45 protein-coding genes and 1 pseudogene are annotated in these 56183 nt (G+C 35.3%); 22 read left to right on the top strand and 24 right to left on the bottom strand.

The window, feature by feature from the left end; genetic code table 11:
• Positions 1–262: 262 nt before the first annotated feature.
• A complete protein-coding gene (locus H6F32_RS14130) occupies positions 263–2284 on the bottom strand; it encodes a GspE/PulE family protein (RefSeq protein ID WP_190369963.1) in 2022 nt (673 codons plus the stop codon).
• Positions 2285–2761: 477 nt separating this feature from the next.
• Here H6F32_RS14130 and H6F32_RS14125 point away from each other — a divergent pair, with 477 nt between their 5' ends.
• The 3 genes from H6F32_RS14125 (at position 2762) to H6F32_RS14115 (ending at position 8271) form a co-directional block, all read left to right on the top strand.
• A complete protein-coding gene (locus H6F32_RS14125; RefSeq protein ID WP_190369962.1) occupies positions 2762–4105 on the top strand; it encodes a 16S rRNA (cytosine(967)-C(5))-methyltransferase in 1344 nt (447 codons plus the stop codon).
• 148 nt (positions 4106–4253) lie between these two features.
• Complete coding sequence (locus H6F32_RS14120) at positions 4254–5810, top strand: NAD(P)H-quinone oxidoreductase subunit N (RefSeq protein ID WP_190369968.1); 1557 nt, start codon at positions 4254–4256, stop codon at positions 5808–5810.
• A gap of 511 nt (positions 5811–6321) precedes the next feature.
• Positions 6322–8271, top strand: a complete 1950-nt coding sequence (locus tag H6F32_RS14115) for a bifunctional serine/threonine-protein kinase/formylglycine-generating enzyme family protein (protein ID WP_190369961.1) — start codon at positions 6322–6324, stop codon at positions 8269–8271.
• A 101-nt stretch (positions 8272–8372) separates the two neighbouring features.
• Here H6F32_RS14115 and H6F32_RS14110 read toward each other — a convergent pair whose 3' ends face one another.
• The 3 genes from H6F32_RS14110 to H6F32_RS14100 form a co-directional block, all read right to left on the bottom strand.
• Complete coding sequence (locus tag H6F32_RS14110) at positions 8373–8960, bottom strand: hypothetical protein (protein WP_190369960.1); 588 nt, start codon at positions 8958–8960, stop codon at positions 8373–8375.
• A 208-nt stretch (positions 8961–9168) separates the two neighbouring features.
• Positions 9169–9507 (bottom strand): hypothetical protein, encoded by a 339-nt coding sequence (locus H6F32_RS14105; RefSeq protein ID WP_190369959.1) that lies wholly within the window; start codon positions 9505–9507, stop codon positions 9169–9171.
• 87 nt (positions 9508–9594) lie between these two features.
• Positions 9595–9966 (bottom strand): Lin0512 family protein, encoded by a 372-nt coding sequence (locus H6F32_RS14100; protein WP_190369958.1) that lies wholly within the window; start codon positions 9964–9966, stop codon positions 9595–9597.
• Between the two features lie 903 nt (positions 9967–10869).
• Here H6F32_RS14100 and H6F32_RS14095 point away from each other — a divergent pair.
• Together H6F32_RS14095 and glgP are read left to right on the top strand one after the other, a co-directional pair.
• Positions 10870–11139 (top strand): hypothetical protein, encoded by a 270-nt coding sequence (locus tag H6F32_RS14095; protein WP_190369957.1) that lies wholly within the window; start codon positions 10870–10872, stop codon positions 11137–11139.
• 179 nt (positions 11140–11318) lie between these two features.
• The gene (gene glgP / locus H6F32_RS14090) at positions 11319–13883 is read left to right on the top strand and encodes an alpha-glucan family phosphorylase (protein WP_190369956.1); all 2565 of its coding nucleotides are present in this window, start codon (positions 11319–11321) and stop codon (positions 13881–13883) included.
• A 371-nt stretch (positions 13884–14254) separates the two neighbouring features.
• On the opposite strand, the gene H6F32_RS14085 is transcribed toward glgP, so the two are convergent.
• Positions 14255–15832 (bottom strand): B12-binding domain-containing radical SAM protein, encoded by a 1578-nt coding sequence (locus tag H6F32_RS14085; RefSeq protein WP_190369955.1) that lies wholly within the window; start codon positions 15830–15832, stop codon positions 14255–14257.
• A gap of 492 nt (positions 15833–16324) precedes the next feature.
• Between H6F32_RS14085 and trpS the strand changes: the two genes are divergently transcribed.
• From trpS to H6F32_RS14070, 3 genes are all read left to right on the top strand, one after another.
• Positions 16325–17332, top strand: a complete 1008-nt coding sequence (gene trpS, locus H6F32_RS14080; protein ID WP_190369954.1) for a tryptophan--tRNA ligase — start codon at positions 16325–16327, stop codon at positions 17330–17332.
• 95 nt (positions 17333–17427) lie between these two features.
• Positions 17428–18336, top strand: a complete 909-nt coding sequence (locus H6F32_RS14075) for a methylenetetrahydrofolate reductase (RefSeq protein WP_190369953.1) — start codon at positions 17428–17430, stop codon at positions 18334–18336.
• Positions 18337–18367: 31 nt separating this feature from the next.
• Positions 18368–18523: a hypothetical protein gene (locus tag H6F32_RS14070; protein WP_190369952.1), complete on the top strand. Its 156-nt coding sequence runs from the start codon at positions 18368–18370 to the stop codon at positions 18521–18523.
• 145 nt (positions 18524–18668) lie between these two features.
• Here the strand turns inward: H6F32_RS14070 and H6F32_RS14065 are convergent, their stop codons facing one another.
• A complete protein-coding gene (locus tag H6F32_RS14065) occupies positions 18669–19814 on the bottom strand; it encodes a CO2 hydration protein (protein WP_395939616.1) in 1146 nt (381 codons plus the stop codon).
• 848 nt (positions 19815–20662) lie between these two features.
• Between H6F32_RS14065 and H6F32_RS14060 the strand changes: the two genes are divergently transcribed.
• The gene (locus H6F32_RS14060) at positions 20663–21886 is read left to right on the top strand and encodes a glycosyltransferase family 4 protein (RefSeq protein WP_190369951.1); all 1224 of its coding nucleotides are present in this window, start codon (positions 20663–20665) and stop codon (positions 21884–21886) included.
• A gap of 193 nt (positions 21887–22079) precedes the next feature.
• On the opposite strand, the gene thiS is transcribed toward H6F32_RS14060, so the two are convergent.
• From thiS to H6F32_RS14040, 4 genes are all read right to left on the bottom strand, one after another.
• The gene (gene thiS / locus H6F32_RS14055; protein WP_190369966.1) at positions 22080–22292 is read right to left on the bottom strand and encodes a sulfur carrier protein ThiS; all 213 of its coding nucleotides are present in this window, start codon (positions 22290–22292) and stop codon (positions 22080–22082) included.
• A gap of 35 nt (positions 22293–22327) precedes the next feature.
• Positions 22328–23368, bottom strand: coding sequence for a thiamine phosphate synthase (locus H6F32_RS14050; protein WP_190369950.1), 1041 nt, complete (start codon positions 23366–23368; stop codon positions 22328–22330).
• A 282-nt stretch (positions 23369–23650) separates the two neighbouring features.
• Entirely contained in the window at positions 23651–24154 is a 504-nt protein-coding gene (locus H6F32_RS14045; protein ID WP_190369949.1) for a pentapeptide repeat-containing protein, read from the bottom strand.
• 192 nt (positions 24155–24346) lie between these two features.
• Positions 24347–25705, bottom strand: coding sequence for an NAD(P)/FAD-dependent oxidoreductase (locus H6F32_RS14040; protein WP_190369948.1), 1359 nt, complete (start codon positions 25703–25705; stop codon positions 24347–24349).
• 284 nt (positions 25706–25989) lie between these two features.
• On the opposite strand from H6F32_RS14040, the gene ilvC reads away from it, so the two are divergent.
• From ilvC to H6F32_RS14015, 5 genes are all read left to right on the top strand, one after another.
• Positions 25990–26985 (top strand): ketol-acid reductoisomerase, encoded by a 996-nt coding sequence (gene ilvC, locus H6F32_RS14035; RefSeq protein WP_190369947.1) that lies wholly within the window; start codon positions 25990–25992, stop codon positions 26983–26985.
• 147 nt (positions 26986–27132) lie between these two features.
• Complete coding sequence (locus H6F32_RS14030) at positions 27133–28140, top strand: sodium-dependent bicarbonate transport family permease (RefSeq protein WP_190369946.1); 1008 nt, start codon at positions 27133–27135, stop codon at positions 28138–28140.
• A gap of 4 nt (positions 28141–28144) precedes the next feature.
• Positions 28145–28438, top strand: a complete 294-nt coding sequence (locus H6F32_RS14025; protein WP_190369945.1) for a P-II family nitrogen regulator — start codon at positions 28145–28147, stop codon at positions 28436–28438.
• A gap of 444 nt (positions 28439–28882) precedes the next feature.
• Positions 28883–29158, top strand: a complete 276-nt coding sequence (locus tag H6F32_RS14020; protein WP_190369944.1) for a ribbon-helix-helix domain-containing protein — start codon at positions 28883–28885, stop codon at positions 29156–29158.
• Positions 29155–29499 (top strand): type II toxin-antitoxin system PemK/MazF family toxin, encoded by a 345-nt coding sequence (locus tag H6F32_RS14015; RefSeq protein ID WP_190369943.1) that lies wholly within the window; start codon positions 29155–29157, stop codon positions 29497–29499. Before H6F32_RS14020 ends, H6F32_RS14015 begins: the two co-directional genes overlap by 4 nt.
• Before the next feature lie 168 nt (positions 29500–29667).
• On the opposite strand, the gene H6F32_RS14010 is transcribed toward H6F32_RS14015, so the two are convergent.
• The 4 genes from H6F32_RS14010 to H6F32_RS13995 form a co-directional block, all read right to left on the bottom strand.
• On the bottom strand, positions 29668–31416 hold the full coding sequence (locus H6F32_RS14010) for an ABC transporter ATP-binding protein (protein ID WP_190369942.1): 1749 nt from the start codon (positions 31414–31416) through the stop codon (positions 29668–29670).
• Between the two features lie 247 nt (positions 31417–31663).
• Positions 31664–32302: a hypothetical protein gene (locus tag H6F32_RS14005; RefSeq protein ID WP_190369941.1), complete on the bottom strand. Its 639-nt coding sequence runs from the start codon at positions 32300–32302 to the stop codon at positions 31664–31666.
• Between the two features lie 848 nt (positions 32303–33150).
• A complete protein-coding gene (gene menH, locus H6F32_RS14000) occupies positions 33151–33984 on the bottom strand; it encodes a 2-succinyl-6-hydroxy-2,4-cyclohexadiene-1-carboxylate synthase (protein ID WP_190369965.1) in 834 nt (277 codons plus the stop codon).
• A 64-nt stretch (positions 33985–34048) separates the two neighbouring features.
• Positions 34049–34438: a metal-sensitive transcriptional regulator gene (locus tag H6F32_RS13995; RefSeq protein WP_190369964.1), complete on the bottom strand. Its 390-nt coding sequence runs from the start codon at positions 34436–34438 to the stop codon at positions 34049–34051.
• Between the two features lie 231 nt (positions 34439–34669).
• On the opposite strand from H6F32_RS13995, the gene H6F32_RS13990 reads away from it, so the two are divergent.
• Positions 34670–35143 carry an SRPBCC family protein gene (locus tag H6F32_RS13990; protein WP_190369940.1) on the top strand — a complete coding sequence of 158 codons (474 nt, stop codon included), beginning with the start codon at positions 34670–34672 and terminating at the stop codon, positions 35141–35143.
• 542 nt (positions 35144–35685) lie between these two features.
• Here the strand turns inward: H6F32_RS13990 and H6F32_RS13985 are convergent.
• The gene (locus H6F32_RS13985; RefSeq protein WP_190369939.1) at positions 35686–37323 is read right to left on the bottom strand and encodes a cyclic peptide export ABC transporter; all 1638 of its coding nucleotides are present in this window, start codon (positions 37321–37323) and stop codon (positions 35686–35688) included.
• A 40-nt stretch (positions 37324–37363) separates the two neighbouring features.
• Here H6F32_RS13985 and hpnI point away from each other — a divergent pair, with 40 nt between their 5' ends.
• Positions 37364–38503: a bacteriohopanetetrol glucosamine biosynthesis glycosyltransferase HpnI gene (gene hpnI / locus H6F32_RS13980; protein ID WP_242031138.1), complete on the top strand. Its 1140-nt coding sequence runs from the start codon at positions 37364–37366 to the stop codon at positions 38501–38503.
• Positions 38504–38721: 218 nt separating this feature from the next.
• Positions 38722–39243, top strand: coding sequence for a single-stranded DNA-binding protein (locus H6F32_RS13975; protein WP_190369937.1), 522 nt, complete (start codon positions 38722–38724; stop codon positions 39241–39243).
• Positions 39244–39666: 423 nt separating this feature from the next.
• On the opposite strand, the gene H6F32_RS13970 is transcribed toward H6F32_RS13975, so the two are convergent.
• Positions 39667–40545, bottom strand: coding sequence for an NAD(P)-dependent oxidoreductase (locus H6F32_RS13970; protein ID WP_190369936.1), 879 nt, complete (start codon positions 40543–40545; stop codon positions 39667–39669).
• A 253-nt stretch (positions 40546–40798) separates the two neighbouring features.
• Positions 40799–42046 (bottom strand): class I SAM-dependent methyltransferase, encoded by a 1248-nt coding sequence (locus tag H6F32_RS13965; RefSeq protein WP_190369935.1) that lies wholly within the window; start codon positions 42044–42046, stop codon positions 40799–40801.
• 344 nt (positions 42047–42390) lie between these two features.
• On the opposite strand from H6F32_RS13965, the gene H6F32_RS13960 reads away from it, so the two are divergent.
• Both H6F32_RS13960 and H6F32_RS13955 read left to right on the top strand, forming a co-directional pair.
• Positions 42391–42528: a hypothetical protein gene (locus H6F32_RS13960; protein WP_190369934.1), complete on the top strand. Its 138-nt coding sequence runs from the start codon at positions 42391–42393 to the stop codon at positions 42526–42528.
• Positions 42529–42887: 359 nt separating this feature from the next.
• Positions 42888–43499, top strand: a complete 612-nt coding sequence (locus H6F32_RS13955) for a peptidoglycan-binding protein (protein ID WP_190369933.1) — start codon at positions 42888–42890, stop codon at positions 43497–43499.
• A 49-nt stretch (positions 43500–43548) separates the two neighbouring features.
• Here the strand turns inward: H6F32_RS13955 and H6F32_RS13950 are convergent, their stop codons facing one another.
• From H6F32_RS13950 to H6F32_RS13940, 3 genes are all read right to left on the bottom strand, one after another.
• On the bottom strand, positions 43549–44235 hold the full coding sequence (locus H6F32_RS13950) for a PHP domain-containing protein (RefSeq protein WP_190369932.1): 687 nt from the start codon (positions 44233–44235) through the stop codon (positions 43549–43551).
• Between the two features lie 795 nt (positions 44236–45030).
• Positions 45031–46056 carry a phosphoribosylformylglycinamidine cyclo-ligase gene (gene purM / locus H6F32_RS13945; protein ID WP_190369931.1) on the bottom strand — a complete coding sequence of 342 codons (1026 nt, stop codon included), beginning with the start codon at positions 46054–46056 and terminating at the stop codon, positions 45031–45033.
• 250 nt (positions 46057–46306) lie between these two features.
• Positions 46307–46930: a Rid family detoxifying hydrolase gene (locus H6F32_RS13940; RefSeq protein WP_190369930.1), complete on the bottom strand. Its 624-nt coding sequence runs from the start codon at positions 46928–46930 to the stop codon at positions 46307–46309.
• Positions 46931–46980: 50 nt separating this feature from the next.
• Between H6F32_RS13940 and H6F32_RS13935 the strand changes: the two genes are divergently transcribed.
• The 3 genes and pseudogenes from H6F32_RS13935 to H6F32_RS13925 all read left to right on the top strand — a co-directional run bounded on the left by H6F32_RS13935 (position 46981) and on the right by H6F32_RS13925 (position 50298).
• Entirely contained in the window at positions 46981–48561 is a 1581-nt protein-coding gene (locus H6F32_RS13935; RefSeq protein ID WP_190369929.1) for an NCS2 family permease, read from the top strand.
• 379 nt (positions 48562–48940) lie between these two features.
• A pseudogene (gene tnpA / locus H6F32_RS13930) lies at positions 48941–49222 on the top strand (IS200/IS605 family transposase); the annotation flags it as partial.
• A gap of 278 nt (positions 49223–49500) precedes the next feature.
• On the top strand, positions 49501–50298 hold the full coding sequence (locus H6F32_RS13925; protein WP_190369928.1) for a DUF2993 domain-containing protein: 798 nt from the start codon (positions 49501–49503) through the stop codon (positions 50296–50298).
• A gap of 89 nt (positions 50299–50387) precedes the next feature.
• Here H6F32_RS13925 and H6F32_RS13920 read toward each other — a convergent pair whose 3' ends face one another.
• The 4 genes from H6F32_RS13920 to H6F32_RS13905 form a co-directional block, all read right to left on the bottom strand.
• Entirely contained in the window at positions 50388–51755 is a 1368-nt protein-coding gene (locus H6F32_RS13920; protein ID WP_190369927.1) for a UDP-glucose/GDP-mannose dehydrogenase family protein, read from the bottom strand.
• Positions 51756–51906: 151 nt separating this feature from the next.
• The gene (locus H6F32_RS13915) at positions 51907–52836 is read right to left on the bottom strand and encodes a UDP-glucuronic acid decarboxylase family protein (RefSeq protein ID WP_190369926.1); all 930 of its coding nucleotides are present in this window, start codon (positions 52834–52836) and stop codon (positions 51907–51909) included.
• A 203-nt stretch (positions 52837–53039) separates the two neighbouring features.
• A complete protein-coding gene (locus H6F32_RS13910) occupies positions 53040–55241 on the bottom strand; it encodes a cation:proton antiporter (protein WP_190369925.1) in 2202 nt (733 codons plus the stop codon).
• Positions 55242–55306: 65 nt separating this feature from the next.
• The gene (locus H6F32_RS13905; protein WP_190369924.1) at positions 55307–55972 is read right to left on the bottom strand and encodes an HAS-barrel domain-containing protein; all 666 of its coding nucleotides are present in this window, start codon (positions 55970–55972) and stop codon (positions 55307–55309) included.
• Positions 55973–56183: the final 211 nt, after the last annotated feature.

The following is a 56183-nucleotide window of genomic DNA, read 5'->3' as shown; positions in this document are numbered from 1 at the left end:
CTGAGTCTTTCCATTGCTAGTCTTAGCTTGTATCTAAGTCGTTTGAATTTGTGTCCAATACTTAGATCATGTTTTGATTTAAGTTTATCAAGATGTGAGCAAAGTTTGGCTATTTTGCTGAAATCTCCTGAGTTATGAGGTACAGAATTAACAGGCAGGATGCCTGTTCCACAGGGGTTTTATGATTTCAGTTTTTACCTCATTGATATGAAATATGCTGTATTAACTACTCACCAATCACCAATCACCAATTACCAATCACCTAGTCTGTAAACCTGGGTGTGAGACAATAGGGACAGTCTAGCCATTCTGGTTGTAGTTCAGCACTACAGGTATTACAGGTCAGACTACTTTTGCGTTTAGCTTTTAATTCGGCTTCTAAACCTGTATCTGTATATACTACCCTTTCTACTTCTTCTAGTGTAGTTACTCCTTGTCTTACTAAGTTTAAACTATAAGCTAGTAGGGTTTTCATGCCTTCTTGGATCGCTACCTCTTTGATCCTTTCTGTAGGTGCTGCTTGGTTAATTAGGGCTTGTAGCTTTTCCGTAATCCGCATTACTTCATATACACCACACCGTCCTTGATACCCTATACCTTTACAAGCTGGACAAACTTTCATACTAGGATTTGCAGCTAATACTTTTGGTTCTATGGTATTGGCTTTATAGAATTTTACCGCACCTTCTTGGGACGCTGATAAACCATAACGTGCTAGTTCTTTTGGTGTGGGTGTGTAGGGAATTTTACATTCTCCACAAACACGACGTATCAACCGTTGTGCTAGTACCCCAATTAGGGAACTGGAAATCATGAAGGCTTCAATATCCATTTCTACTAAACGGGCGATCGCTCCTGGTGCATCATTGGTATGTAAGGTGGTTAATACTAAGTGTCCTGTTAACGCTGCTTCAATAGCTGTTTTCGCTGTCTCTTTATCCCTTGTTTCCCCCACTAGTAACACATCGGGATCTTGTCGCAAAAATGCCCTTAAAGCTGTGGAAAAGTCTAATCCCTTCTCTCTAATTACCTGTACCTGGGTAATCCCTGGTAAACTGTATTCTACTGGGTCTTCTACCGTACTAATATTAATCCCTGGATCGTTCTTTTCTGCTAGTGCAGAATACAATGAGGTGGTTTTTCCTGAACCAGTAGGTCCTGTTACCAAAATCAATCCAAAAGGCTTACTCACCATATCTTTGACCATATTCAAGGTTTCTGGATCGGTGATTAATTTATCTAACCCTAGCTGGGTAGAGGAGTTATCTAAAATCCGCAAACAGATTTTTTCACCGTAGCGACTCGGTAGAGTATTCACCCGAAAGTCTACTTTTCTACCTTCAAAAATGCGGCGAATTCTTCCATCCTGCGGTAATCTTCTTTCCGATATATCTAAGTTAGAAATAATTTTAAATCGCGCTGTCACAGATGGTATAATATGTTTGGGCATGATCGGCACGGCTGGTGATTCCCGTAATATTCCATCTTTGCGGTAGCGTACCCGTAGGTGTTCTTCTTGGGGTTCTACATGAATATCTGAGGCTTTATCTTTTAAGGCTACTAACAGAATTTTATTCACAAGATTGATAATTGGTGCACCTTCGGCCCCACTTTTGGCCTCTGATAAATCCACTTTATCATCTTCTGGTGCTACATCCTTCAAATGTTCACTTAAATTTATGATATCTGAACTGATATCAGTCATTTTATCTTGTTCTTTCTGTTTAGCTTTGGCTACTTTAACATCTAAGTATTGGTTAATAATTGCTTGATAATCTTCTTTAGTGATTACCTGTCTTTGCAAAGCTAAAGGAGGATTTTGCGAATTAAGCAGATGGTTTAGTTCGTCTAATGCTTCCAGATGATCTGGATCTTGCATAGCTACTAAAACGTAGGGAGGATTTTGATCTTCGTGTTTAGACAATGGTACTAAACTACGACGACGACATAAATCTTCGGGAATCAGAGTATCAATTAAACTTCCTATATTACTGGCATTAATGCTGTGAATTTCGGGATCTACAAATTCAACTCCGTATAAAATCTTTAATTCAAATAAATTTTGCCTTTTGTATTCTCTGGCAAGTTCTGGTGTTAATGTTTTCCCAGTAATTGATTCTAATACTTCTGTAAGCGGTCTGTTATTTTTACGACTTTCAATGAGAGCTCGTCTCATATCGTCGCTACTAACATAGCCTAATTGTACTAGTTTGTTGCTGAAAGGTGAAAGCTCACTTCTAGTGGTTAACGCAGTGCTGTGTTTGGGTAATGATGAATATGTCATAGATTGGGCTATATGAATTTAAATTAAAGAAATTTGTTGAAGTAGGGCTTGCCTAATCAACCTTAACCCGTTTATTAATCAGGGTTTGGATGACTTTTAGTGCAATTGGAAAGTACAAGGTTTTGGCTGATTGTGTCTGAAAAGCCTGGCATTTTTGGTTGTTGTATCTGAAAAATTGAGGATATCAAAATAGCTAAAACTGTTCCCTACCCTTACAGATAAATAAATTTTTCACCAAACCCTGAGTATTCCCAGATTTATGATAAATATTGCTTGTAATGGGTTATGAGATTTTAAATGACTTGAGACAGGTCTATGTATTCAATTTATCGTAAATCATTATTTTAGCTTCTTTATATAGTAGTTTATATTTTTAATAATCTGACCAACGCTAGATCGTAATAAAACTTATTAACTAACTGTTACTATTAGTATAGTATACACAAATCTATATTATTATAGGTTATAGGTAAAAAAATGATTAATTCTCGGCAATTAGCTTTTATTTCTCTTAAGGATATTCATAAAGGTGCTTATGTTGATATTGCTTTAGATCGTATTTTCAAAAAACATCAGTTACCTGATCACGATCGCCGATTAATTACGGAATTAGTATATGGTAGTGTCAGAAGACAACGCACTTTAGACAGTATTATTGATCAAGTAGCTACTAAAAAATCCGCTCAACAACCATCGGACTTAAGAACTATTTTACATTTGGGTTTATATCAAATCCGCTATCAAGAAAAAATTCCGGTTTCTGCTGCTGTTAATACTACAGTAGAACTGGCCAAGAAAAATGGTTTTTCTGGTTTAACTGGTTTTGTTAATGGTTTATTACGTCAATATTTACGGTTAGCAGAAAAAAAACCAGAACCTTTGATATTACCGGAAAATCCTGTAACTAAATTGGGGATTTTACACAGTTTTCCTGATTGGATCATTGAAGTTTGGGTATCACAATTAGGTTTTGATAAAACGGAAAAATTATGTTTGTGGATGAATCAAACTCCCACTATTGATTTAAGAGTGAATATTTTGAAAAGTTCTCTTGAAGAAGTAGAATCTGCTTTAAATTCAGCTAATATTTTAGTTAGGAGAATTAATCATTTACCCCAAGGATTAAGATTAATTAGTAGTGCTGGTCAAATTCAAAATTTACCCGGTTTTCATCAGGGTTGGTGGACTGTTCAAGATAGTAGTGCTCAGTTAGTGGCACATTTACTTAATCCTCTATCTGGTAGTGTAGTTATAGATACTTGTGCTGCACCAGGAGGAAAAACTACCCACATTGCCGAATTAATGGGAGATCAAGGTACAATTTTGGCTCTAGATAAAACCGCTTCTCGACTGCGTAGGTTACAGGAAAATGCCCAACGGTTACATTTACACTCTATCAAGATTTATACCGGAGATAGTCGAGAATTTCCTCAGTTTCATCATCGGGGTGATTATGTATTATTAGATGCTCCCTGTTCTGGTTTAGGAACTATGCACCGCCATGCGGACGCTAGATGGCGACAAACTCCTGCATCTGTACAAGAGTTAGCTAAGTTACAACAGGAATTATTAGTAAATACGGCAAAATTTGTTAAACCTGGTGGTGTGTTAGTTTATGCTACTTGTACGCTACATCCTGCGGAAAATGAAGAGGTAATTACCCAATTTTTAGCAGAAAATAGGCAATGGCGTGTAGAAAAGCCTTCATCTGATATTTTCCAGGTTTTAGATGTAAATAGCAAGGGATGGTTAAAAGTTTGGCCGCATTCCCAGGATATGGATGGCTTTTTTATGGTGCGTTTAAGAAATACTGCTAGTTAGGAGTCAGGAGACTGGTTGATCTCCTACCTCCACGGCAAGACTTTTTCACTCAACCCTAATTATAGAATCAATGCAATTTTAGGCAAGAACTAGGGATAAAATGAACTTAGTTAGCCTTAATCTCACATCACCAAAACCTATACATATCATGGATTTTGCTAATTTTACAGCCCAGTTGAATGCTGGCACGATTTTACCAGAGGGAATTGTCATTTTTACCCTTGTGGCGGTTTTGATTGTAGATTTGATTTTGGGGCGTACATCTTCTCGCTGGATCGGTTATTTAGCGATCGCTGGTCTTCTAGCTGCGACTGTCGCCCTGGGTTTTCAATGGGATTCCACTAATCCTATCTCCTTTAGCGGTGAGTTTAATAGTGATGATCTCAGTATTGTTTTTCGCGGCATAATTGCCCTTTCTTCAGTAGTAACTATCCTAATGTCCATTCGTTATGTGGAACAAAGTGGTACTGCTTTAGCTGAGTTTATCGCTATTTTATTAACTGCTACTTTGGGCGGAATGTTTGTTTCTGGTGCTAGTGAATTAGTAATGATTTTCATTGCCCTGGAAACTTTAAGTATTTCCTCCTATCTACTGACAGGATACACAAAACGCGATCCTCGTTCCAATGAAGCGGCATTAAAATACTTGTTGATTGGTGCTTCTAGTACGGCAGTATTTTTGTATGGTGTTTCTCTACTATACGGTTTATCCGGTGGACAAACTGAGTTAGGAGCGATCGCTAAAGGTATTTCTGCTGCTAATGTAGGACAATCTCTCGGTTTAGTCATTGCCCTAGTATTCAGTATTGCCGGTGTGGGTTTCAAAATTTCTGCTGCACCTTTCCATCAATGGACACCTGACGTATACGAAGGCGCACCTACACCCGTTATCGCATTCTTATCCGTCGGTTCTAAGGCCGCAGGTTTTGCCCTTGCTATTCGCTTATTAACCACTGTCTTCCCCGTCGTTGCTGATGAGTGGAGATTCGTATTCACTGCTTTAGCAATTCTCAGTATGATTTTGGGTAACGTAGTTGCCCTTGCCCAAACTAGCATGAAGCGGATGTTAGCTTATTCATCTATTGCCCAAGCTGGCTTTGTGATGATTGGCTTAATCGCTGGCACAGATGCGGGATATTCTAGTATGATTTTCTATCTACTAGTTTATCTATTTATGAACCTATGCGGTTTTACCTGCGTTGTCTTATTTTCACTACGCACAGGTACAGACCAAATTGCTGAATATTCCGGTTTATACCAAAAAGATCCCCTATTAACCCTTGGTTTGAGTCTATCACTCTTATCTTTAGGTGGTATTCCTCCCCTAGCAGGATTTTTTGGGAAAATTTATCTGTTTTGGGCAGGTTGGCAAGCAGGTCTTTATGGTTTAGTATTACTAGGCTTAATTACCAGCGTCGTTTCTATCTATTACTACATTCGTGTAGTTAAAATGATGGTAGTTAAAGAACCCCAAGAAATGTCCGATGTAGTCAAAAATTATCCTGTTGTCCGTTGGGACTTACCTGGATTTAGACCTTTACAAGTGGGCTTAGTTGTAACTTTGATTGCTACATCTATCGCTGGTATTTTATCCAATCCATTGTTTACCTTGGCGAATAATTCAGTTACCAATACTGCGATTTTACAAGCTACTAAAGTTGCTAACACTCCTGTAGTTGTGGTTACTACTAAACAAGGTGAATAATTTTAGCTGTATTAGCTGATATTATTTCAGGACTTATACAACCGACACATCAGTAAGGTGCGTCAGATATGAGTAATCTACTTATTTACTAGATTTATGCAATCTGACGCACCATACAAAAGATGTTTGCTGATGCAGATCCCCGACTTATCTAAGAAGTTGAGGATCTTTTTGTTATTAGCAACAGAAAACACAAATTTACCTGTAAATAGATGTTATTTTCTAAGATCAAAGGAATCTCAGAACTTATAGAAAAAAGATCAGTAAATATTTAGCCATTACCTAATGGTAAGTATTTAATTATAACATAATTCAACAATAAAAATGTTGAAAGTGTTGAAATTTCATCAATATAGTAAATCCAAAAATCTAAAAATTAACATAGATGACTTAACTTGTCATCTTGTAGATATTGTATATCAATTATTAATTGATACAAGAAATTGACAATCCTATAGTAACATTTAGCAACACCAGAAAAGTCTGTAATTAAGGCTTTTTACTTTTGATCATGCAAATTTGTCAAAATCCGAATTGTTCAAATCCCTTCAACCCAGATATTAATAAATCTTGTCTTAGTTGTGGACAAAATGACTTTGGAACAGTCCTGAGAAATCGTTACCACGTATTAAGATTATTAGGTGAAGGTGGATTTAGCAGAACCTACGCTGCTGAAGATATAGATAGATTAAATGCACCTTGTGTCATTAAACAATTTTTCCCCCAATTTCAGGGAACAACACAATTAAAAAAAGCAGCCGAATTTTTTAAGGAAGAGGCTTTAAGGTTATATGAATTAGGAGAAAATCATCCACAAATTCCTCGACTTCTGGCATATTTTGAACAAGGTTCTTGTTTATATTTAGTCCAGGAATTTATTATTGGTAAAACTCTATTAGAAGAAGTCCAAAACCGCGCTTATGATGAAAAAGAAGTGCGGCAACTTTTAGCAGACTTATTACCTGTTTTGGAATTTATTCACCAAAAAAATATTATTCATCGGGATATTAAACCAGAAAATATTATTCGTCGTGATAGTGATAAAAAACCAGTATTAATTGATTTTGGAGGTGCGAAACAAGTCACACAAACTAGTTTAGCTAGACAAGCAACGGCAATTTATACCCTTGGTTATGCACCTACAGAACAAATGGCTGGTTATGCTTGTCATGCTAGTGATCTATATTCTTTAGGAGTAACTTGTGTGCGGTTATTAACCCAAGATTTACCCCTACAAGATCACTATGGCCAATATAATGATCTCCTCTATGATCCCATGAATGCTAAATGGTTATGGAAGGAAAGATTGGCAAAAAAAGGAGTAATTGTTAGTCATCAATTACAGGCTATTTTAGATAAATTACTGCAACATTTTGTTAAAGAAAGATATCAATCAGCCCAGGAAGTTTTACAAGATTTAGAGTCTATTAACTCCCCTGTAAGTTTAAAATTTCCTTCGTTACCACAACCAAAATCAATGACAGATTTACCTCCAGAATTTGAAGAAATTTTGCAGAAAAATATAGAACATCAATTACAAACTAAACTAGGAAAAATCAGTCAAATAGGAAATGATGATCCAGAAAATCAACTAGAAAATCAATTAGAAACCAACACTAATTTACCTCCATTATATACCTTTGATTTTTATGTTGTGACTGTAGATACTAGAGGAAGAGAAATTTACCGCGATCGCTATAGTAGCAAATATTTTGAAGAAGAATTAAGCCGTAACATTATCTTAGAAATGATCTCCATTCCCGGAGGTACTTTTATGATGGGTTCACCAAACTTAGAAGGAGAACCAGACGAACATCCACAACATTCTGTAAAAATTGCACCATTTTTTATGAGTAAATATCCCATTACTCAAGCACAATGGCGCACCGTTGCTAATTTTCCCAAAATAGAAGAAAACATGAATCCTTATCCCTCAAAATTTAAAGGAGGAAATTTACCCATAGAAAATGTTTCCTGGTATGAAGCAGTAGAATTTTGTTTAAGGCTATCCAGAAAAACCGGGAGAAAATATCGTTTACCCAGTGAAGCAGAATGGGAATATGCTTGTCGCGCAGGTACTACCACATCTTTTCATTTTGGAGAAAGTATTAATTCTGATTTAATTAATTGCAGTGGTAGTGATACCTATACAACAGAACCAAAAAGTTATTTTCGTAGAGAAATTACAAATGTGGGTTATTTTGATGTAGCTAATGCTTTTGGTTTGTATGATATGCACGGTTTAGTGTGGGAATGGTGTGCTGATCCTTGGCATAATAATTATGATCATGCACCTACAGATGGTAGCGTGTGGGAAGATGGAGGAGATAAATATCGTCGGGTTTTAAGAGGAGGTGCTTGGAATTTTAGTGCTGAACTTTGTCGTAGTGCTAGTCGTAGTTGGAATGAAGCAGAAGGTGGTTTAAGAGTTTGTGGTTTGCGAGTGGTTTGTTCATGGTAAATTCTATCACTTTAGTTTAGGACTTACGCAAGTGTCACACCATTTACCAGATCCCCGACTTCTTAAAGAAGTCGGGGATCTTGTTTTTAACATTTAAACATTTAAAAAGGTACTACTTCAAACCTAAAAACTTCCACTAATTCATCATTAAGATAAACCTCTATTTGATATTTTCCCAAAGGATCTCCAGGAGTAATAGTCCAAAAATTTTGCATCATTCCATTAACAGGTACTTCACTTTTTATAGAAGTAGCTACTTTGCCATCTTTTGATATATAGAATTTATCACTATTTTCTGTTTTCCACATTTCTGGATGACTGGGTAAACGCAATACTTCTCGTAATTTAATCTTGCCACTTTTACGTTGATAGTTATTAATTTTCATGCGCCAACCATAGGCATCTCCAGGTTTTAATGGTACTGTATTTGTAGGAAAGAAATTAACTCTTCCCTGAGAGTCAATAATTCTTACGCCAAATTGCTTGCTATTAATTATCAGGTTATTTTTATTAGCTATAAAACTTTGCGGATAATTTTGTGCTAAATTTTGTGCTAAATTTTGTGCTAATAGTTTTTGAGGATAACATAAACCAAATAACCCAAAAAGAAAAATTACTAAAAATTTGGTATTGAATTTGGTATTGAATTTGGTATTTTTGATATTAATGATATTAAATATCTTGATCATAGGTATTTGTACAAATCATTATTGATGATCATAGATCCCCAAATTATTAAATAAATCGGGGATCTGTATGTATTATATTTATAGTCATAAAATATACATATTTAGTAACCGTGAAACAGGCATTTTGCCTGTTCATAGTGTACCTCATGTAGATGGAATGTGCTGTAAGTAAATGGATTGTTGATATTTGACGCACCTTAATAATATATCAATCTTCATCTAGTGCGGGAAAAATTTCCTCAAACTGCCATAATTTCTCTTTATTTTCCATAAACCAAATTCTTGTTTCTGGAGTTAATTTACTCCAGACTATATCTATAGGAATATGAGGAGAAGTATATTGAAATTCTTGGCCAATAATGCTTAAATTATCTGCTACATTGTCAGGAATACCAAATTCTTTCCAGTCAATTTTTAGGTTTCTTCCTGCTACTCCTGCGGTGGGATCAAATATTAACTGTGCAGTTCTAATTAAGTCTGCAAAATATTGTGGTTTCAGTCCCATAATTTCCTGAATTTCTAGGGACTTTTTAGGTTCTTGAGACATTTTTACTCTTAGGAATAAATATATTTGGTAAGCTATCAGCTATTAGTAATCAGTTTTGAGTATTCAGAATAATTACCAATTATTATATTAAACCCTGTCAGTATCTATAAAAACTGTAACTGCTGCTACTGCTATCAACATCTCATCATTTTTATCCTTTAGTGAAGCAATAGCTAAACCATCAATCTTCATCCCCCCATTTTCTAAAATGAGGGTTTTTTTCCCAAAAGGAAGTACATCTAATACTTCTTTTTCTCTGACTTGTTCTGGATAGGGTACGGCTACTTTTACCTCCACAATCATATCATTAGGATCTGTTAATCCTACTATTTCCATGATACCAATTAAAGCATTATTAGCGATCGCATTTCTTACCGCCCTCGCTGCTGCTATCGTTGGTTCTTGTCCATGCTGATCTACACCCATACCCATTTCTATAATAAATCTTTTCAATGCCATAAGTCAAGTCTCCTAATATGTTAAGCAATTTTTACACAACAAACACCTTACACTATAACTTTATTAACATAAAAATACGCTTATTTTGGTAAATAACTATTTCCTAAACCACTATCTAACGTAAGTTGCCAGTTAGATGAAGTAGGGTGCGTCAGAATCTTAAAATTGGTAGTTGTAACCTAAATTATTCTGTCTGACGCACCCTACAGAGTTATTTTGGTTAATAAGTGTTTCCTAAACTACTATCTAGGAAGAATGGTTTTTACTAGTGTCAGTTAAAAAAGTGTCACTCTCTCAAGTCACTATGGAGTAATCAAGGAGATATTCTAAGTAAATGCAAGGAGTGATACCAGTTTACAGTGTTTTTGCCACAACTTACTTTAGACTAATGATATTGAATTTCATCATCATGTCTAGTTTAAATTGTGTCTAGCTGGTAGTTGGTATAAAGTTATACGGGGATCGCTTGAGTCTGTCAACACTCAAGCGTTTTTCATGTCTACAAAAGAAATACAGCTATGATGTAGTTAATTGTATCCTTGGACTAACTTTGGCAAATAAAAATATTTGATTTATGAACAGATACTAGGGTGCGTCAGATATCATATTTCACCCACTCTACCAGCGATCGCCCTAAATTTTTGGCCTTTTTAATGGATATAGGTACTTGACTTATCCATTTGATATTCAATATTACAGCAGTTTCCGTTATTATGAGGTACAGATGTTAATGATAAAACCCTTGTAACACTGGCATACTTCGACAAGCTCAGTACAAGTCTTGCTGTGTTCATAGTGTACCTCATCTGGTGTGTTATGCTATCTAACGCACTCTATTAATTTGGTGCGTTACGAAGACAGCTAACGCACCCTACAAGCTATGAAACTCTTAATTTATCGCCAGTGGAAACTATTTTAATTGAACATATATCTCAGTATATTCTCAATACTACTTTTGTCTTTTTTTACAAAACTTTATCAAAAACTCCCATATATCGTCAGTTTATGCCAAGAAAACCACCTACATCATTAGTAAGCGGTTTTCCACAGTTTATAATATTTAATTGTAAAATAGTTCTTCCTCATCGAGTTTATTATAGCAAATTTAAAATCAATTGTCAAGACCCTAATCCCAATTTGCGGCGGAAAAATCAAAAAAATTACAATTCTTAATCAAGTCATCAAACCATGATAAAAGAGTTGGCAACATTGGGTAAAAACAGTCAACAATAACTTCATTGACAGTTACCGGGTAGCAGAATCTAATGTGAATAAATTATCATTTATCAAAATTCAATCAAGATTCTCTGCTATTACTAAACTGAAAGTTTTAATCAATAATTTGGTATATTATGCAGCCAATTCGCACTTTTAACGTTTCTCCATCCCTACCATCGCGGTTAGAACCTTTAAGAAAACTAGCCTATAACCTCCATTTTGACTGGAATGTGGAGAGTAAAGACCTTTTTCGTCGTTTAGACCCCGATTTGTGGGAATCTAGTCATCATAACCCAGTGTTAATGCTGGGAACTATCAGCCAAAAACGGTTGTTAGAGGTTGTGGAAGATGAGGGCTTTTTAGCGCAAGCAGATAGAGCAGCGCGTCAATTAGAAGATTATTTGCAAGACCGCACTTGGTATAAAAAACATAGACAAAATCAATCTCAGGAGTGTTACGCTTATTTTTCTGCTGAATTTGGTTTAGTTGATTGTTTACCTGTATATTCTGGTGGTTTAGGTGTATTAGCAGGTGATCATTTAAAGTCTGCCAGTGATTTAGGTTTACCTTTAGTGGGTGTGGGTTTATTGTATCAACAGGGATATTTTGCCCAATATCTCAATGCGGATGGTTGGCAACAAGAGCGCTATCCTATCAATGATTTCTACAATATGCCCTTGCATTTAGAACGTAATCCTGATGGTTCTGAATTGCGAATTGCGGTAGACTATCCTGGACGCAAGGTATATGCACGGGTATGGCGTGTACAAGTGGGAACTGTTCCTTTGTATATGCTAGACACTAATATTGAACCTAACAAAGCTTATGACCACGATATCACCGATCAGTTATATGGTGGTGATATTGATATGCGTATCCACCAGGAAATAATGCTGGGTATTGGTGGTGTGCAGATGTTAAAGGCTTTAGGCTATGAAGTGACAGCTTACCACATGAATGAAGGTCACGCGGCTTTTTCTGCTTTAGAACGTATTCGTACATTAATTCAAGAAAAAGGACTTGATTACCGACAAGCTAGACAAGTGGTAATGTCTAGTAATATCTTTACGACACATACTCCTGTACCTGCGGGTATTGATTTGTTTCCACCGGATAAGATTTTGTATTATCTGGGTTATTATGCAGATATCTTTGGTTTGCCAAAGGAACAGTTTTTGGGTTTGGGTAGAGAAAATACTGGTGATTTATCTGCTCCTTTTAGTATGGCTGTGTTAGCTTTGAAGATGGCGACATTTTCCAATGGTGTGGCACAATTACATGGTGTGGTTTCACGGCAAATGTTCCAAGGTTTATGGCAAAAAGTACCTGTGGAAGAAGTGCCAATTGCTGCTATTACTAATGGTGTTCATGCTCGTAGTTGTGTGGCAAAATCTACTCAAGAGTTATACGATCGCTATCTTGGTCCTAATTGGTCTTCTGCACAACCGGATAACCAGTTATGGGAACGCATGGATGCAATTCCTGATGAGGAGTTATGGCGTAATCATGAACGTTGTCGTTTAGATATGGTATTATTTGTGCGGGAGCATTTAGTTAAACATTTACGGGATAGAGGTGCTTCTATTTCGGAAGTTGCTCAAGCGCAGGAGGTTCTTGATCCGAATGTATTAACTATTGGTTTTGCTCGTCGTTTTGCGACCTATAAACGTGCTACTTTATGGATGCGAGATTTAGAAAGAATTAAAAAGATTTTACTGGGTAATAAAAATCGTAAAGTACAGTTTGTGATTGCTGGTAAAGCACATCCGAAAGATATTCCTGGTAAAGAGTTAATACGTGACATTAATCATTTTATCCGCGAACATCATTTAGAGAAGCAAGTTGTGTTTGTGCCTAATTATGATATTCATATTTCTCGCTTAATGGTGGCTGGTTGTGATATTTGGTTAAATACACCTCGTCGTCCTCGTGAAGCATCTGGTACAAGCGGTATGAAGGCGGCAATGAATGGTTTACCTAATTTAAGTGTACTTGATGGTTGGTGGGATGAAGCGGATTATGTACGTACTGGTTGGGCAATAGGACATGGTGAAAACTATGAAGATCCTAACTATCAGGATGAAATAGAAGCTAATGCTTTGTATGAGTTATTAGAGAAAGAGGTTGTACCTTTATTCTATGATCATCGTGATGCAGATGGCTTACCTCGTCAATGGGTAGCGAAAATGAAAGATGCCATTCGGTTGAATTGTCCATTTTTCAATACGGCGCGAATGGTTAGAGAATATGCACAAAGAGCTTATTTTCCTGCAAGCGATCGCTATCACACTTTAGTTGTGGATAATTATGCCCCAGCTAAGGAATTAGCAGCATGGAAAGCTAAGTTAACAAGTCACTGGTTTAACATTAAAGTCAAAGATGTAGATGTATCTGCACCATCAGATATTGAAGTGAATCAAAATGTAGCAGTCAAAGCTAAGTTAGATTTGGCAACTTTGACAAATAATGATGTACAGGTAGAACTTTATCAAGGTTCTATAGATGCTAATGGTGATATTGTCAATGCTGTAACTGTCACCATGGATTATCAAGGTCAGGATGAAGCTAATTTAAGTGTATATACTGCCAATATTGTCTACACCACATCTGGTTTACAGGGTGTTTCATTGCGGGTATTACCAAAACATCCTTATTTAGCGACATCCTACGAACCGAGATTAATCGCTTGGGCTGAATAAAGCTATACTTAATAAGTATCAGCATTTAGTCCACGCTATACAATTCAACATTGCAGTAGTTAGTTAAAAGTAGAACAGGCATTTTGCCTGTTCAATTTAAAATCAAGTAATATCAAAGAAAATGACAGAAATTACTGCCAATTATGATGAAACATGGAAAGAAGCCATAGGAGAATATTTTGAGCCATTTCTGGACTTCTTTTACCCTGAACTTCATCAATAAATAGACTGGAGGTAAAACAAACTCCCAGACAAGATATTATCAAAATTCTGCAAAAACAGTTTGGTAATAAGCTGTTGTGCTTTTAAGTTGAATAATTAATACAAGCAAGATGCTTGTGCTACTGTAACTGCACTACTATGTTTATAAATTAACTCACAGCTTCTAATTGCAAATCTATAGTTTTATTTTGCTGTTCTTGTTGTTGTAATTCTGCCAATTCTATTTCTAATTGTACCTTGACTTCATGACGAAATTTGAAAAAATGTTCACCTGCACCTAACGCAATTAAATAATCATATAATAAATCATATTTACGCCATGCCATGACTATTAATTGCCACCAAAAAACAAATCTTGTGGAACGTAAAACTCCTTGTCGCCAAAAAATAGCCATTAAAAAATTCCACTCTGCTTTTGTTAAATTGCGTTGATATTTTGCCTGCCAACCTTCCATCATCATAAAATGTCGAAAAGTTCGTTTAAGATATGGTAGAGGTTCATATAAATTCCAAAAAGCATCAATAAATTCTCTAACAATTTCTGTGGTAGGACGGGTAGGAACAAAATTCATTAATGATTTTTGAGAGGTAAAATATTTACCTACACTATCCATTAAACGTCCTTCCTTTTGCAAACGAGTCCACATTGTTGTATTGGGTAATGCCTGTAATAAACTAAGATGTGCTTGGGGAATATTAGTTTCTTCAATAAATTCTTGAATGCGTTTACCTGCCCCTGGTTTTTCATGATCAAAACCTAAGATAAAACCAGACATAATTTGTAGACCAGCTTTAGTAATTTTGTGGCAAGATGCTACTAAAGAACTGCGAGTGTTTTGTTCTTTATTAATGCCTACTAAACTTTGTACATCAGGGGTTTCAATACCCATAAATACTTGCACAAAACCCGCTTTTACCATTAATTCTATTAATTCATCATCTTCGGCTAAATTTAAAGACGCTTCTGTTAATAAACGAAAAGGATAATTACGTTTTTCCATCCAGGGAATTAATTCTTTTAAAAATATTTTGGCATTACGTTTATTGCCAATGAAATTATCATCAACTATGAACACATAACGCCACCAACCCATTTGATACAATACTTCCAATTCTGCCAGAATTTGTGCTGGTGTTTTGGTGCGAGGTTTGCGTCCAAAAAGGTTAATAATATCGCAAAATTCACATTGAAATGGACAACCTCGTGAAAATTGTATTGTCATTGCTATATAAGCATCTAACTCTAATAAATCAAATCTGGGTAAGGGAGTTTGGGTAATGTCTGGTTTTTCTGTAGCGCGAAAAATACCTTTTTCTTCACCTTTTTCTATAGCTTCTAAAAACATGGGAATGGTACATTCCCCTTCATCTAGTATTAAATAATCTGCTCCCAACTCTAAAGCAAATTCTGGTACGGATGTGGCAAACGGTCCACCCACTGCAACTTTTTTACCTAATTTTTTACCCTTTTGAATTAAGTCGCTAAAATCTTGTTTTTGGATAATCATGGCAGATATAATTATTATATCACACCATTGCCAATCTGCATCGGTTTCTAGGCGGACATTGCGATCGCTTAACCTGATTTCCCAATTGGATGGTAACATAGCTGCAACAGTAATTAAACCCAAGGGAGGATTTGTAGCACGTAACCCAGCCAAATCAATTGTTTCCTGATAAGACCAGAAGGAATTAGGCATTATTGGCCAAATTAATAAGGCTTTCATCAAGCATATCCCCCGGTTTCTTTGAGTTTTAAAAACTATTTAGCTTTCAACTATAAAAGTTAAGTAAATTGGTTTTTATCTATCTTGAGTTATAAATTTTTAATCAGTAAAATGGAAAATAATCCTTACTTTTTATGCAGATTTCTATGATGTTGCTATTTATAATAATTGTACCGTATTTACTTAGTTATACTGAGTCACTTCCCTATTTAAGTATAATTTAATTCTTGAATGATGACTATCAACATTATAGATAATGAAATAAAGGCGTTGCTGAACTCAGGTATGAAATTGAGAAATTCAAAATTTGAAACTTTGCGACTAACGCAAGTACTTCGCTTCGCTGATGCGCGAAATAAATATCATACCCCAATTCAAGCCCCATGAGAGGATTTTGGCAATTTGTATGTAACCCATGGTTAATGGGGATTAAAATGGGTTTTGTAACCGTCCCATTAACAAAGCGGTAAGAGGAGATAACTAGTTATAATTATGGGTAAACAGCGCGTTTTGTCGGGAGTTCAACCAACTGGTAACTTACACTTGGGTAACTACTTAGGTGCTATTCGTAACTGGGTAGAAATTCAGGATCAGTATGAAAATTTCTTTTGTGTGGTAGATTTACACGCTATTACTGTACCACATAATCCTGCCACTTTAGCGGCTGATACCTATACCATCGCTGCTTTGTATTTAGCTTGCGGTATTGATTTACAACACTCTCATATCTTTGTCCAATCTCACGTTTCTGCCCATAGTGAGCTTTGTTGGTTATTAAACTGCATTACTCCTTTAAATTGGCTACAGGATATGATTCAATTTAAAGAAAAAGCACTTAAACAAGGTGAAAATGTAGGAGCAGGTTTATTAACCTATCCTGTACTAATGGCTGCGGATATTTTATTATATCAAGCAGATAAAGTTCCTGTAGGTGAAGATCAAAAGCAACATTTAGAATTAGCGCGAGATATTGTCAACAGGTTTAACCATCAGTTTGCGAAGAAGAAACCCATTTTAAAGTTACCTGATCCTCTAATTAGAAAAGAAGGTGCAAGGGTAATGAGTTTAACCGATGGAACTCGGAAAATGTCTAAGTCTGATCCTTCTGAGTTAAGTAGAATCAATGTTTTAGATTCACCTGATCAAATTGCTAATAAGATTAAACGTTGTAAAACTGATCCAATTAAAGGTTTAACGTTTGATGATTTAGATCGTCCTGAATGCAATAATTTATTAACCTTGTATATGTTGTTATCTGGACAGACTAAAGAAGCGGTAGCTGCTGAATGTGCGGATATGGGTTGGGGAAAATTTAAACCTTTGTTGACAGAAACTACAATTAATGCTTTAAAGCCAATTCAACAGAAATATCAAGAAGTAATGGCGGAAAAAGGTTATTTAGAGTCTGTGTTGAAAGATGGTAGGGAAAAAGCAGAGATGATAGCTAACCAAACTTTAGCAGATGTAAAAGCAGCATTAGGTTATACAGCGCGATTGTGAGGAAACAGATCCCGGACTTCTTAAGATCCCGGACTTCTTCAAGAAGTCCGGGATCTTAAGGCTAAAATTAACTTAAGTTAAATATAAATTGAACTATGCAGGATATCCATAGCAGCAATGCTTTAAACAATTTTAGAAAAGCAGTACAAGCAGGAGATTTTCTCATAACTGCTGAAGTAGCACCTCCCAAGGGTGCAAATATCAAGCATACCATAGAAATGGCGGCGACTCTTAAGGGGAGGGTTCATGCTGTCAATATTACTGATGGTAGTCGCGCCGTGTTAGGAATGTCTTCTTTAGCAGTGTCAGTAATTTTACTGCAAAATGGGATTGAACCGATTTGTCAGGTTACGTGCCGCGATCGCAATAGAATAGGAATACAAGCAGACTTAATGGGTGCTTATGCTTTAGGTATTCGCAATATTTTAGCGTTAACTGGTGATCCTGTAAAAGCAGGAGATCATCCCGATGCAAAAGCGGTTTTTGATTTAGAATCTGTGCGATTATTGCAGTTAATTAATAAGATGAATCATGGGATTGATTTTAACAATAAAATCTTAGAAGATGGGAGATTAGATTTATTTCCTGGGGCAGCAGTTGATCCGCAATGTAAAAGTTGGTCAGGTTTACAAAGTCGTTTTGAGAAGAAAATAGAAGCAGGGGCGCAATTTTTTCAAAGTCAATTAATCACTGATTTTGAAATATTAGAAAAGTTCATGGATAAGATCGCATCTAGTTATAATAAACCAATTTTGGCAGGAATTTTTCTGTTGAAGTCGGCGAAAAATGCCAGATTTATCAATAAGGTAGTTCCAGGGGTGAATATTCCTGAACACATCATTGATAGATTGGAAAAATCTAAATATCCGTTACAAGAGGGCATGAAAATTGCGGCTGAACAGATAAAAATTGCCAGAGAATTATGTCAAGGAGTGCATATTATGGCAGTGAAAAAAGAAGAAGCGATCGCTGCTATTTTAGATTTAGCGGGGGTGGGCAAGTGAGTTAATTGATTTGAAAACCCTGGCTTATTGAATGAGTCAGGGATATCATTATAATAAACTAGGAGTAAATAACATGATAGATGAAAATAATAATGAAATTTTAGATTTAGATGATACCGAAAATGAAGAATATGAAAAAGTTACTTTTGAATATGATCCTGATAAAATTAATATTGCTACAAAATAACCAACAATTCAACAACTAGTAAGAAGAATTGGGCGGTAAAATTATTATTGGATATATTGGTAAAAAAATAGAGTAATTTTTAGGGTTAACAAATATTCATATCCCAAAGATCCCCGACTTCTTGAAGAATTTGGGGATCTGACTCCTATTTATTAACTTCCAACAACTGCGAAGTTTTTAATCTTTCCATCCACTTTTCCAAGAAAACTCTATTTGCTTGTTGTTCCAAAACATCTTCTGTATTTGCTGCATAAGGTAATAAACCCAAAATTGCCGCACTAGTCACACAAAACATAGACTTTTGAAAACTCATACAAATTTTTACCTTTAAATCATCTTCTCCCCGCAAACTTTGACGATAAATACTATGTAAATAGTCTGGCAAATAATGACGCATATCCTGCATTAATAAAGTGGGAGGAATACCAGCACCACCAATAGGTAAAGGATCAGCGTATAATGCACCATACTGAAATCTTGATTGATCTGGAGGAACTTGATATGCTTGGGCATTTAAAGAAACTGTTCCTAAAAATGGTGTTCCTCTAAAAAATACCGCTTCTACATAAGGAATTGCTGTATCTGCCAGAAAAGTTAAACCTAATGATTTCGGTATAATATCATAAACGCGATCGCCAATTTTCACGCTATAGGTAATTGGTTTTAAAGCATCCACAACCAAACCATTTTTAATATGATCAACCACTTGGGGAATAGATGTAATTTTCCCCTGATCATAAAGGTCTGATAAACTTAAGAAAATATCCGCCATCACTCGCCAAAATTGCCCTAGTCCACTATAATAAGCAGACATTCTTAACTGTTCTATTAAAAAATCAGGAAACAGTTGATTTAATCCTAAAATAAATGGGTTATATTTGCATTTTTCCTGAATAACCACTTTGCAAATATTAGCAAATTCTGGAGTATCCAAATAGCTATCTAACCCTCCTCCACCATGCCACATCATGGTTTTCATACAATATTCTGCATATTCAAAATTAATCCGATCATGCCACCAATGACGCAATATTTTTTTAACAGAAACTTCTCCATTAAAGTATTTAAAAAACGGGAATAAGACTAAAAATTGATGGTCAGCAATATAAATTAAGTTTTGAGAATAAGCATCTAAAACTACTCCATAACTTTTGAGAATACCCACAACTTCTAATACATTTTCTGGACTATCTTTAAGTAATGCTTGTCCATTTAGTAATCTTTGAATATATTCTTCTAATGGATTGTAAGTAGATTGATTTTCAGTTTTGATCATTCCTTGATTTACCATTGCTTTTTCTCCTAGTATTATCCATTATTGAACCATAGATATTTATAGATTTTAACAAATATTTGATATCTAACAGTCCTAATTAAAATGTGAGAAAATACGGTTATGAGGTTTGTGCCTTATAGAACTAATAGTTACGACTATGAATTATGCTCAATATACCACTTCAACCACAAAATCAAGGGTTATAGGGTATGAAAAATATCTTTTCGTAATTTCGTAATTAAGTATTTTTTCATGAATGATTTAGGATTGCTATTATAAGATCATCATTAAACTGCCGAAAAATCACTAACATAACTCCAAGGAAGACGCAAAAATAAAAGTTGAGGTACTCAGTCAGCATATTAAATATTTACAACACTATTAATTAAGTAATAATTAAATTTATAATTTATATAAGTTAATATATGATTTACAATTTATAATGAATATTTGTAGGGTAACTCAGAAATTAAAAATAAGTTTATTTGCCGCATTAATGCAATTTAACGTACCTTACCAATGTGCTAGTTGCGTAAGTCCTGATTGTTTGTGATTCAGTTTTATCCTGAACAAGTTCAGAATTTCAGAACATATTATTCAGGGGATTGATTTTTTGGTTAATGTGATACTAGCCAAAATATTATTACAGTGAAATAACAATTACTATAAATCAGTGAATTACCTATTTACTATTGTTTTTCTAGCGACAAATTATATATTAGTAAATTTTAGTAAATCTTGGTAAATATTATTGATAAAATTACCAATTAGTAGTTGACTTTATATATAATAGATAACAGTTAAGTAGCATTAAGAGTATCGAGATTATTTTAATAATTCCATGTAATTTTTTAAATTTAATTATGGAAAATATATCACAAATAGGGTTAGAAATTACTGAAAAATTAGCTTATCCAGATATTTTAGTAATTTCGCGGGTTTTTCAACCACAAGATCCTGTAATTAGTGAATATGTTTATAGTCGCTGTTTACAAGATCCAGATAGAGTAATTCTCTTAGCGAGTAATTGTGCCGGAAATGCAAAATTTGATCAATCTTCAGAGTTTCCTATTTATCGTTGGCCTTGTTTTCACTACTTTTGTAATTATGGTTTCTGCAATTTTTTCCGATCTACTTTTAATGTAATTTTTTCATTTATCCTAGCAATAAAATTATATTATCGCTATCATTACCGTTATATTGAATGGTGTCATGGTGATGATTTCCCAGCTTTATTATTATTAAGTTATATTTTGCCAATTCGGTTCTTTATATATTTACATGGTAGTGATTTATTATCTATCAATAATAAACCATTTTGGCGATCGCTGTTTAAATTAACCCTCAAACGTGCGGAGGGAATAGTTTGTCGTAGTTCCCACACTCACAACTTTTTAAAAAATAGTTTACGTTTGGATACACCTACGCATATAATTAATCCCATAGTTCGTCCAGAAAGATTTGAAAATTCCAAAAATCAACACATTTGGGATAATTTACGTCAGAATATTCGGGAAAATTATCATATTCCTGAAACAGCAGTTGTCATTCTTTCCATAGGTAAATTAGTCAAAAGTAAGAATTTTGATCGAGTGATAGATAATATTCCTTTACTATTGACTATAGGGATAGATGTCCACAGTATAATTATTGGTGAAGGTAGGTATGAATCAGAGTTAAAATCTCAAGCAGAAAGATTGAGAATAGATAACAGAGTACATTTTGCAGGAGATATATCACCTAAAGAATTAGCGAGTTATTATGCAGCTTGTGATATTTTTGCAATGTTAAATGGGGAAAGTTCGGAAAATCAAAATATACAAAATATAGATAATGGAGAAGTGAATTATTTAGAAGCGAGTTATTTTGGTAGACCAATAATTGCATCTCGTTTAGGAAGTTTATTAGATATAATTCATCATGGAAAAAATGGTTTATTGGTCAATCAAAATTCTGGTTATGAAGTGTTTTTAGCATTTAAAAAATTGTGTCAGGATCAAGAACTACGAGAAAAGTTAGGCCGTCAAGGTCAAGAATTAGTTAAACGTAAAACTTATCATCGTTGGTTGTATAATTCAGAAAAATAATGATAATAGAAATCTCTATATATTTTAGGATTGAATTGTCAATGCTTGAATCATACAATCATTGTATTGCTTAATATAATCCGGAAGATATCCTCCGTCAAGAAACCTCGTTTCTCCGTGATGAAGAACGGCGATACTTCTAAAATTAGATTAAGAAACGAAGTTTCTGTGTAAGTCCTAAATGTTTGAAAAGTTAACCACCACCAACAATAGTAACTATTTCCAAGCGATCGCCATTTTTAATTTGTGTTTTCAGCCAAAATTGACGATGCAAAATTTCCCCATTATATTCTACAGCTATCAATCGCTGATTAAAACCCAATTCTTGTAATAATTCTGGTAAAAACATCTCTTGGGAAAAACTACGATGTTCTCCATTAACTTGTAAATTAATTTGTGTGGAAATAGAAATTTGTTGAGACATAATCATCAATTTTTGTGTTAATTGTTGTGAAAACGATGAAATTGTGCAATTAAATATTGTGTAGTTAAAGTAGGTTGTTCCGACTCCATAATTGATCGCACTACAGCCACTTGATCTGCACCAGCATTAATCACATCATTAATATTATTCATATCTATGCCACCAATAGCAAACCAAGGAATAGGACAATTTTTGGCCGCATAATTCACATATTCTAAACCAGTAGCGGCCTTTATTTTTGTAGGAGTTTCATATACTGGGCCAACACCAATATAGTCAGCACCTTCATTAATAGCGCCTTGCATTTCTTGAGGATTAGTAGTAGAACGGCCAATAATCTTATTATGTCCTAATAGCTGACGTGCTATGGTAATAGGCATATCCTGTTGTCCTAAATGTACCCCATCTGCATCCACCGCTAGAGCTAAATCTACCCGATCATTGATAATAAATAAAGCTCCATAATTATGACATAATTGGCACAATTGCCGAGCCAAAGGTAAACGAATGATATCATCTGTATTTTTGTCTCGATATTGTACCAAAGTTAAACCACCTTGCAAAGCTGCTTCCACAATACCTAAGATATTTTCCTGGGGAGAAGTTACTAAGTATAAATGCGATCGCCCTAATAATTCCAGTTTTTGATAACCCATTAAATTACTTTCTAGCGAATATACCTGATATCGCATTTGTTTACAAGCATTTCCCATATCAGGATGATAAAGTTTACCGTACTCTTCCAAAACCCTTAAAGCCTCCTGTACACGGCAAAAATTCGCCTGTAACAAAGATATAATATCACTTCTAACTTCCTCCTGGGGATGAGTTAAACCAGTGCCAGCATCACCCATAGTATCTCTAGCAATTCTTAAATCTATAGTATGCCAAATTGCCAAGTCTTGACGTAACTTTTTACAAACAAGAGATAATTGAGAGTTATTCAAACCAAAACGACACCACTCCTCAATAATGCGTAAACCTTCACGTGCGCGATCTAAATTAGCATCTAAAATACGGCAAACAGCTTTATGAGTATAACTGTTGGCTGATATCATTAAAATAACTCCTTTATTATAGTAATTTTTATCGTAGCAGGAGTGTGTAGGGGTAAAGTACATTGCTCATTAGTGTCGACTTAACGTGAAAGTCATAAGCAAGATGACTAAAATAACTGGAAAATTCTTTAAATTATTTAGTTTACTTGAGTAAACTTTAGGTATTAGCCATGATAGCGTAACGTTTGCCTACAGCAGCTACCCTAAAGCCATAGTATCTGTAGATTAAATTGACACCTATGAGTAATGCTAAACCCATATCAGCACCCCGAACTCAGATGTCTATTTACATCCCAAAGACTGACGAGTATTTACACCGGTACGCGAATTAACACCACTAGCATTAACACAAAGTTTTTTGATCTCAACACCATCTAAAATTGCATTAGTAAAGTCAGCACCCGTAACATTAACATCATCAAATGTTGAGCGTAACATCATCGCATCCTTTAACACTGCATCACTTAAATCAGTATCTTTAAATTTAGCTAAATAAGCAATACCTTCACTAAAGTCCACACCATGTAAGTTTACACCTGATAACAAAGTACCATTAAAAACCACACCGCGTAAATCAGCATTTTCAAACTGAGTATTTTCTAACTTCACATTAGTAAACTCAGTTCCAATTAAACTTTGTCCAGAATAATCTTTAACTTGTACCTTATCTCCAGCAGAACGAGTAATACTAGAAGAACTAGCAGCTTCCGCAGTAACAGGACATAGTAACAATGCCACACATAACACAAAAGTAGTCAAAATTTGCCAGTATTTACAGTATTTCATAATTTTTGCTTAATAGATCTCAACAATTACAATAGTCAATTATTAAATAAAATCACAAATTTAGAACTTTAACACAATGTGATCATACAAACTAAAAAAATTTACACAATGTAGAGGTATTGGATTAACTAGTTCTACATTGTGTAGTTGGTCTGTTAGTTACCAGTATAAATGTGAAATTTAACTTTGAACTCAAACGTTTAAGGGCTTTTGAGGTTTTACTGTTGCATAATGTCCATTATTGTCAAATGGTATAGAAGCAAGAGTTTCTTTACCTGTGATCAATCTTGCGCCACGATTGCGAGTAAAATAATTCCATATCCATTGAATCATAACTATTAATTTGTTATTAAATTCAATTAAGAAGTAGATATGAATAAATAACCAGACAAACCAAGCAAAGAAACCTTTAAGTTTCATAAAACCTAAGTCCACAACAGCCGCGTGTTGTCCAATCATTGCTAAACTACCCATATCAATGTACTTAAATGGAGCAATAGTTTCACCTTGGAGTCGTTTTCTGATGAGTTTAGCCACATATTCACCTTCTTGCATAGCTACTGGCGCTACTCCAGGTAATGGCTTACCATTTTGATGGGCAAAATTTGCTAAATCTCCCACCACAAATATATTAGGATATCCTTTAATACTTAAATCTGGCTCTACAATAACACGACCTGCGCGATCGCTCTCTACTCCAGTTCTTGCCATTAATACTTTACTCATTGGTGATGCTTGCACACCGGCAGCCCATAATACTGTTTTAGCTGCAATAGTTTTTGTTTCGTCACCTTGTTTAATAGTCACAAGATCATTTTCTATATTTGTGACTAAAGTTTTAGTTTGCACATCCACACCTAAAGCCGTTAATGATGCAAAAGCTACTTGAGACAATTCGGGAGCAAATGGTGGTAAAACACGATCTAACCCTTCTAATAGCAAAACCTTTGTTTCTGATGTATTTATCTTGCGAAAGTCTTCTTTAAGGGTTTTAGTAGCTAATTCAGCGATCGCTCCTGCTAATTCTACTCCAGTAGGTCCTCCTCCCACAATTACAAAAGTCAATAAAGCCTGACGTTTAGCTGCATCAGTTTCTTTTTCTGCCGCTTCAAATGCCATAAAAATTCGTCGACGCATTTCAATAGCATCCTCGACAGTTTTTAAGCCTGGTGCAAAATTCTCCCAGTTATCTTTGCCGAAATAAGAATGTTTTGCTCCAGTAGCGACAATTAAACTATCATAAGGTACTTCTTCATTACCAACTATCACTTTTTGATTAGTTGTGTCAATGTCATTAACTTCACCTAATAAAACCTGAGTATTTTTATTTTTACTCAATACAGAACGTAAAGGAGAAGAAATATCAGCAGGAGATAAATTACCCGTAGCCACTTGATACAACAAAGGTTGAAAAAGGTGAAAGTTACGTTTATCAATTAACGTTACATTCACATTAGCCTTAGATAAAGACTTAGCAGCATACAGTCCCGCAAAACCTCCACCAACAATAACAACTTGATGGGTTTGTTTATCGCTATCTATATTCACCATAGGAAGTGTTTCCTTATATTACGAGGTTGTAACTATTCTTAACAAATTTGTATCAAACTTGTCATCAGGATTTCTGTTTATTGAGAACTTATGAAAAAATAGTTAAAGTTTATAAATTGACAAATTACGGTGGCGTGGAGTAGAAAGTATGGTATGAGGCGTGAAAATTATCATTTTGACTCCCAACTTCCAACTCCTGACTCCTGATCAAATCCTGTCTCATTTGCGGTACAATGATAAATCTGCCAATTCTATAACAAACTTTGCGGACAGGAGATGCTTCTATGGCGCGTATGTATTATGATGAAGATGCTAACTTAGACCTTTTGAAAGGTAAAACAGTTGCTATTATTGGTTATGGTTCTCAAGGTCATGCTCACGCGCTGAATTTAAAAGACAGTGGTGTAAATGTAATTGTGGGTTTATATCCTGGTAGTAAGTCTACTGCTAAAGCTGAAGCTGCGGGCTTAATTGTAAAAAATGTAGCTGATGCTGCTAAAGCTGCGGATTTAATTATGATTTTGTTACCTGATGAGGTACAAAAGACCATTTACAAAAATGAAATTGAACCTAATTTAGAAGCAGGTAACATATTAGCATTTGCTCACGGTTTTAACATTCACTTTGGTCAAGTTGTACCTCCTGCGGATGTAGATGTAATCATGGTAGCGCCTAAAGGACCAGGACATTTAGTACGTCGTACTTATGAACAAGGGCAAGGTGTACCTGCTTTATTTGCAGTATATCAAGATGCTACAGGACAAGCACGCGATCGCGCCATGGCCTATGCTAAAGGTATCGGTGGTACTCGTGCAGGTATCTTAGAAACCACATTCCGCGAAGAAACCGAAACAGACTTATTTGGTGAACAAGCAGTATTATGTGGTGGTTTAAGTGCTTTAATCAAAGCAGGATTTGAAACATTAATTGAAGCAGGATATCAACCAGAACTAGCTTATTTTGAATGTCTGCATGAAGTTAAACTCATCGTTGACTTAGTAGTTGAAGGTGGATTAGCTACCATGCGTGATAGTATTTCTAACACTGCCGAATACGGTGACTACACACGCGGTCCTCGCATTGTTACCGCCGAAACTAAAGCAGAAATGAAGAAAATATTGAGTGAAATTCAATCTGGACAATTTGCGCGAGAATTTGTCTTAGAAAACCAAGCCGGTAAACCTGGTTTTACAGCTATGCGTCGTCAAGAAGCTGAACATCCTATTGAAGAAGTAGGTAAAGATTTACGCGCTATGTTTAGCTGGTTGAAAAAAGCGTAATTTTGGGTAGTTGGTAATTGGTAAGTCTTTACCTATTACCAAATTATTTTTACCTCTTAATTAATAACCAAATCATGAAAATTTCAGATTAAGAAAAGAGCGGATTCTCATAACTACATAATCTACACTTTATCAAATTAACAACAAATGAATTCTAGCGTCATCTTATCCAACATTTTAAATCCGCCAGTGCTATTTTTCTTTTTAGGAATGTTGGCAATTCTGGTACAATCAGACTTAGAAATTCCGCAACCATTACCAAAATTATTTTCGCTGTATCTGTTACTAGCAATTGGATTTAAAGGTGGATATGAAATAGCACAAAGTGGTATGAATACCGAAATTGCACTCACACTTTTAGCTGCCATATTGATGGCTTCTGTTGTACCAATTTACTCGTTTTTTATATTAAGAATAAAACTAGATGTGTATAATGCAGCAGCGATCGCTGCAACTTATGGTTCAATTAGTGCAGTAACCTTTATTACCGCCCAATCCTTTTTAAAAGTTCTGACTATACCTAATAGTGGCCACATGGTAGCAGCTTTAGCACTGATGGAATCACCAGCAATTATTGTAGGAATTGTCTTAGTCAGAGTATTTGCCAAAAATCAAAAACAACCAATAGTAGGAGAATATCAACAAGAAGGAGAAACAGAAAAATTTTCCTGGAATGAAGTATTTAGAGAAGCATTTTTAAATGGTTCAGTATTTCTATTAGTTGGTAGTGTGGTAGTAGGTTTGTTAACAGGAGAAAAAGGTTGGGAAAAATTACATCCATTTACCCAAGAGATATTTTATGGAGTATTATCATTCTTTTTACTAGATATGGGCATGGTAGCAGCAAGAAGAATTAAAGACTTGAGAGCTACAGGTTCTTTTCTCTTGGGTTTTGGGATTTTAATGCCTATAGGTAATGCTATTATTGGCATTATTTTAACTAAACTAATTGGTATGTCACCCGGAAACGCTCTTTTATTTGCCGTACTTTGTGCCAGTGCTTCCTATATTGCCGTACCAGCAGCCATGAGAATGACTGTACCAGAAGCTAATCCCAGTTTATATGTATCTATGGCATTAGCTGTTACCTTCCCATTTAATATTATTATTGGTATACCTTTGTATTTCAACATCATCAAAATCATAGGAGTATAACCAGGTGCAAGCTGTTAAGAAAATCGAAATCATCACTAATTCCTTGGAATTACAAAAAGTCCTGCAAATTTTAGATGATGCCGGCGTTTCTGGATATACCATTATTGAAGATGTCACAGGAAAAGGACATAGAGGTAGGGTAATTGATGATTTAGAAAGTCATGCATTAACTAATGCTTATGTGATCACTATTTGTGATGAGGAAAAAGAGCATCAGGTAGTGGAAGCTATTAGGCCAATTATCAAAAAATATGGTGGTGTTTGCATTGTTTCTGATGCTCAATCAATTGTACATTAGGGGAGTGCGGGTACTGGGTGCGGTGTGCGGTGTGTAGAATCAAGCTGAAAATTAATTATTTTTTCCATTCGTAACTAGGAATTTAGATGATTACCCACGACTTGAGCTAGTCCTAAGTTGACAATTTTATAGACAAAGCTATACATTTGTTGACAAAAATCAATATATTTTAGTTGAAAAAATCAAATACTTGATATATAATTCTAACATATCAAGTATTGAATTAACACTGTCAAGTGAAGCGAAAACCAAGCAATGACGGTGATAGTCTTTTCAAGAATCTTGGTAAAAGAAAGACGCGTTGGGCTACAGCGTGTAAGTCTACAGAGGGATAACCGCTCCCATGCTCCTATTGAAGTAGAAAGTAAACTCTAGTTTTGTCTAGGTTTTATATAGCAGATATGATAATAAGGCATCACTTCAGTCATCACATCATCACCAGTCATGAAAGCAGAAACCATTCGCACGACATTAACCCTTCCCAGAGAACTCCTAGAAGCCACAGATAGAGCAGTATTAGAGGGAAAAGCCAAAAACCGCAATGATTTTGTGATTCAGGCTTTAAAAAGAGAGTTAGCTGCACAGAAACGAGCGGAAATAGATGCGGCCTTAGCGGAAATGGCCAGAGATCCCGATTATCAAGCAGAGGTGCTAAAATTAGAGGCAGAATTTGCCACAGCGCAGTGGGAAGCGTTAAAATTAGGGGAAATTCCAAGATGAGACGGGGTGAAGTGTATGATGCGCGTCTCGAAATGACTGAAGGTTCAGAACAGGGCGGAACTCGCCCAGTAATCATTGTCAGTCGTGACGTAATTAACTTATCCAGCCCAGTAGTTTTAGCAGTACCTTGTACTACATACCAAACGGGGAAAAGAGTTTACCCCACTCAGGTTTTAATTTTATCACCAGATGGTGGACTGAGAAAAGATTCTATCGCAATGGCAGATCAAGTACGGGTATTATCTAAATCCCGCTTTTTGCGTTTAAGAGGTGTACTTTCTTCAGTTGTTATGGCGCATCTGGAACAAGCTTTATTAATTGCCTTAGATTTATCAGTATGATTTGGTTTAGGTGTTATGCACTTAACTATGATTAAGGTGTATTCATCATCATAAAATCAAATTATGTAGCGACTGTTGGTTTGAGGAACGAAACCCAACATTTACGGGGATTTCTTGGGTTTCATTGTGTTAATTTTTACATTTATTCAGCAAGCCCTAGATATTATATTAATGTAATAATTCTTCTATTTGATGCTGACTCCAAAGTTGTCTATATAGTCCTGACTGTGCTAATAATTGGCTATGATTACCAATTTGAACTATTTTACCATTTTCCATAACAAAAATGCGATCAGCAGTGGCTGCGGAGGAAAGTTGGTGAGTAATAAAGATTACTGTTCTTTTCTCCGTACTTATAGCCAAATGATCAAGAATTTGGGTAGCTGTTTGATTATCTACACTAGCAAGTGCATCATCTAAGATGAGAATAGGTGTATTTATTAACATAGCCCTAGCTAGACATGTACGCTGTCTTTGTCCACCAGAAAGGGTGATACCTCTTTCTCCCACTATGGTGTCATATTTTTGGGGGAAATTATCAATTTCTGCATCAATTTGGGCTATTTTACTAGCAGATATTACCTGATCATCATTGCTCACAGGATCGCCATAACGGATATTGTTTTTGACTGTGGTGCTAAACAAAAAGCTGTCCTGGGGGACATAAGCGATCGCTTTTCTTAATTCATTTAATGCTATAGTATTAATATCTAATCCATCTATAAATAATTGTTCTGGTGCAATATCTAATAGACGAGGTATAGCATTAGCTAAAGTAGACTTACCGGATCCAATTGGTCCAACAATGGCAATAATTTCTCCTGGGGCAATAGTAAAATCAATATTTTCTAATGCGGCTTTTGTTGCGCCTGGATAGGTATAACTAAGATTATGGGCTGTAATTTCTCCTTTGATGGTATTTTTTTCTAGTTTAATAGCATCGGGTAAATCTTGAATTTTGGGAGTAACACTGAGAATAGATTCTAACCGATCAAGACTTACTTCTCCTCGTTGATAAGCAGTAATTGTAAACCCTAATAATGCGGTAGGAAAAACTAAACGTTCTACATAAATTAATAAGGCTAAAAAGTCGCTAATGGCTAAATTGCCAGAGGAAATTCTGATAGTTCCCAACCAGATAATTATCAAAGAACTAATATTAGCTAAACCACCAATTAGGGGAAATAAAGTATTACGACTTTTAGCTAATTTTAAGTTAGCCTCTAATAGTTGTTGATTTTTTTGGTTAAAAGCATAACGTTCATTTTCCTCTTGTGCGTAAATTTTAATTAGGGATATTCCGCTAATATCTTCCCTAATTAATTCACTCATATCAGAAAGTTTTTCTTGAACTTCTGCTTGTTCATTGCGTAAGCGATCGCTAAATAAATGTACCATGAAAAACATTACAGGATATACTGCCAAAGAAGCTAGAGTTAAGTCTACACTCAGGGACAGCATTACTGGTAATGTTAAAAGATATGCAAATAAAGTATTAGCTAAACTTAAAATAGCAAAACCGAATAATCTTCTAATATTATCTACATCACTAGTAGCACGACTTATTAAATCTCCTGGAGTATTAACTGTAAAATAGGCAGGTTCTAACTTTAGTAAATGTTCAAAAATACGTTGTTTAAGATTAAATTCTACTTTTCTTCCCACTCCAAAAATCCAAATGCGGGAAGCCATTCTCATTAACCACATTGCGGAACTAAATAAGAAAATGAGTGATGCATAGTATATTACTTGATTAAAACTAAAATTAGTAGAAAGAATATTAATTCCTGAACGAATTAATAAAGGGATATAAGCACCTAAAATATTGACAATAAATAAGGCAATTGTCCCCAAAATAGTTTCTTTCCAATATGGACGTAAATAACTGATAATTTTCTGGAATCTTTTATTTGCCATTTGCAATTATTTTCACTATTAATTATTAATATATAGCAATTCCCACCCCAGTAAGTTACAATTTACCATGTTTTAGCGCGGATAAATGCAGATAAACACAGACAATTTTATAACTTCTTAGAATAGAATATGCTATATATATTGGTTATAAAAGGCAGTTACACAAACAAAATCCACTTATGTGGGTAAATATAACTGAAAGTTGGTTGTTCCTAATCCGTTTTCACCTATCCCTAATTTTAGTTGGTTAAGGGCGACCACGTAAGAAAATATAAATTTGGTTAAGATAACTTTCCCATACTTGTGTTGTCAGTTGTAAAGTTTCCGCATTGGGAACAAAGTCTTCTACTCTTAAACCTCTGTTATTAATTTGTTGGGGGTTTTGTAATAAATAGGATGGTATTTGCAGATTTTGTGCGGAAATGATCATCTGTGCTGGTATATCGGAGACAGTGGAGGTATTATTGGCGGCAATAACTACAGTTGAGGTATTATCTGCTGGATAAATACTACCAACATTGGCTGCTGGTGATCTAACTAAGAAGTAGGCGATCGCTGGCGTACTAGATAGGAGTAAAATAGCTAAAGACCATCCTAACAAATAACCTCCTGGTTTTCCTATTCCTCCATCTTTAATGTTTTTCGCTGCTAAAAATAACATTAATGTCACAGCACCTAATGGTTTAAGCGGAAAGGATATTAATCGCCATAAGGAAGCAACAGCAGGTTCACCAGGATTGAGAAAAGCTAAAGCTAAAATAGCGATCACAATTCCTAAACCAAAGCGACTGACAAAATTGCCTGATGGATACCATTTTTGGAATAAAGTGTAGGCTATAGCAGCAAGTAATAGCCAGAGTAATACACGGCTTAACAGTTGAAACATAGATTCTCTCTCTAGTTCTATCTCTATTTTTTAGGTAGTCAACCTTGACGCAACAAGAAATGGATTAATTTTATCGTTAAACTGTAATTTCACGATCAATTGACTAAAAAAAATACCATACCTCACACTCGACCCTATCAGATTATCTTCGTAGTGATTTTAGTGCAAATTCCATAATCTATACAATCCTTGTTTTATCCTGACAGAACTTACGCAACGGCCACATTGGTAGGGTGTGGTTCGACAAGCTCACCAACCACGTCAGACAATATAAATCATCTAAATAACCAAATTGTTGATATCTGACAACAGATTTTTTAGTGTGACACTTGCGTAAGTCCTACCTGAATGAGATTCTCAAACAACCCAATTTCAAGATTAGGATCATCTAAATATTTTTAACATATCTGTATATTTCCCACAAAAATCATTATAATATATATATATTGTATACAATTAAAATTTAAATCAGTAAAACTCATGTAGACATTTATATCATCAAATATGTTAAAGATTAGTATTTTATGATACTTTTTGATTTGTTGCACCAATGATAATGCAGTATAGGATCTAATTAAGAGTACAAAATATGACAAATTAACTTAGTAAAAATATACTAAATGGAGGCAATAAGGGTTTCAAAGGATCTTCCCATGTTGGGGAGAGGTTTACCAAAGGGGGTTTATTTATACCAGGACTTACGTAACTGGCACATTGGTAGGGTGTGGTTCGACAAGCTCATCAACCGCGCCAGACAGTATAAATCATGTAAATAACCAAATTGTTGATATCTGACGCACCCACTCAACAGATTTTTTAGTGTCACACTTGCGTAAGTCCCATATACATTAAAAACTTTTAAGACATCCTTTTAGTTCAACAAAGAAGTGTCTAATGTTTTGCACAAAGATACTAGTATTTTCTAAATGTATATTATGTCCTACATTAGCAACTATTTGTAATTTTAATAATGGCGAACTTTGCAACATTTCTTGATTAAGATTGACAAATTTATCGTCTTTTTCTCCCACAATTAATAATATAGAGATGATATTATCAAATAATTTATCCCATAAACAAGGTTGAACCCCAGTTCCCATGAATTGTAGGGATTTTACCAATGTTAAAGGGTTATTTTGTAAACGACTATTTAACATATTCTCATAAAATTGCTGATGTTTAATATTGCCAAAAATTGGTTGTTGATACCAAAAATCAAGAAATTTGTAAAATTCAGATGTATTAGCTATACGGGTTAATTTTCGAGCAATTTGTTGATCATGTTTAATTCTGGATAACCTGGCAATTTGGGTTAATAAACCTGGGGAAGCAGACTCTAAAATTACCTTAATAAACCTATCAGGAAAATGTAGAGTGAGATATAAAGCTAATCTTCCTCCCAGAGAATAACCAATGAGAAAACATTGATGAATTTGTAAGTTATCTAATAAATGAATAAGAGCGATCGCTGTATTTTCCATAGTATAACATTCATCATGTAAAACTTGAGTTTTACCATGGCCAGGAAGATCAACACAAAGATAGGAAAAATCATCATTTAATAAATTAATGACAGAGGAAAATTCATGAATATTCCCCATAAAACCATGTAAAAACAAAATCACAGGTTTTTGCGAATGTTCAATTAAACAATAATTCCAAAGATAGTTTTGATTTTGGATCACTTGTCAAATTTTAACCACAATTACTGAAACAAACATAACTTAACAACTGAAAGCTGACAGTTTAAGGGAGAAACCTATCCAAAGCAGCTTTTAGCTGTGCAATTTCTGTATCTATATTTCCCTCTTGTGCTGCTCTAGCAATACACTCAGTTAAATGTTCATCTAAGACAATTCTTGCTACCTTATCTAAAGCTCCGCGTACTGCGGCAATTTGTAATAAAACATCAGGACAAGGGGTATTTTGTTGTACCATACTTTTAATACCCCGAACATGACCTTCTATACGAGAAAGACGATTAACAATACGTTTTAAAGATTCTTCACTGTGAATATGAGGATGAAGAGAATCTACTGATGTATGATGGAGATCATCATGGTGATGATCACGAGACTCTTCTTCCTGTTCAGATACTAAGGAAGAATCACGAATTGATGGATTAGCTACATTCATCATAGAATGAGAGTGTGAGATTGATTGACCTTAATCAAATCCTAGCTCACATTGACATAAAATCCATCAAAAGTAGTGCAGGCATCTTGCCTGCAAACATAGATAACATTAATCAAAAGCCCGCAAACATAAACAACATCAAGAAAATAAATAACAGCAATAAGAGATAGACATTAAAATATATATACTTCCGTAAGTTCTAAGAAAAATGTCACCAGGAGGATCAAAATAGTGCCAAATTGGTTTTCCAAAGTTATCCATCGTCAACGTCGTTGGTTTTACGCTTCGCTAATGCGAACATATCGAGAAATTAGTTCTGCTTCCGTAGATGATCTATGGAAAAAAGTAGTTGATTTAACAGACGTTTCCTGGCATCCTTTATTAAAAAGTACCAATGTGCCATTAGGGTTAGTTCCCAAACCAGGGTTAATTTTTCTTGCTGTGACTAGGTTTTGGCCTATTCCTATTCACATCTTTGTGGAAAGAGTTAACCCTAAACAAATGTTAAGTATTCGTGTTCTCGCTATTCCTGGAATTGAAGAACGCATCACTTATCAAGTAGAATCTATGGTGTGTGGTTCTTGTTTATCTTATTCTGTGACTTTACGAGGTTGGTTATCTCCCTTAATATGGTTTCTATCACGACCTTATGTAGATAGAGTAGCACGTTGTCTCATAGAATCCGTAGAAAACTCTCTTTCATAAATTAGTTTTATATTATATGTATTGTAAAATGTGTCAGATGCCACAATTCATAATATCTTCTCTACTCTGACGCATTTTACGGTTTATAAGATTTCACTATTGATAAAAGCATTTATCTATATTGATTAAGCGTCACAAACATTGACATCTCCAGAAATTAGATGCGCGGTTTACACAACCCTTGTAGACAAGTTGCATTTAATATCATGTCCGTTTGAACACTTATCATATTTGTTGATGCTGGTAATGGGTAATTGGGAAAAGGCAATACAATGATAAGCTGTTGTGCCTTTAACTTGAATCATTAATACAAGCAAGATGCTTGTGCTACTGTAACTTCAGGTTTTTTAATTATACAGTGAGTGCTGCACATTAGCTTAAACTATATCGTAAGTGATTGAACCGACATGATATTAATCCTAAGTCATTACTCGGACATGGTATAATCTGCATAAGTCAAGTAAATAAATATCTTTACATTTTTTATGCCCCAATAAATCAATTATTTAAGTTTGATAAGAGATGCAAGGAAGATGCTTGTACTACTTTATATAATGATCAGATTCAATTTTACCATAATCTAATTTAATGATTCTATCTGCTAAATGAAAATAATGATCATCATGACTAATAACTAAAATTGTTTTACCTTGTTGTCGCAATTCTGGTAATAATTGATTATAGAATATATCTTTAAAGATGGGATCTTGATCTGCTGCCCATTCATCAAATAAATAAATAGGACGATTTTCTAAATATGCTGTTAATAATGCTAATCTTTTTCTTTGTCCTTGGGATAATGAAATAGTAGAAAGTTCTCCTTTTTCTATCTTAACTTTTTTATCCAGTTGTAATTTATGCAAATATTTTTGTACTTGAATTTCTAATTCTTTATCTCCTAAATTATTTCCTAAGCCAAACAATTCATCAAATAAGTAAAAATCAGAAAATATCACCGAAAAATGTTGACGATACCATTCTCTATTACGATCAGAAATTACCTCTTGATTAAAAATAATATTACCAGACTCAGGAATATATAAACCAGTAATTAACTTAGCTAAAGATGACTTTCCACTGCCATTTCCTCCGACAATGAATACTAATTCTTGGGGATATAATGTTAAATTAATTGGACCAAGGGTAAAACTGCTATCATCTTGATCTGTATAATAGTTATGGACAATATTTTCTAATTGTAAACTTTGCCAATTGATAATATTATCAGTAGGAATAATGCCGTTTTCACTGCGACTTGCAAGAGATAAACCCAAAGATTCAATTTTTTGTAATGCTACACTAGCTTTACTAATTAATGGTAAATTATTAGCAATATTATCCATTGGTAACATTAAATAAGTAAAAGTGAGAATATATCCCGATAAAGTAGCAGCATTAATAGTTAATAAATATGGTAAAACAAATAATACAAAACCAATAGCAAAGAAAAAGATTAATTTACCCCAACTTGTGGTAGTAGCAAATAATGTTAAACCTTGAGTATTATGACGCAGAAATAGTTTAGCATGATTTTCTAAACGATGACTGAGAAAAAATTGCCGACGTTGATAATGTAATTTTAATTCTTTAATTCCGGCGGTAATTGTGCTAAAATCTTTAAATAAACTATCTTGATCTTCTCTAGCAGCAGCTAGTAATTTTTCTCCCTTATCTAACAACAATTTACAACTACTAATGGCCACTATCATCAAAGTAACAACCATGATAAAAACTAACCATGATAACCAAGTGATATATAATAAACATCCTAATGCCATTGATAAATCAATACACAAAAAAGGTATGATATAAACAGCATTAGCTACGGCTTGTACATCCTCTGTTAAGGTTGCTAATAGTCGGGGATTGCCTAATTTTTCTAAATGGCTTAATTCTGAATTTAATATTTGCTGACTTAACCGCACTCGCAATTGTAAAACGGCATTTTGTGATAAACGAATCAGCATGATTTGAGAAATTACCCCCGTAATTAATGCCACAATTACTAAACCTAAAAAACCCCAAGCAACGGTAGATAAAGGAGATGTATTGCTTTTACTAGCTGCATTACTAATAACTGCTATAAGTCCCGCACTACTAGCACCACTTAAAAAACCTGTAATAATAGCTATTACTACCATTAACCAAGACGAACGTAACAGGAAGTAGATTAAATTCATGATTGATGTATCTCTGTTTTTCTTAATAATAAAAGGGCTGATGTTGATCTTATCTATATCAGCTATTTTATTTTACTGCTATGGGGTTTATGCAGCGATCGCTTTTTCCCATTTTTCTGATCCTATTAACCCCAATTTTCATCCTCCTGTAACTATTCTCAAACCTTTATGCGGAGTAGATACAGACAGTTATGAAAATTTAGTTTCTTTTATTATACAGGATTATCCGCAATACCAAATTATTTTTACTGTACGGGATGAAAAAGATCCAATTATACAAATTGTGCATAAATTGATTGAAGAATATCCAAATAAAGATATTAGTTTGGTGATTAAAAATGATATTATTGGCGCGAATTTAAAAATTAGTAATCTTGCTAATGGTTATGATTTAGCAAAATATGATATTTTAGTTATTGCTGATAGTGATATTCGGGTAAATAGCGATTATTTAAACAGTATTATTCCACCATTACAAGATGAAAATGTGGGAGTTGTTACCTGTTTATATCGTTCCCAAGCTACAGGAATAACGGCAATTTTAGAAGCTATTGGTACAGCGACGGATTTTCAACCTTGTATTTTAGTCAGTAAACAATTACAAGGGGTAAAATTTGCCTTTGGTTCTACTATTGTGATCCGCAAAAATGTATTATTAGAAATTGGTGGTTTGGCAGGTATATCTGATTATTTAGCAGATGATTATCAATTGGGATATTTACCCAGTCAATTAGGGTATAAGGTGATTTTATCTAATTATATAGTTACCCATAATTTAGCTAAAAGTAAGTTTTTAGATTCTCTCAATAGACAAATTCGTTGGGCTAAATGTGTTCGGGTTTCTCGTCCTGGAGGTTATACTGGTTTAATGTTTACTTTTGGTACTATTTCTAGTTTAATTTTATTGATTATTAGTAAGTTTAGTTTATGGGGAATTACCCTTTTATTTATTACTTGGTTATGCCGATTTTTCATGGCTTGGGTAATAGGAATAAAGGTGATTAATGATGAGGTTACTAAACGCTATTTTTGGTTGATTCCTGTTTGGGATGTGGTAAGATTTAGTATGTGGATTTATAGCTTTTTTGGTAATAAAATTACATGGATGGGTAAAAGGTTTGCATTAGTTAAAGGTGGTAAATTAGTAATGTTGAAAGAGCAGGAAGATAAATATCTCTGATTTCTTGAGGAAGTCGGAGATATAGATATAATTGTTGTCTTAATGAATATTTTTATAGTCACGCCAAAAATCTTTTGTATAGTGTGTTAGACTGCATTCCTACAAATAAACAGATTGTTGATATCTGACGCACCCTACCAATGTGCTGGCCAAGTGTTGTACATTGTGATGATAGTTCTCACTAAATTATAAAAGCATAGGAAAATCAGGAGAATTTGATGAATAGTTGTATTTTGATGGTGGAAATCTATGATAACCCTCAACTGCGTCACACACCAGACGGGTTAGAAGTTACAGAAATGATCGTTCATGTACCAGGAACAAAGCCAGATGATCCCACTCATCCCTTAAAAGTGGTTAGTTGGGGAAATTTGGCCAAAGAAGTGCATCAAAATTATCATCAGGGCGATCGCGTAATCATTGAAGGGCGTTTGGGCATGAATACCATCGAACGCAGTGAAGGATTTAAGGAAAAACGTGCAGATTTAACCATTCAAAGAATCCATTTAATTGGACAAGTCAGCAGTCATAGTAGTTCCCCCACAACAACAGCAACGAGAACTGCACCACCTGCACAAACTCCGGTGGCACAAGCAACAGCACAACCTACCTATTATCCTCCAGCAACAGTTCCACAAACACCTCCACAACCAGCATATCAACAAACCTATCAACCCGCACCAGTTCAGCCTGCCTATACTGAACCAGTTAATCCTGATCCTGATGATATTCCATTTTAATAAAATGTAGCGTATATTGTAACTGCCAGATCCCCGACTTCTTTAAGAAGTCGGGGATCTAAATTGTGAATAATTATTCATGTTCATTTTACTTATTGTTACTGATCAATTGAAAATAAAAATCTCTGTCATCCGTTAACTAGAGGCAAGACTTGAGTATTTGTGGTATTTGTAGTATGTGTAGGGTGCGTTAGCTACAGCCGTAACGTACCATTAATCAAGTTGTTCACATCCCCGAATTCTAAGCTGTTGTGCCTTTAAATTGAATAATTAATACAAGCAAGATGCTTGTGCTACTACGGTAGTGATATTTAATTTATTCTTGATTTATTTATTATAGTTATTTTATATTCAAACATCAAACAATATAAACAGGATTTACGCAAAAATGAGATTATTCTACAATCACCAATTACCAATCACCTATTCCCCGCTAACTTCCCCCCATTCTCTAATTGCAGGAAATACAGAAGAATAATCGTCTTCAGGATAAGACATTTTCATGGTAGAATGTAAAATCTCTTTAACACCTTCAATACTACTAAGATTTAAACCAACAGATTTAGCTTCAGAAATAAATAAATCTACTTCTTTAATTAATTGTTTGATGGTTAAATTAGCATTTGTGTAATTACCATCTAACATTCTTTGCAAATTTTGATCGAATGTAGGAGCATATAATTTGCTATCACGTAGTATGCTCATAAATAAATCTACATCAATACCTTGCAATTGTACAAAAGCGAGACTTAAAGCAAAGCTGGTTGTTAATGAAGCAATAAGTTGATTTAAAGCTAAAGTTAGAGTAGAAGCAGTACCTACATTACCTATGTAAACAGGAGATTTGCCAAAATTTTGTAATAACTTTAAATGGCGTTCATACTGTTCTCTTTCTCCTCCTACCATAACTATTAATTCGCCTATAGTCGCTTCAGGAATGCTACCAAGTACAGGGGCTTCTATATATTCGCCACCAGCCGCAACTACTGTATCTCTAATTTCTTGGCTTTCTAAAGGTGTAATAGTTCCCATTTGGATCACACTACGTCCTGATAAAGTATGCCAAGAAGTGTCTGTTAATAAAACATGATAAATAGCTGCGGCGTTAGAAAGCATTAGAATGATACAGTCAGCAGAGCGAATTGCTTCCCGAGGTTTAGTAGCAATTTGCGCTCCTGCTTGCCGTAGTGGTTCTAATTTTTCTGGGGTGCGATTATAGGCTATTAACTCTACGCCAGCAGCTAATAACCTTTGAGCCATCGGTAGTCCCATCAATCCTGTGCCCAGAAATGCCACCTTCATTTTTTATGTTCCTTAGTCAGTAATTGTATCTAACCGCCTGCGGCAAATGTCACCATGATTACTACGGAAAGTAAGATGCCAGGGGAAAGGAGAGTAATTAGTACGAACAGATCATGAGCAGTCATTATGATGTTCCTTTTTGTGAGTGTGACTTTTCATCTCTAGTTATACTAATCTAATTCACAGAAATACCGGATTGTTAAAGAGAGTTTTAATTTTTTCTCTTTTTTTGCTCTTGTTTTACCTGTGGTTTCTACTCTGGTATTTTTAAGCCTTGAAGTGGCTGTAATCTTTGTGTTTCTGTGAGTCCCTGGCTTTGGATTAATACTCCAAAGTTACCTAATCCTGTAGGATCAATTAGTTGATGTAATGCCTGTCGACGTTGCAATATTTGAGAAATTGGTTGAGCAATTGGTTGTGATGTTTGACTAAGATATGCTAATCTTTCTCCTAGTCCCAAGGCCATTAAAAATAACCCTTGTTGTGTATAACCAATTGTGTCTAAACCACAGTTTTTACCCCAATTTTCTAAAGCTGTAAAATCAACATGGGCGGTAATATCTTGTTTGCCAATATTGATGTATGGGTTGTGATGATGACGATGTTGGTAGTAGCACTGTAATGTTCCCTGCGATCGCCTGGGGTGATAATAACGATGTGCAGGATAGCCATAATCAATTGTTAACACATAACCAGACTTTAAGCAGTCTGCTACTATACTCAACCACTGTAAAGCCGCTAAATTAATCTCACTGCGATAATCATTTTCATAGGCATTACTATCAAATTGACTAACATCTATGCCCACTAACTCTAAATATTCTCCTAGTTTACTGGTGGACACTGCTGCTATTTCTTCTTGGAATTGAGGAATTAGATTATTTTCTTCCTCTTCTGTAATTGTGACATAAATTTCTTGTAATTGACCATCTTTTATGATGAATTGATGAACTGGAAAAGCATCTACTAATTCATTAGAAAAAAAACAGCCAATTATCGCTTTATATGCTATATCTGACCATTGATACCAATGCAAAGGTAATTTATCTATCAAATGTTGTAAACGTTGTTTTTGTTGTTGCTGTAACCTCGGTGATTTTTCGATAATTATGTAATGCAATGATTGGAAGAAATCGGGATAATTTTGTTGGATATAATGCAAAATTTGCTCGGCTAAAATTCCCTGGCCTGCGCCCATTTCTACTAGGTGAAAAATGCTAGGTTGATCTAAAATTTCCCACATTTGTAAAAATTGTTGAGCTAATAATTCCCCAAAATCATGACTTAAATTTACGGAGGTGAAAAAATCACTATCTTTAAAGCCGATTTTTACGGCATTAGTATAATAGCCATGATCGGGATCATATAAAACTAGATCCATATATTCTGCAAAAGTAATGCGCTTTTGTGGACTAGTAATAATGCGGTTAGCGATCGTATGACAAAGTTGTATATTAGAATCTAAGTGAGGAGAATTGAAAGAAGAAAAATTTATCGGCATTATCACAAAAGTTATAAGATTGATTTTTGAATTATGAGAGTTTCACCCACAAATTGTGGATGATTAGTCAATGAAAAGATCAAAGCCTCAATTATGTTATATATTATAAATGTATTGTTATAAATGTATTGGGAATACATTAATTACTGGAGAAACAACAAAAGCAAGTATAGCTATTCCCATTCAAGTGAAATACAAGCAGTAATAATTGAACATAAATGGACGCAGATAAGCGCAGCCAATTTTGTACTTCATTAGATTATAAAACGCTATATTAAGGTTTGTTAGTAACAACGAAAATTATTTTATATGGGTCAGTTAAAACAAAATTCTAGTGATTTTTTTTGAAGCTACCTGCTGATCAAGTCAGCGATAATAAATATAGTGTAGATAATGGTAGTTTTTCGTATTTTGTTACTCCAAAAAAAGTAGAAGTTTGGCGTTATGGTAGACCAATTAGTGCCAATAATTTCGATCATTGATTTTGTCAATTATAGGACTTATGCAAGTGTCACACCACAAATCTGTTGTAGGGTACGTTATAACGCACCCTACCAATGTGCCAGTTACGTAAGTCGTGAATTAATTTATTGATAATTTATTGACTAAATCAAAAATAAGTTGGGGATCGTATTAAAGAAAACTAATAGCTAATAACTGATAGCTAAATGCTGACATTCTGGTAGTTCATGATTTCATTACAAATACCTGATGTGACAGTTTGAATAACTGAATATAGCCGCTAGTAGATAGTAGTTAATCAGTATAAAATCAGTAGAGATTAAATCTAGTTAAAACTAGAAAAACTATTGCAAAAGTCCAGATAAAGGAGTGGGTAATTATGGAATATATGGCATATTCTTATATGTATATGGAAAATGAAGATAAAACAGGAAATATAGAATTAATTCTTCCTCAATGGGAGTTTAATTTGTTGAAATTTTTTAAATCTTCTACTTGGTTAACTATGGCTGGTATTACTGTATTGTTAGCTGTAATTAATCAGATGCAATTTGCATCAGCAGAATATGTAAGAACTAATGGTAGTTGTTTATATGTGCGGACTGAACCAAGTATAGATAGTTCTTCAGTAGCTTGTTTACCTAATGGTAGATATATTGGAGAAACAGGAAACGTTAGTAATGGGTATGCAACAATTTCTACAGGACGATATCGAGGTTATTATGTAGCAGAAAGATGGACTGGTAATACTCCTGGCTATCATAGTCGCAGATATAATCGTCGTTATGGTGCTGCAAGACGGGTTTCTTTAGGTTATGGCGCACGAGGTCATAGAGTTAGAAAAATTCAGCGAGCCTTGGGAATTAGGGCAGATGGTGTGTATGGGTCAGGAACTGTTTATGCGGTAAGAAATTTTCAAAGACGTAATGGTTTGCGTGTGGATGGGGTAGCTGGTCCACAAACTCGTAGGGTTTTAGGGATTGACAGTTGACAGTTGACAGTTGACAGTTGACTGTTAACTGTTAACTGTTGACTGTTAACTATAATCGTTGTAAAATACTTAACCCATGAGTATCAGTACCACAGGTATTGTACAACTCATAATCTGAAGCCATCATAAGTATATCCATAGTTTCTTGAACACAAGGATACCAAGGTTTAGGATTTTTATACGCATAAAAAGACTCTACACCATCAATGCCACATTCTACCGCAGCCGGAATTAAATCAAACAGCGACTTTTTATAACGTGCTGGATGTGCTAACACTGCTAAACCTCCAGCATCATGAATAGCACTAATAATATTAGCTGCTTGATAATATTTGCCTGTAGTAGCTTGTGATTGAACATAAGGTTTTATACTAGAGCTTTGAATATCAAAACTGTAGGCTAAAATATGCACTTCCACATCTAAAAGATTAGCGTTAATTTCCACACCACTCCACAAATGGGGAGCATGATCATCAGGATGATTACATCTCCACTCTTCTAACCAATTTAAAGCAACTTGATAACCACCCACACTATGATGATCAGTAATAGCTAAACCTTGTAAACCATGAGCGATCGCTTGACTTATTAACTCATGAGGTTGCAACTTACCATCAGAGTGAATTGTATGCAAATGAAAATTGAAAAACAGAGGACAACTTTCTGCGTTAATGTTCAGAAACACTTGCTTGAGTAACTCAGTAGAAACCGTAGTCTGGGCAAAATTTACAACCATAACTTCCCTACATACATAAGACATTGTTCCAGAAAACACAACCAACGGGCAGTTAAAACTACTTCTTCAGTAGCATCCATAGATGTTTACGATATATCAACACTACCTTAGCAAATATTTACGTTAACGGCGATGAGTATTTTCAATGACTTTTATCACAAATAACAAAATTAATTTCAAACAGTTAATTATAACCAGTTCCGTGATCATTGTGACAAATTTCAAAAGTGGTGCCAGCATTTTACTTGCATAAATTATAAGCAAATAAAAAATTAGTAGGGTACGTTAGCTATCTTTGTAACGTACCAAATTAGCATTCAGTGTTGAAAATCCTTCCAGTAGCGTAAAGCACTAACATTATAGCAAGAATCGCTCCATGGAGGTACAAAAAGCCGGAATTAGAAGCACATATAGCTTTCTTCCCCGATGAATTAATAACCCAAGTTGCTAGTTATTAATTTTCGGATATTTTGTAGTCTGTAGGGTGCGTCAGGCAGGATAATTTAGGTTAAAATCACCAATTTTAAGATTCTGACGCACCCTACTTCATCTAACTGGCAACTTACGTTAATAGTAGCCCAAAAGCTAACAATTATTAACAATTAAACCTGTTCTGAAAATTAAATGTGCCTTTTCTGCAACCCTTGTAGAGACATTCTATAGAACGTCTCTACATTAATTACCACCAAATGTCTATTACTTACTTATACTTCACGGCAGTCACAGATATATAGTGACTATATTGAGTTATCAGAACAACATTAAGTGATTGAACGCTACATATCAAATCATTTGCTAGTCTAAACCCAATAACTCCCCATTTCCAGGAGTTACTTCACCAATTAAATAAGCTGAAATATCATGAGAATGAAAATGATTAATAGTATGCTGTGCTTGAGAAGGTGGAACTAATAGAACAAAACCAATACCCATATTAAATGTATTATACATAGCTTCACTATTAACATTTCCTGCTTCAGCTAACCATTTAAACACCGGAGGAATATCCCAGCTACCCAAATTAATGTTAATTGCTTGATTTTGACCCAAACATCTGGGTAAATTTTCTGGTAAACCGCCTCCAGTAATATGCGCCATACCATGAACCTCTAAATCCAACCTTAAAGCATCCAAAACTGATTTAACATAAATTTTAGTAGGAGTAAGAAAGATTTCGCCTAGACTTTTACCATCTAATAAAGTTGGTTTATCATCCCAACTAAACCCACCATCATCAACAATCTTTCTAACCAAACTTAAACCATTACTATGAATACCAGAACTAGCTAAACCGATAGCTACATCGCCTAGTTGTACCTGAGAACCATCTAATATCCGGCTTTTTTCCGCAATACCTACACAAAAACCAGCTAAATCATATTCACCAATTTGATAAAAACCAGGCATTTCCGCAGTTTCACCACCCAATAAAGCGCAACCAGCTAACTTACAACCAGTAGCAATACCGGAAACAACCTGGGTTAATTGTTCTTTATCTAATTTACCTGTAGCGACATAATCTAAAAAGAATAAAGGTTCAGCACTAGAAGTCAAAACATCATTAACACACATTGCTACCAAGTCAATACCCACAGTATCATGAATATTGAGCAGATGGGCAATTTTCAGCTTTGTACCCACACCATCCGTACCAGAGACTAGCACTGGTTCTTGATAACCAGTGGGAAGTTGAAAACAGCCGCCAAAACCACCCAATCCGCCTAAAACTTCTTTTCTAAAGGTACTATGAACCAGATTACGAATTTGATCTACAAAAGCTCTACCTGCTTCAACATCAACACCTGCATCCCGATAATCCATATCGAATCACACCATCAGCAATTTATCAATTAGCCAATTATAGCAGGTAATGGATAATTGATCATGGATAAATTGATAAGCTGTTGTGCCTTTAACTTGAATAATTAATACAAGCAAGATGCTTGTGCTACTGTAACTTCAGGTTTTTTAATTATACAGTGAGTGCTGCACATTAGCTTAAGAGGTGATTATTAAAATGATTATTCGTAGATTGGGTTCAATAAAGAGAAACCCAACTATGAATAAATTTTTACTGGCTAATAACGGCTATACATTCAATTTCTACCAGGACATTTTTAGGTAAACGTGATACCTCTACACAAGCACGCGCTGGGGCTGTATCTTCTGAAAAATATTGAGCATAAACCCCATTTACTGCGGCAAAATCATCCATATTAGCTAAAAATACGCCAGTTTTTACTATATCTTTAAATGTTGCTCCTGCTGCTGTGAGTATCGCTTCAATATTTCTCATTACTTGTTCTGTTTGTTTGATGACATCATCTCTATAAACTACCTCACCTAGACGCGGATCAATGGCAATTTGTCCAGCGACAAATAGCATTTTTCCAGATGCGATAATGGCTTGATTATATGGACCCACGGGTGATGGTGCGTTATCAGTATGAATTACTTCACGAGTCATGGTTATCTCTTTTACTAAGGGTGCATTTTCTGGGTGGAAGTTTAAATTAATATCTGTGGTATAAACTTCTCTATCTGGCATTATCGCACCTGTGAGGTCAGCATTTTCAAAGGTTGCTCCATAAATATTTGTGCCGGTTAAGTCTACTGCTACAAGTCGCGCATAATAAACAATGTACAATTTTCTTCCATAGGAGTTTCTTTTCCCTCTACGTGTATGAGAAACCATCCATTTCCTGATATCCTAAAACCGAGAAATTATGCAAACAAAATATCAAGATGGAAAGCCCAAAAACCCCCCATTGGTTTGTTCGCAGAGATATAGACGGCTTATTTGGCCTAGCTCTGGATAACTTCATTCAAATATTATTAATAGTCAGCTTATGCGAAGGTGTACTAGGTTTTGCCCCTGGTCTAGTCTACGGTAGAATCTTACCCGGAGTCGCCTTAAGTCTGATTATCGGTAATTTTTATTATGGTTGGTTAGCAAAAGAACAAGGCACAAAAGAACAACGCGATGATATTACAGCCCTTCCTTATGGTATCAACACTATTAGTTTATTTGCTTATATATTTTTAGTTATGCTACCGGTAAAATTAGCCGCATTAACCAAAGGTGTATCTCCTGAACAAGCAGCAGAAATAGCATGGCAAGCGGGCTTAGTCGCCTGTTTAGGTTCAGGTTTAATTGAACTTTTTGGTGCGTTTATTGTAAACCCATTACGACGAATTGCGCCGCGTGCTGCTATGCTTTCCACTTTAAGCGGTATCGCTATTACATTTATTGCTATTGGCTTTTTATTTCGCACCTTTGCTAATCCTGTGGTGGGTTTAGTTCCGTTAGGTGTTATTCTTGTCACATACTTTGGCAAAGTACATTTTCCCATACCTGGAGGTTTATTAGCTGTATTACTGGGCATTGCCCTATCCTGGGGAACAGGTTTAGCTACGTGGAATAATGCTAAATTTACTGAAGCTATGACACCCATCGGCTTTTATTTTCCTAATCTATTTTTAGGACAACTTTGGGCAAGTCGCACGGTTTTAGTAGAATATTTTAGCATTATTTTACCAATGGGATTATTTAACTTAGTTGGTAGTATTCAAAACCTAGAAAGTGCTGAAGCAGCCGGAGATAGGTATCCTGCAATACCAGCTTTAGCTACTAATGGTATTGGTACTATCGTTGCTGCGGTTTGTGGTTCTTGTTTTCCCACTACTATCTATATTGGTCATCCTGGATGGAAAGCATTAGGAGCAAGAGTAGGTTATTCTATTGGTAATGGTGTGATTATGGGTGTTCTTTGTTTAAGTGGCACTGTTGCCATGTTCGCCTATTTTGTTCCTATAGAAGCAGGTATGGCCATTGTCCTATGGATAGGTATTGTAATTGTCGCTCAAAGTTTCACCGCCACACCCTCTCATCACGCCCCAGCAGTGGTTGTAGGCTTGTTGCCAGGTATTGCAGGATGGGGAACATTAATCGCTAAAAATGCCCTGCGTGCCGCGGGTTTAGGCACTGTGGAGAAACCATTTACACCTGCTTTAATTGAACAGTTTAAGTTAAGTGATACCTATATTCATGGGGCTTTTGCTTTAGAACAGGGTTTTATCTTTTCAGCGATGATTTTAGCCGCCATTACGGTTTTTATTATTGAACGGGATTTTCGTCAAGCTGCTTATTGGTCCTTGGGTGGTGCTGGTTTATCTTGGGTGGGGTTAATGCACAGTTATCAATGGACTATTGCGGATACTGTGGTTAATTTGGGTTGGGGAACTGGCTCTAGTTGGGCTGTGGGTTATGTTTTACTGGCTATTTTGTTCTTTTATGTCTGCTATATAAAACCTAGACAAAACTAGACTTTACTTTCTACTTCAATGGGAGCATGGGAGCATGGGAGCATGGGAGCGGTTATCCCTCAGTAGACTTACACGCTTTAGCCAGACGCGATAAATTAATTGCGGCATTTAGATCCCACATTCCGCACCCCCCAGTGTCACAATCGGTAATTTCGGATTTTTGAAGACCTTTGAGGATAATTTTAATACAAAATGGTCTAAAGTTTAGGTAGCGATCGCCAATCTCAAATCCCTAAATGACCATTTTTCGTTGTGTGACAGTTTAGGGTGCGGAAGGTGGGTTTAAACACTGAATTTTCCGAATTTTTAAATCAAGTTTACCCCATTTGTATCCACATTCAGAGCCAACTTGACTTGTTGCTTCCCATCTACTAATAACATTGAAAAATCATTTCGAGAAGTGGCTGAAAAAATGAATTTTCAAGTGCTTGAGTTTAATGGTGAAGATAATCACGTTCATGCACTTATTGAGTATCCGCCCAAACTATCTATCTCCCAGATAGTAAATGCTTTAAAAGGCGTATCTAGTCGTAGGTATGGGCGGCTATAAAAACCCCATAACGAAGCATTATGGAGTCCCAGTTATTTTGCTATCTCCGTAGGAGGTGCGCCGCTAGAGATATTAAAGGAGTATATCAAAAATCAAGAAAAGCCTTCCTAGAAGGACGGGGCTTGTATCCCATTATTTTCGGTCAGAAAATAGTCCGATGCCTTTTCTACGACACGCTCTGCGTAAGGCGATCGCTGCCATCGCTAATAAATCAAAATCATACCCCAATTGAGCAACGCCCCTGATAGCCGATGGTTAATACCTGACAGTTAATATTTAGTTGTAGCAATCATCAGAAGAACAAATATAGGGAAAAGATGGGGATCGCTTGCAAAAATCTTCACAATTTGTTACAAAAGTACAAATAACTTCTAGCGACCCAAATTCTCATGTTAGGCGGACTTACTGGTTTTACAGATCCTAAAGGCACAGATTGGGGAGAGCGAATGCTCAACACAGTCGCCAGCCAAACGATTCGCCATTTGTTCACCAAAAGCGAGTCAGTAGAAGTTTTAGTACGGTGCTATCCCTCCAGCAAACTTCTGCAAGGCAGTATTGATAGCTTTAAAATGAGCGGTTCTGGCTTAGTCATTCGTAGGGATTTCGGCGTTGAGGAAATGTCTTTTGAAACTGATGCTGTGGCCATTGACTTCGCCTCGGTTTTAAGTGGTAAACTCACCCTCAAACAACCTACCCAAGCAGTAGCTCAAGTAGTTTTATCGGAAACAAACATAAATCGCTCTTTTCAATCGGAATTAGTCAAAAAACGGTTAATTAATCTCACACAACCCACTTTAATCGCTTTCTCTGACAATCACCCAGTTTCTTTTACTGAAGTTACTGTTAAACTCTTACCAAATAATCGCTTACAACTGTCAGCACAGGCTGATTTGGGTAACGAAAAACTTATACCTCTAAATATGATTTTAAGTATCGGGATTGAAAAAAGAAGACGAGTTTCTTTTAAAAACCCGGAAATTCAACTTGAGCAAATACCAGAAGCACAAAGAGAAATTTCTCAAAGTTTAAGTTTGGCACTAGTGGAAATTTTAGACAATATGGTTGATTTAGACCGTTTTGATTTAGATGGAGTAAAACTGCGGTTAAATCGTTTAGAAACCCAAGGAGAGAGATTAGTTTTTAGCGGATACGCCGAAATTGAACGGATTCCGAAAACTGTTTCATAGGAGTAGGGGCGAACGGCCGCTCGCCCGTTCGCACCTACGGGAGTCAGAATCAAAAATTTTCACTCTGCACCCCGGACCCCGCACTTTACTTACCTACCTACACCTATATATTGAAATCCTGCCTTAGTCATCTGCTGCGGATTTAAGAAGTTACGTCCATCTATCATCACTGCATGACTCATCAGTTTGGCCATTTTACCATAATCTAAGGTACTAAATTGTTGCCACTCTGTGACTAAAACTAAAGCATCACAACTATCTGCTAATCTTTCAGCATCCGTTTCTACTAACACTCCAGAAAGTCCATGACGCATTCCTGTCTGGGAAATAATGGGATCATAGGCTTTAACTCTTGCTCCTAAACGGTTAAGTTGTTCAATTAAATTTAGTGCGGGAGCATCTCGTAAATCATCGGTATCTGGTTTAAATGTTAATCCTAATAAACCAATCGTTTTACCTTTAAGAATTTTTAAAGCCTGTTGTAGTTTTTCCAAGGCTATTAAACGCTGCTTTTCATTAACCGTTACAGCCGCTTTCATCAGTTGCGCTTCATAACCATAGTCATCCGCAGTATGAATTAAAGCAGAAACATCCTTAGGGAAACAAGAACCACCCCAACCTATACCAGCTTGCAAAAACTTGTTACCAATACGCGAATCTAAACCAATACCTTTTGCAACTTGAGTAACATCTGCACCAACGCGATCGCAAATATTGGCAACTTCATTAATAAAACTAATCTTTGTCGCCAAAAATGCATTAGCTGCATATTTAATCATTTCGGCTGAACTTAAATCTGTCACCAGTACAGGTACAGGTGGCAAAGATTTATCTTCGGCGAATTGACGTTCCACAATGGGCGTATAAAGTTCTTTCATCATCCCTAGCGCTTGTTCACTGTTTCCTCCTAAAACAATTCTATCAGGATTAAAGGTATCATATATAGCCGAACCTTCCCGTAAAAACTCTGGGTTACTCACCACATCAAAACTATTAGCGATATCTGATCTATTTTCACCAGTTTGTTTTTGACGTTCCGCAAGACCATCTAAAATAATCATTTTTACCCAGTCGCCTGAACCTATGGGGACGGTAGACTTATTAACGATGACTTTATAACCACCAGTGAGATTTTCTCCAATGCCACGCGCTACAGCTTCTACATAACGGGTATCACTTTCGCCATTAGGTAAAGGTGGTGTACCCACAGCAATAAACAGAATTTCTCCATGGGCTACACCAGCACCTAGATCACTGGAAAACTGAATTTTGCCATTACTAATAGCACCTTGCATAATTTCCGAAAGTCCAGGTTCAAAAATGGGGGACTGGCCAGACTTCATTAAATTAACTTTTGCTTCATTATTATCTATACAAATAACATCATGTCCAACATGAGCTAAACAAGCTCCTGTAACTAAACCGACATAACCTGTACCAATGACACAAACACGCATTTTTTTATTCCTAATTTAATTTGAGTTTGATTTTGTTAATGTGTTAGTAAACGCACAGATAAGGAGTAAGTGCGGGGAAAATTCATGCATTGAAAAGTTGAAATTCTTTATTCTGACTTCTGGCAAATGGCCGTTCGCCCCTACCGACTCCTTATTTACCCACGCGCTCCCGAAAATCTTCTATTGTTAGTTTTAACCCTGATTGTAAAGGAATGGTAGGTTGCCAATTTAATAGGGTTTTTGCCTTCGTAATATCAGGACGACGGCGGCGGGGATCATCTGATGGTAAAGGTTCAAATTTGATTTCTGCGTTAGGATTAATTAAGTTTTGCACAGTTTGTGCTAGTTCTAAAATGGTATATTCATCAGGATTACCTAAGTTTATCGGTCCTGTGTTTTCACCATTCATTAATTTTATTAACCCGTCTACTAAGTCAGAAACGTAACAAAAACTGCGGGTTTGTTGTCCTTCTCCATAAACAGTGAGAGGTATTCCTTTTAACGCTTGTACCACAAAATTACTGACTACCCGACCATCATTTTCTAACATTCTCGGACCGTAGGTATTAAAAATTCTGGCCACGCGAATTTGCACGTTATTTTCTCTGTAGTAGTCAAAAGACAGAGTTTCAGCTACTCGTTTACCTTCGTCATAGCAAGAACGAATACCGATGGGGTTGACACTACCGCGATATTCTTCTGTTTGGGGATGAATTTCAGGATCTCCGTATACTTCGCTGGTAGAAGCTAATAAAAATCTAGCTTTGACTCGTTTAGCTAAACCTAGCATATTTAATGTCCCCATGACATTAGTTTTCACGGTTTTAATGGGATTATATTGATAATGTACTGGGGATGCAGGACAGGCTAAATGATATATTTGATCTACTTCTAAACGTATTGGTTCAGTAATATCATGACGAATAACTTCAAACAAAGGATGATCTAACCATTTGAGGATGTTTTGTTTACGGCCTGTGTAAAAGTTATCTAAACAGATGACTTCATGACCTTCATTTATCAGTCTATCAATGAGATGAGAACCAATAAAACCAGCACCACCAGTGACTAAAATTCGCATAAGTTGATTTTGGGAGTATTTTTCTAGTTGAGATACAATTGCTATTTTGCTTTTTTATGTTTACTACCGCAATAGCTTATAACATATTAGGGAAGAATTATAACAGAAGATCGAGAAGTTGGAGCGAGCAACCGTTCGCCCGTACGGTAGTGAGAATAGAGAATTTTCACGTCTGGTTACCTACACAGTGCACTCTGCACTCTCTAGGATGATGTAAAATTCAACTTTTGAGGATTGATGATTGATAGATCCATTTGTGAGACTGTGATATTAGGATATTGTGGTTCTGCCAAAATTATCACTGAGCAAGTTAGTTGTTTTGTCAGTTGGGTAGTAAGATCATTGATGGGTAATGATCCAGGACTATTATGCTGTCGAGTAAAGGGAAATATCACTAAATCATATAATCTAGCAGCTTGTAAAATGGCCTGGGGTAAATTGTCATGGGTGATGACTTGTACTTCTGGTAATATGGATAGGCTCAAGGGAGATAAAAGTTTATAAATATACGATCGCCTACTTTTTATTTGATCATCACTATTGCTTAATTTTCTACTTGGTAATATCCCAGGAAAATTCCTAGTTTCATTAATACACACATTCAATAAAGTTAAGTGAGCTTGATTAGCATCTGCTAACTTTTGGGCAAAATTAATAGTTTCTAACCTTGGTCTAAGTAGATTTTCTATAGGTAAAAGAATACGTCTAATTCTTTTAGGCGAATCAACCAATCGCGCTACCACTACAGGACAATGAGCAGACCATAAAACATCATTTATCAGACTACCAAATAAACGCTGTCTTAAACCATCACGTTTACCCCAACCCATAATAATTAAATTGGCTTTTTGTTCTCGTGCAGCCCTAACAATAGCAGGTGCATAATTATCATCTATTCTTATTAACGGTTCTATATTAATTCCTAAGAATCTACTTTGACTCATGGCTTTTGCTAATAAGAGTTCACAGCGTTGGTATGCTATTGACAAATTTTTAGTATTCATTTTAGCAGTAGCATGAGCGATCGCTAAAGGAATAACCTTACCTTGACATGGTTTAGACAACAAAGCGGCCATTTCCATTAAATTTTGCTGATTTTGAGGATTATATAGTGGTACAATCACAGTAAAATTTTCATTTTCTAACTTTTGTTGAGGTACAAATAAATTTATATTAATAGATTGATTTACGGATTGATTTACAAACGTATTAGTTAAACATAAACCCAATTTACTAGTTAACCAAAGGCTAAAAACCGAAGTCATCAACATCAGAATAATCATACTATAAAATAATTCTGTGGATAACAAACCAACCCGTAAACCTTCCATAGCTACAGTTAATATTATTCCCACCACAGGAATTGATAAAGACCACATCATTAAAGTTTCTGTCCATTGATATCTATAGAATAGTTTTGTAAATAAAGCTGCAATAAATTTAGTAATAAATAAACTGAAAAACATCAAAATAGCTAAAGTGATAATTTGGTGATTATTAATAATAGTGTTGACATCAATTTTTAAACCTAGACAAACGAAGAAAATAGGTATAAATACAACATTACCAATAAAAAGTAACTTTTCCTTAACAGCACCATCTCCCAGAGTAGCATTAATCGCTAAACCAGCTAAAAACAAACCTAAAATTTTTTCAATACCGATTAATTCTGCCCCTAGTACTGATATAAAAATAGATAAAATCACAAAAACAAACTTTCTATCATCATAATCACCAATATGTTTAAAAAATTCCTGTCCCAGAAAATTTAATCCCACTAAAATCAGTAATAAATAAATAGCTATACCAATTAGTTTACTAATTAAATAATTAATCTCAAAATTAGGGAAATGATCAAACTTAATACATAAAACCAAGATAATTAAACTAGCTAAATTAGTAATTAAACTAGCAGTCATAGTTACCTTAACAGCATGACTTTTTAGAACACCCCAACCGCTAATAAGGGGGTATGCTAAAGGAGTATAAGCAGCAATACTAATACCGATAAATATAGAATTAATATGAGATAAATTCAGAAATTTGCCTAACAAAATTCCGCCAGTCAAAGATAAAATGAGAGTAAAAATAGTAAATATCAAAACTGGTAATTTATCATAGCGAAAAAGTTGTAAATCAAATTCTAAAGCCGTGATAAATATTAAATAATCTAAACCAATATTAGATAAGAGACTTATCATAGGAGATGAAGACTCAAGCAAATGCCAACCTGATGAACCTAAAGCTATTCCCGCAGTTACTAAAGCTACTAAACCCGGTAATTTTAATTTTTCCACCACCTTATGAACTACTAAAATTACTAATAGTAAAATAGCGAAAGGAAAAATATACTGTCTCCAAAATTGAGTAGGTTCTAAAGCCAAAATAAATGACAGAGATTTCATAATATCAGAGGAGTCAGGAGCAGGAAAAAATATATTTTACCAATTACCAATTACCAATTATCACTTCAAGACTGAATTTGACTTAAAATCAAGCGTAAACGATCATAATCATCTTTGAGTAATAAACTCAGGTATCTACCAGCTTTAATTAACCATTGTCGATCATGCTTTCGTAATTGATAGATTTGTCTAATCGTAGCAGCTATTAAAGATTCCACAGTTACACCACTGACTAGTAGTAAGGTTTGTAAAAAATCTAGTTGTTCAGTAAATTCAATAATGGCGGTAGGTTCACAGATATAAACAGCTTGATGAATTTGTGGAGGCCGAGGTGGTAAATATTGATAAATGCGTTTATTAACATTATTTTGATTTTGTGAAAATTCCAAAGCTCTAAAACCGACAATAATAGCTTTAAACTCAGTTTTTAACATAGCAAAAATTTGGGGTTGTTCTTCCCGCAAAGCTTCCAAAGATAAACCCATAGCTACCGCTCGATGGACAGAATCTATAGGCATAGTGGTAGCATGATAAACTACCCCATAAACTAGATTATTGGATTCTTCGTCTTTAGCACAAACCCAACTACCAAAAGGTGGCATTGGTGGGAAACTTAAATCATCAGGTTCTAAACACTGGGCTAAAAATTCCATAGTGCTAGTTTCGATGACTTCTGCAATATGATGAGGATGACGTTCTCCTATAGCAAATTGTGGTAAGGGTAGACGCATAAGTCAGTAGTCAGTAGTTAGTAGTTAGGAGTCAGTAGTCAGAATACTAAGAGGACTTTTTTATTCCCTGTTCTCTGTTCCCTGCTGATACTTTTAACCGAGACATTCCCTGACATCTGAGATATCGTGAAGGTCCAGTACAACATTACCAACTGAGTTGATAAAGGTGGTATCCCACATTGCCTTGAGGAAAATCCCCAAAGCTCCATTA

The organism is Anabaena sp. FACHB-1237, assembly GCF_014696225.1.
Classification (GTDB): Bacteria; Cyanobacteriota; Cyanobacteriia; order Cyanobacteriales; family Nostocaceae; genus FACHB-1237.
Note: the sequence above shows the minus strand (reverse complement) of the source record. Positions and strands in the feature narration are given on the sequence as shown.

Bases quoted from the DNA above. Each gene is read 5' to 3' on its own strand.
- H6F32_RS14130 (WP_190369963.1), bottom strand. From the start codon at position 2,284: ATGACATATTCATCATTACCCAAACACAGCACTGCGTTAACCACTAGA.
- H6F32_RS14125 (WP_190369962.1), top strand. From the start codon at position 2,762: ATGATTAATTCTCGGCAATTAGCTTTTATTTCTCTTAAGGATATTCAT.
- H6F32_RS14120 (WP_190369968.1), top strand. From the start codon at position 4,254: ATGGATTTTGCTAATTTTACAGCCCAGTTGAATGCTGGCACGATTTTA.
- H6F32_RS14115 (WP_190369961.1), top strand. From the start codon at position 6,322: ATGCAAATTTGTCAAAATCCGAATTGTTCAAATCCCTTCAACCCAGAT.
- H6F32_RS14110 (WP_190369960.1), bottom strand. From the start codon at position 8,960: ATGATCAAGATATTTAATATCATTAATATCAAAAATACCAAATTCAAT.
- H6F32_RS14105 (WP_190369959.1), bottom strand. From the start codon at position 9,507: ATGTCTCAAGAACCTAAAAAGTCCCTAGAAATTCAGGAAATTATGGGA.
- H6F32_RS14100 (WP_190369958.1), bottom strand. From the start codon at position 9,966: ATGGCATTGAAAAGATTTATTATAGAAATGGGTATGGGTGTAGATCAG.
- glgP (WP_190369956.1), top strand. From the start codon at position 11,319: ATGCAGCCAATTCGCACTTTTAACGTTTCTCCATCCCTACCATCGCGG.
- H6F32_RS14085 (WP_190369955.1), bottom strand. From the start codon at position 15,832: ATGAAAGCCTTATTAATTTGGCCAATAATGCCTAATTCCTTCTGGTCT.
- trpS (WP_190369954.1), top strand. From the start codon at position 16,325: ATGGGTAAACAGCGCGTTTTGTCGGGAGTTCAACCAACTGGTAACTTA.
- H6F32_RS14075 (WP_190369953.1), top strand. From the start codon at position 17,428: ATGCAGGATATCCATAGCAGCAATGCTTTAAACAATTTTAGAAAAGCA.
- H6F32_RS14070 (WP_190369952.1), top strand. From the start codon at position 18,368: ATGAGTCAGGGATATCATTATAATAAACTAGGAGTAAATAACATGATA.
- H6F32_RS14065 (WP_395939616.1), bottom strand. From the start codon at position 19,814: ATGGTAAATCAAGGAATGATCAAAACTGAAAATCAATCTACTTACAAT.
- H6F32_RS14060 (WP_190369951.1), top strand. From the start codon at position 20,663: ATGGAAAATATATCACAAATAGGGTTAGAAATTACTGAAAAATTAGCT.
- H6F32_RS14050 (WP_190369950.1), bottom strand. From the start codon at position 23,368: ATGATATCAGCCAACAGTTATACTCATAAAGCTGTTTGCCGTATTTTA.
- H6F32_RS14045 (WP_190369949.1), bottom strand. From the start codon at position 24,154: ATGAAATACTGTAAATACTGGCAAATTTTGACTACTTTTGTGTTATGT.
- H6F32_RS14040 (WP_190369948.1), bottom strand. From the start codon at position 25,705: ATGGTGAATATAGATAGCGATAAACAAACCCATCAAGTTGTTATTGTT.
- ilvC (WP_190369947.1), top strand. From the start codon at position 25,990: ATGGCGCGTATGTATTATGATGAAGATGCTAACTTAGACCTTTTGAAA.
- H6F32_RS14030 (WP_190369946.1), top strand. From the start codon at position 27,133: ATGAATTCTAGCGTCATCTTATCCAACATTTTAAATCCGCCAGTGCTA.
- H6F32_RS14020 (WP_190369944.1), top strand. From the start codon at position 28,883: ATGAAAGCAGAAACCATTCGCACGACATTAACCCTTCCCAGAGAACTC.
- H6F32_RS14015 (WP_190369943.1), top strand. From the start codon at position 29,155: ATGAGACGGGGTGAAGTGTATGATGCGCGTCTCGAAATGACTGAAGGT.
- H6F32_RS14010 (WP_190369942.1), bottom strand. From the start codon at position 31,416: ATGGCAAATAAAAGATTCCAGAAAATTATCAGTTATTTACGTCCATAT.
- H6F32_RS14005 (WP_190369941.1), bottom strand. From the start codon at position 32,302: ATGTTTCAACTGTTAAGCCGTGTATTACTCTGGCTATTACTTGCTGCT.
- H6F32_RS13995 (WP_190369964.1), bottom strand. From the start codon at position 34,438: ATGAATGTAGCTAATCCATCAATTCGTGATTCTTCCTTAGTATCTGAA.
- H6F32_RS13985 (WP_190369939.1), bottom strand. From the start codon at position 37,323: ATGAATTTAATCTACTTCCTGTTACGTTCGTCTTGGTTAATGGTAGTA.
- hpnI (WP_242031138.1), top strand. From the start codon at position 37,364: ATGTTGATCTTATCTATATCAGCTATTTTATTTTACTGCTATGGGGTT.
- H6F32_RS13975 (WP_190369937.1), top strand. From the start codon at position 38,722: ATGAATAGTTGTATTTTGATGGTGGAAATCTATGATAACCCTCAACTG.
- H6F32_RS13970 (WP_190369936.1), bottom strand. From the start codon at position 40,545: ATGAAGGTGGCATTTCTGGGCACAGGATTGATGGGACTACCGATGGCT.
- H6F32_RS13965 (WP_190369935.1), bottom strand. From the start codon at position 42,046: ATGCCGATAAATTTTTCTTCTTTCAATTCTCCTCACTTAGATTCTAAT.
- H6F32_RS13955 (WP_190369933.1), top strand. From the start codon at position 42,888: ATGGAATATATGGCATATTCTTATATGTATATGGAAAATGAAGATAAA.
- H6F32_RS13950 (WP_190369932.1), bottom strand. From the start codon at position 44,235: ATGGTTGTAAATTTTGCCCAGACTACGGTTTCTACTGAGTTACTCAAG.
- purM (WP_190369931.1), bottom strand. From the start codon at position 46,056: ATGGATTATCGGGATGCAGGTGTTGATGTTGAAGCAGGTAGAGCTTTT.
- H6F32_RS13940 (WP_190369930.1), bottom strand. From the start codon at position 46,930: ATGGTTTCTCATACACGTAGAGGGAAAAGAAACTCCTATGGAAGAAAA.
- H6F32_RS13935 (WP_190369929.1), top strand. From the start codon at position 46,981: ATGGAAAGCCCAAAAACCCCCCATTGGTTTGTTCGCAGAGATATAGAC.
- H6F32_RS13925 (WP_190369928.1), top strand. From the start codon at position 49,501: ATGTTAGGCGGACTTACTGGTTTTACAGATCCTAAAGGCACAGATTGG.
- H6F32_RS13920 (WP_190369927.1), bottom strand. From the start codon at position 51,755: ATGCGTGTTTGTGTCATTGGTACAGGTTATGTCGGTTTAGTTACAGGA.
- H6F32_RS13915 (WP_190369926.1), bottom strand. From the start codon at position 52,836: ATGCGAATTTTAGTCACTGGTGGTGCTGGTTTTATTGGTTCTCATCTC.
- H6F32_RS13910 (WP_190369925.1), bottom strand. From the start codon at position 55,241: ATGAAATCTCTGTCATTTATTTTGGCTTTAGAACCTACTCAATTTTGG.
- H6F32_RS13905 (WP_190369924.1), bottom strand. From the start codon at position 55,972: ATGCGTCTACCCTTACCACAATTTGCTATAGGAGAACGTCATCCTCAT.